Annotated in this window: 47 protein-coding genes, 1 tRNA gene and 1 pseudogene; 19 read left to right on the top strand and 30 right to left on the bottom strand. The window is 70.9% G+C overall.

What is annotated here, in order from left to right; genetic code table 11:
• Nucleotides 1–34 precede the first annotated feature (34 nt).
• A complete protein-coding gene (locus OG897_RS04240; protein ID WP_266652990.1) occupies nt 35–835 on the bottom strand; it encodes an exodeoxyribonuclease III in 801 nt (266 codons plus the stop codon).
• A gap of 61 nt (nt 836–896) precedes the next feature.
• Here OG897_RS04240 and OG897_RS04235 point away from each other — a divergent pair, with 61 nt between their 5' ends.
• The gene (locus OG897_RS04235; RefSeq protein WP_266652989.1) at nt 897–1,382 is read left to right on the top strand and encodes a GNAT family N-acetyltransferase; all 486 of its coding nucleotides are present in this window, start codon (nt 897–899) and stop codon (nt 1,380–1,382) included.
• Between the two features lie 119 nt (nt 1,383–1,501).
• Here the strand turns inward: OG897_RS04235 and OG897_RS04230 are convergent.
• The 7 genes from OG897_RS04230 to galU form a co-directional block, all read right to left on the bottom strand.
• A tRNA-Ala gene (locus OG897_RS04230) sits at nt 1,502–1,575 on the bottom strand.
• Between the two features lie 111 nt (nt 1,576–1,686).
• The gene (locus tag OG897_RS04225) at nt 1,687–2,889 is read right to left on the bottom strand and encodes a hypothetical protein (protein ID WP_266652988.1); all 1,203 of its coding nucleotides are present in this window, start codon (nt 2,887–2,889) and stop codon (nt 1,687–1,689) included.
• Between the two features lie 157 nt (nt 2,890–3,046).
• A complete protein-coding gene (locus OG897_RS04220) occupies nt 3,047–3,646 on the bottom strand; it encodes a GNAT family N-acetyltransferase (RefSeq protein ID WP_266652987.1) in 600 nt (199 codons plus the stop codon).
• Between the two features lie 17 nt (nt 3,647–3,663).
• A complete protein-coding gene (locus OG897_RS04215; RefSeq protein WP_266656562.1) occupies nt 3,664–4,194 on the bottom strand; it encodes a molybdenum cofactor biosynthesis protein B in 531 nt (176 codons plus the stop codon).
• 191 nt (nt 4,195–4,385) lie between these two features.
• On the bottom strand, nt 4,386–4,865 hold the full coding sequence (gene moaC, locus OG897_RS04210) for a cyclic pyranopterin monophosphate synthase MoaC (RefSeq protein WP_266652986.1): 480 nt from the start codon (nt 4,863–4,865) through the stop codon (nt 4,386–4,388).
• Between the two features lie 99 nt (nt 4,866–4,964).
• A complete protein-coding gene (gene glp / locus OG897_RS04205) occupies nt 4,965–6,320 on the bottom strand; it encodes a gephyrin-like molybdotransferase Glp (RefSeq protein WP_266652985.1) in 1,356 nt (451 codons plus the stop codon).
• A 3-nt stretch (nt 6,321–6,323) separates the two neighbouring features.
• Entirely contained in the window at nt 6,324–7,226 is a 903-nt protein-coding gene (gene galU, locus OG897_RS04200) for a UTP--glucose-1-phosphate uridylyltransferase GalU (RefSeq protein WP_266652984.1), read from the bottom strand.
• Nucleotides 7,227–7,329: 103 nt separating this feature from the next.
• Between galU and OG897_RS04195 the strand changes: the two are divergent.
• Nucleotides 7,330–7,926: pseudogene (locus tag OG897_RS04195) on the top strand (5-formyltetrahydrofolate cyclo-ligase); the annotation flags it as partial.
• A gap of 85 nt (nt 7,927–8,011) precedes the next feature.
• On the opposite strand, the gene OG897_RS04190 reads toward OG897_RS04195, so the two are convergent.
• Nucleotides 8,012–10,918: a penicillin acylase family protein gene (locus OG897_RS04190; RefSeq protein ID WP_266652983.1), complete on the bottom strand. Its 2,907-nt coding sequence runs from the start codon at nt 10,916–10,918 to the stop codon at nt 8,012–8,014.
• Nucleotides 10,919–11,195: 277 nt separating this feature from the next.
• On the opposite strand from OG897_RS04190, the gene OG897_RS04185 reads away from it, so the two are divergent.
• The 6 genes from OG897_RS04185 to mscL all read left to right on the top strand — a co-directional run bounded on the left by OG897_RS04185 (nt 11,196) and on the right by mscL (nt 16,925).
• Nucleotides 11,196–12,707, top strand: a complete 1,512-nt coding sequence (locus OG897_RS04185; protein ID WP_266652982.1) for a potassium/proton antiporter — start codon at nt 11,196–11,198, stop codon at nt 12,705–12,707.
• Between the two features lie 208 nt (nt 12,708–12,915).
• On the top strand, nt 12,916–14,208 hold the full coding sequence (locus OG897_RS04180; protein ID WP_266652981.1) for an MFS transporter: 1,293 nt from the start codon (nt 12,916–12,918) through the stop codon (nt 14,206–14,208).
• Between the two features lie 66 nt (nt 14,209–14,274).
• Complete coding sequence (locus OG897_RS04175; protein ID WP_266652980.1) at nt 14,275–14,643, top strand: FmdB family zinc ribbon protein; 369 nt, start codon at nt 14,275–14,277, stop codon at nt 14,641–14,643.
• A 125-nt stretch (nt 14,644–14,768) separates the two neighbouring features.
• Nucleotides 14,769–15,611: an S-methyl-5'-thioadenosine phosphorylase gene (locus OG897_RS04170; RefSeq protein ID WP_266652979.1), complete on the top strand. Its 843-nt coding sequence runs from the start codon at nt 14,769–14,771 to the stop codon at nt 15,609–15,611.
• A 204-nt stretch (nt 15,612–15,815) separates the two neighbouring features.
• Nucleotides 15,816–16,313 (top strand): RcpC/CpaB family pilus assembly protein, encoded by a 498-nt coding sequence (locus OG897_RS04165; RefSeq protein ID WP_323187982.1) that lies wholly within the window; start codon nt 15,816–15,818, stop codon nt 16,311–16,313.
• A 138-nt stretch (nt 16,314–16,451) separates the two neighbouring features.
• Nucleotides 16,452–16,925 carry a large conductance mechanosensitive channel protein MscL gene (gene mscL / locus OG897_RS04160; RefSeq protein WP_266652977.1) on the top strand — a complete coding sequence of 158 codons (474 nt, stop codon included), beginning with the start codon at nt 16,452–16,454 and terminating at the stop codon, nt 16,923–16,925.
• A 43-nt stretch (nt 16,926–16,968) separates the two neighbouring features.
• Here the strand turns inward: mscL and OG897_RS04155 are convergent, their stop codons facing one another.
• The 9 genes from OG897_RS04155 to pflB all read right to left on the bottom strand — a co-directional run bounded on the left by OG897_RS04155 (nt 16,969) and on the right by pflB (nt 27,185).
• A complete protein-coding gene (locus OG897_RS04155; RefSeq protein ID WP_266652976.1) occupies nt 16,969–17,154 on the bottom strand; it encodes a hypothetical protein in 186 nt (61 codons plus the stop codon).
• Between the two features lie 145 nt (nt 17,155–17,299).
• Nucleotides 17,300–18,721 (bottom strand): MFS transporter, encoded by a 1,422-nt coding sequence (locus tag OG897_RS04150; RefSeq protein ID WP_266652975.1) that lies wholly within the window; start codon nt 18,719–18,721, stop codon nt 17,300–17,302.
• Between the two features lie 5 nt (nt 18,722–18,726).
• On the bottom strand, nt 18,727–19,131 hold the full coding sequence (locus tag OG897_RS04145) for a hypothetical protein (RefSeq protein WP_266652974.1): 405 nt from the start codon (nt 19,129–19,131) through the stop codon (nt 18,727–18,729).
• Nucleotides 19,128–19,814 carry a ubiquinol-cytochrome c reductase iron-sulfur subunit gene (locus tag OG897_RS04140; RefSeq protein WP_266652973.1) on the bottom strand — a complete coding sequence of 229 codons (687 nt, stop codon included), beginning with the start codon at nt 19,812–19,814 and terminating at the stop codon, nt 19,128–19,130. Before OG897_RS04140 ends, OG897_RS04145 begins: the two co-directional genes overlap by 4 nt.
• Entirely contained in the window at nt 19,811–20,410 is a 600-nt protein-coding gene (locus tag OG897_RS04135) for a 4Fe-4S dicluster domain-containing protein (RefSeq protein ID WP_266652972.1), read from the bottom strand. The genes OG897_RS04140 and OG897_RS04135 overlap by 4 nt, the downstream gene beginning before the upstream one ends.
• A gap of 6 nt (nt 20,411–20,416) precedes the next feature.
• Nucleotides 20,417–22,705 (bottom strand): molybdopterin oxidoreductase family protein, encoded by a 2,289-nt coding sequence (locus tag OG897_RS04130; RefSeq protein WP_266656560.1) that lies wholly within the window; start codon nt 22,703–22,705, stop codon nt 20,417–20,419.
• A gap of 65 nt (nt 22,706–22,770) precedes the next feature.
• Nucleotides 22,771–23,904: an MFS transporter gene (locus OG897_RS04125; protein WP_266652971.1), complete on the bottom strand. Its 1,134-nt coding sequence runs from the start codon at nt 23,902–23,904 to the stop codon at nt 22,771–22,773.
• A gap of 45 nt (nt 23,905–23,949) precedes the next feature.
• Complete coding sequence (gene pflA / locus OG897_RS04120) at nt 23,950–24,777, bottom strand: pyruvate formate-lyase-activating protein (RefSeq protein ID WP_266652970.1); 828 nt, start codon at nt 24,775–24,777, stop codon at nt 23,950–23,952.
• Between the two features lie 137 nt (nt 24,778–24,914).
• The gene (gene pflB, locus OG897_RS04115; protein WP_266652969.1) at nt 24,915–27,185 is read right to left on the bottom strand and encodes a formate C-acetyltransferase; all 2,271 of its coding nucleotides are present in this window, start codon (nt 27,183–27,185) and stop codon (nt 24,915–24,917) included.
• A gap of 321 nt (nt 27,186–27,506) precedes the next feature.
• On the opposite strand from pflB, the gene OG897_RS04110 reads away from it, so the two are divergent.
• From OG897_RS04110 to OG897_RS04100, 3 genes are all read left to right on the top strand, one after another.
• Complete coding sequence (locus OG897_RS04110) at nt 27,507–28,706, top strand: low temperature requirement protein A (RefSeq protein ID WP_266652968.1); 1,200 nt, start codon at nt 27,507–27,509, stop codon at nt 28,704–28,706.
• 37 nt (nt 28,707–28,743) lie between these two features.
• Nucleotides 28,744–29,859 carry a P1 family peptidase gene (locus OG897_RS04105; protein WP_266652967.1) on the top strand — a complete coding sequence of 372 codons (1,116 nt, stop codon included), beginning with the start codon at nt 28,744–28,746 and terminating at the stop codon, nt 29,857–29,859.
• A gap of 149 nt (nt 29,860–30,008) precedes the next feature.
• Entirely contained in the window at nt 30,009–30,806 is a 798-nt protein-coding gene (locus OG897_RS04100; RefSeq protein ID WP_266652966.1) for a DUF6227 family protein, read from the top strand.
• A 29-nt stretch (nt 30,807–30,835) separates the two neighbouring features.
• Here OG897_RS04100 and OG897_RS04095 read toward each other — a convergent pair whose 3' ends face one another.
• From OG897_RS04095 to OG897_RS04080, 4 genes are all read right to left on the bottom strand, one after another.
• Nucleotides 30,836–32,875 (bottom strand): fructose-specific PTS transporter subunit EIIC, encoded by a 2,040-nt coding sequence (locus OG897_RS04095; protein WP_266652965.1) that lies wholly within the window; start codon nt 32,873–32,875, stop codon nt 30,836–30,838.
• A gap of 85 nt (nt 32,876–32,960) precedes the next feature.
• A complete protein-coding gene (pfkB, locus tag OG897_RS04090) occupies nt 32,961–33,908 on the bottom strand; it encodes a 1-phosphofructokinase (RefSeq protein ID WP_266656558.1) in 948 nt (315 codons plus the stop codon).
• Nucleotides 33,909–33,957: 49 nt separating this feature from the next.
• A complete protein-coding gene (locus OG897_RS04085; protein ID WP_266652964.1) occupies nt 33,958–34,719 on the bottom strand; it encodes a DeoR/GlpR family DNA-binding transcription regulator in 762 nt (253 codons plus the stop codon).
• 212 nt (nt 34,720–34,931) lie between these two features.
• A complete protein-coding gene (locus OG897_RS04080; protein ID WP_266652963.1) occupies nt 34,932–36,545 on the bottom strand; it encodes an MFS transporter in 1,614 nt (537 codons plus the stop codon).
• A 63-nt stretch (nt 36,546–36,608) separates the two neighbouring features.
• On the opposite strand from OG897_RS04080, the gene OG897_RS04075 reads away from it, so the two are divergent.
• Nucleotides 36,609–37,592 (top strand): YafY family protein, encoded by a 984-nt coding sequence (locus tag OG897_RS04075; protein ID WP_266652962.1) that lies wholly within the window; start codon nt 36,609–36,611, stop codon nt 37,590–37,592.
• Between the two features lie 284 nt (nt 37,593–37,876).
• Here OG897_RS04075 and OG897_RS04070 read toward each other — a convergent pair whose 3' ends face one another.
• Nucleotides 37,877–38,875, bottom strand: coding sequence for an RNA polymerase sigma factor RpoD/SigA (locus tag OG897_RS04070; protein ID WP_266652961.1), 999 nt, complete (start codon nt 38,873–38,875; stop codon nt 37,877–37,879).
• Nucleotides 38,876–39,380: 505 nt separating this feature from the next.
• Between OG897_RS04070 and OG897_RS04065 the strand changes: the two genes are divergently transcribed.
• Nucleotides 39,381–40,403, top strand: coding sequence for a questin oxidase family protein (locus tag OG897_RS04065; RefSeq protein WP_266652960.1), 1,023 nt, complete (start codon nt 39,381–39,383; stop codon nt 40,401–40,403).
• A gap of 13 nt (nt 40,404–40,416) precedes the next feature.
• Here the strand turns inward: OG897_RS04065 and OG897_RS04060 are convergent, their stop codons facing one another.
• On the bottom strand, nt 40,417–41,199 hold the full coding sequence (locus OG897_RS04060) for a dioxygenase (protein WP_266652959.1): 783 nt from the start codon (nt 41,197–41,199) through the stop codon (nt 40,417–40,419).
• Nucleotides 41,200–41,350: 151 nt separating this feature from the next.
• Between OG897_RS04060 and OG897_RS04055 the strand changes: the two genes are divergently transcribed.
• On the top strand, nt 41,351–41,881 hold the full coding sequence (locus OG897_RS04055; RefSeq protein WP_266656556.1) for a MarR family winged helix-turn-helix transcriptional regulator: 531 nt from the start codon (nt 41,351–41,353) through the stop codon (nt 41,879–41,881).
• Between the two features lie 105 nt (nt 41,882–41,986).
• Here the strand turns inward: OG897_RS04055 and OG897_RS04050 are convergent, their stop codons facing one another.
• Together OG897_RS04050 and OG897_RS04045 are read right to left on the bottom strand one after the other, a co-directional pair.
• On the bottom strand, nt 41,987–43,522 hold the full coding sequence (locus OG897_RS04050; RefSeq protein ID WP_266652957.1) for an MFS transporter: 1,536 nt from the start codon (nt 43,520–43,522) through the stop codon (nt 41,987–41,989).
• Between the two features lie 90 nt (nt 43,523–43,612).
• Entirely contained in the window at nt 43,613–44,281 is a 669-nt protein-coding gene (locus OG897_RS04045) for a TetR/AcrR family transcriptional regulator (RefSeq protein ID WP_266652955.1), read from the bottom strand.
• A gap of 302 nt (nt 44,282–44,583) precedes the next feature.
• On the opposite strand from OG897_RS04045, the gene OG897_RS04040 reads away from it, so the two are divergent.
• Nucleotides 44,584–45,963: a M6 family metalloprotease domain-containing protein gene (locus OG897_RS04040; protein WP_266656554.1), complete on the top strand. Its 1,380-nt coding sequence runs from the start codon at nt 44,584–44,586 to the stop codon at nt 45,961–45,963.
• A 92-nt stretch (nt 45,964–46,055) separates the two neighbouring features.
• Here the strand turns inward: OG897_RS04040 and OG897_RS04035 are convergent, their stop codons facing one another.
• Entirely contained in the window at nt 46,056–48,128 is a 2,073-nt protein-coding gene (locus OG897_RS04035; RefSeq protein WP_266652953.1) for a PIG-L family deacetylase, read from the bottom strand.
• A gap of 123 nt (nt 48,129–48,251) precedes the next feature.
• Nucleotides 48,252–49,973, bottom strand: coding sequence for a stealth family protein (locus OG897_RS04030; protein WP_266656552.1), 1,722 nt, complete (start codon nt 49,971–49,973; stop codon nt 48,252–48,254).
• Nucleotides 49,974–50,532: 559 nt separating this feature from the next.
• On the opposite strand from OG897_RS04030, the gene OG897_RS04025 reads away from it, so the two are divergent.
• Together OG897_RS04025 and OG897_RS04020 are read left to right on the top strand one after the other, a co-directional pair.
• Nucleotides 50,533–51,618 (top strand): hypothetical protein, encoded by a 1,086-nt coding sequence (locus OG897_RS04025; RefSeq protein WP_266652951.1) that lies wholly within the window; start codon nt 50,533–50,535, stop codon nt 51,616–51,618.
• Nucleotides 51,618–54,527, top strand: coding sequence for a stealth conserved region 3 domain-containing protein (locus OG897_RS04020; RefSeq protein ID WP_266652949.1), 2,910 nt, complete (start codon nt 51,618–51,620; stop codon nt 54,525–54,527). The genes OG897_RS04025 and OG897_RS04020 overlap by 1 nt, the downstream gene beginning before the upstream one ends.
• A gap of 150 nt (nt 54,528–54,677) precedes the next feature.
• On the opposite strand, the gene OG897_RS04015 is transcribed toward OG897_RS04020, so the two are convergent.
• Nucleotides 54,678–55,154 carry a hypothetical protein gene (locus OG897_RS04015; protein ID WP_266652947.1) on the bottom strand — a complete coding sequence of 159 codons (477 nt, stop codon included), beginning with the start codon at nt 55,152–55,154 and terminating at the stop codon, nt 54,678–54,680.
• Nucleotides 55,155–55,231: 77 nt separating this feature from the next.
• Nucleotides 55,232–55,555, bottom strand: a complete 324-nt coding sequence (locus tag OG897_RS04010; protein WP_266652945.1) for a helix-turn-helix domain-containing protein — start codon at nt 55,553–55,555, stop codon at nt 55,232–55,234.
• 407 nt (nt 55,556–55,962) lie between these two features.
• Here OG897_RS04010 and uppS point away from each other — a divergent pair, with 407 nt between their 5' ends.
• Nucleotides 55,963–56,697, top strand: a complete 735-nt coding sequence (gene uppS, locus OG897_RS04005) for a polyprenyl diphosphate synthase (protein ID WP_266652943.1) — start codon at nt 55,963–55,965, stop codon at nt 56,695–56,697.
• Nucleotides 56,698–56,825: 128 nt separating this feature from the next.
• A complete protein-coding gene (locus tag OG897_RS04000) occupies nt 56,826–57,398 on the top strand; it encodes a hypothetical protein (RefSeq protein WP_266656551.1) in 573 nt (190 codons plus the stop codon).
• The last annotated feature ends 273 nt before the right edge of the window (nt 57,399–57,671 follow it).

The following is a 57,671-nucleotide window of genomic DNA, read 5'->3' as shown; positions in this document are numbered from 1 at the left end:
GCGTACGGAACCGACCGGACGCCCCGCGTCACACTCACCAGCCGTTGAAGACCACCGTGACCGGCGCATGGTCCGACCACCGCTCACCGTGGCTCGCGGCTCGCTCCACGAAGCCCTTCACCGCACGCCCCGCAAGCCCCGGCGTCGCGACGGCAAGGTCGATCCTCCACCCTGAATCATTGTCGAAGGCCCGCCCCCGGTACGACCACCACGAGTACGGCCCCTCCACGCCCGGATGCAGCTTCCTGACCACATCGACGTAACCGGCCTCCTCGAAGACCCGCCCGAGCCACTCCCGCTCCTCGGGCAGGAACCCGGACGACTTCCGGTTCGCCCGCCAGTTCTTCAGGTCGGCCTCCTGGTGCGCGATGTTCCAGTCCCCGCACACCACGACCTCACGCCCGTCCGCCGCCGCCCGCTCCTTCAGCGCCACCAGATACAGCAGGAACTCATCCATGAAGCGGTACTTCTCGTCCTGCTTCTCCGTCTCCACCTCTCCCGACGGCAGATACAGACTCGCCACCGTCACCCCCGGCAGATCGATCTCCACATACCGCCCGCTCCCGTCGAACTCCTCGCTCCCGAACCCCACCTGCACCCGCTCCGGCTGCTGCCGCGAGTACACCGCCACCCCGGCCCGCCCCTTCGCCGCCGCGGGCGCGAGCACCACGTGCCACCCCTCCGGCGCCCGTACCTCCTCCGGGAGCTGCTCGGCCTCGGCCCGTACCTCCTGAAGGCACACCACGTCGGCACCGGTCTCCGCCAGCCACGGCACGAAGCCCTTCTTGGCGGCGGCCCGCAGGCCATTCACATTCACGCTGGTCACAGTGAGCATCCAAAAACCCTACCGACCCACCACCCGAAACCCACTCCCACACCCCTCGTACCCTCACCCCATGGAAATCCGCCCCGTCGCCTACGACCACCCCGACGCCGTCAAGCTCAACGCCGATGTCCAGCTCGAATACGCCGAGCGCTACGGCGACGGCGACCTGACCCCCCTCGACCCGGCCATGTTCACCCCGCCCCACGGCCTCTACCTGATCGCGTACGACGCCGAGGGCTTCCCGGTGGCCACCGGCGGCTGGCGCGCCCAGCACGCGAACGACGAGAACTACGCCGACGGCGACGCCGAACTCAAGCGGATGTACGTCATACCGGCCGCCCGCGGCCTCGGTCTCGCCCGCCGCGTCCTGGCCCTCCTGGAGGCCGACGCCCGCGCCGCGGGCCGCACCCGCATGGTCCTGGAGACCGGCACCGAACAGCCCGAGGCTGTCGCCCTCTACCTGTCGACCGGCTACACGGCCGTCCCCCTCGACGCCCGCTTCGGCCTCTACCGCCACACCGACGAGAGCCGCTGCTTCACCAAGCCGCTCGCGTAACCCGTCTCCCACGAGAAAAGGGGCCGGTCCATGGACCGGCCCCAACTGCCCGGGCGCGCCGGGCACATACGAAAGATCCCGCCCGATCTTCCGATCGGGCGGGATCTTTCTTGTTGTTGTGGACCTGTGGGGATTTGAACCCCAGACCCCCTCGATGCGAACGAGGTGCGCTACCAGACTGCGCCACAGGCCCTTGCAACGAGATGAACTCTAGCACCTCTTGCGGGGTGCTCGGAAATCCATTCCTCGCCCCCTCCCGGGCCCCCCACCTGCGGCGGGTCTCCCGGAGTCGGGTCCGGGCGGCTCACTCGTTGGCGGCGCGCGGCCGGTCGTCCTCGTCGTACTGGTCGAAGAGCGGCGTCCGGCCCCGGTCGCGGGAGCGGCGGCCCGTCTGCGGGCGGCGGGCGCCCTGCGCGGGGCGGTCGTCGGCCGAGGCGGCGGGGGTCGACGGGTCGGCGGTGCTGGAGCGGGCGGAGCTCCAGGTGCCCGGAGCGCCGAGGTCCAGTTCGCCGGTGGCGCGCGGTGCGACGGGGGCGGTCACGTACGTGGGGAGCGGGACCGGGACGGGCTCCCAGCTCTCGCCACGGGCCGCGCCGCGCTCGCGCTCGCGCTGCTGGTCGACCCACTCGGCGTGGTCGGTCTGCTCGACGAGGGCGCGGCGGCCCGCCTCCTGGGGGGAGACGGCCGGGGCGGGCTCGGGCTCCGGGCGGTCGTCCGCCTCGGTACGTGCGTGCGGCTGGTGGCCCTGGTGCGCGTGGTGGCGCTGGGGCTGGTCCGAGGACGGCGACGGGACCGGGCGGCGGACGTGCTGGGTGCGCTGCTCGCGGAGGCGCTGCGCGGCGAGTTCGGCCCGTCGGCGGTCCATGGTGAAGGCGAAGCGGCGCTTCTCCTGGCCGCGCAGATGCACGATGTACGTGCTGAGCAGGACCGCCGGGATGCCGGGGGCCCACAGGTGGCGGAGTCCGCCGACGGCGGCGACGATCGCGCCGAGCGTGAAGGCGGCGAAGAGCAGGACGGTGGTGCGGCGGCGACGGGCCAGCACCTTGGAGCGGCGGGCGCGCTCGACGGCGGCCGGGGAGAGCTTCGCGGGGCGCTGGCGTTCCCGTTCGGGCTCCCGCTCCCGCTCGCGCGGGGGCTGCTGGTCGCGGACCGGCTCCTGGGGGGCCGGGGGTTCGACGCGGCGCTCCGCCCTGCGCTCGGACCTGGCCGAGGGCGCGGCGAAGGCGCGGACGTCGACCGAGTCGGTCACCGGGTCCGCGTCTGACGATGCGTCGGGGTCGCTGGGCTCCGTGCCTTCGCTGCCGCCCGCGCCGCCGTCGCGCTGCTGGAGCTCCTTGGCGTACCGGCGCTCCATGGACGCGCGTCCCGACAGCAGCCGGATGGCGGTGCTGAAGCGTTCCGTCGGACGAGCTTCGTTGAGTTCGTCCTGCCTGCGGAGCCACATCGGCACCAAGTAGGCGGCCCAGGCCCCGACGATGACTGCGTAGATCAGGCCGCTGCTGCTCACACCCCACACCGTAGAGGGGCCTGGAGGGGGCATCCGCCAATTGGGCCGGTGTGTCGGGCGTATCTGTCTGATATTCCGAACTTTTTTGACGTCCGGGATTGCACAGGCGATCAAATTCGAGCACTTGTTTGATTTATGGGTGCGCCGGGGCCCGGTGTCACTTCTGCGAGGCGGACCTGCGGCGCCAGCGGCCGAGGACGCCCTCGGGAACCTCTTCCGAGGTCAGGGCGAACACGAGGTGGTCGCGCCAGGCGCCGTCGATGTGCAGATAGCGCGGGCGCAGGCCCTCCTCGCGGAAGCCGAGTTTCTCGACGACGCGGCGGCTGGGGGCGTTCTCCGGGCGAATGCACACCTCTATGCGGTGCAGTCCGACGCTGCGGAAACAGTGGTCCACGGCGAGCGCGACGGCGGTCGGCATGACGCCGCGTCCTGCGACGTCGCGGTCCACCCAGTAGCCGACGTGCCCCGAGCACATCGAGCCCCAGGTGATCCCGGCGACCGTCAACTGGCCGACCAGCTGCCCCTGGTACTCGATGACGAAGGGCAGCATCCGGCCCGCGTTCGCCTCCGCCCGCAGGTGGCGAACCATTTGACGGTACGTCGGGCGGTGCGCGACCGGGCCGGTGGGCGCGGGCGGCGGAATGGTCGCCTCCCAGGGGCGCAGCCAGTCCCGGTTGCGGCGGTTGACCTCGCGCCAGGCCCGCTGGTCGCGCAGTTTTATCGGGCGCAGGACGACGTCCCCGTCCGTCAGTTCCACGGGCCAGGCGACGCTGTTCAGTTGATCCCCCCGGGGGTACCGGTGGGTCCCGGGTGGTCGCCGCCGCGCAGCTGGTCGACGGCGTGCAGCAGGATGCGGTCCAGGACGGCGAGGCCGTCGCGGACGCCTCCGGTGGAGCCCGGCAGGTTGACGATCAGGGTGCTGCCGCCCGCGACCCCGGCGAGGCCCCGGGAGAGGGACGCGGTGGGCACGTGCGGGCGGCCCTCGGCGCGGATCGCCTCGGGGATGCCGGGGATCTCGTAGTCGAGGACGCGGCGGGTGGCGTCGGGGGTGCGGTCGGTGGGCGAGATGCCCGTACCGCCCGTGGTGACGATGACGTCGTACGCGAAGAGCACGCCGTCGCGCAGGGCCGCCTCGACGGGCTCGCCGTCGGGGACCACCTCGGGTCCGGTGACCGTGAATCCCATCCGGGTCAGCCCCGCGGCGACGATCGGGCCGCCCCGGTCGGCGTAGACCCCGGCGGAGGCGCGGTTGGAGGCGGTGATGACGAGCGCGCGGTACGGGTGGACGTCGGGGCCCGCGTGCATGGGCTCGCCCGGGAACCCGGGCTGGTAGCCGGGCTCGGAGACCGGTCCCGGTACGGCGTCCGGGTGGGCGTGCGCCTCGGAGTGGCGGGCGGCCTCGGTGTCGGCGGGGGCGTCGGGCCGCAGGTTGGTGGACGCCTGGAAGGGAGCGGTGTCCGGGGTGTTCGGGTGCGCGTCGGTGGCGGTCCGGGTGCTCATGCGCGCGTCCAGTCGCCGGACTTGCCGCCGGTCTTCTCCTCGACGCGTACGTCCGTGATGACCGCGCCCTTGTCGACGGCCTTCACCATGTCGATCACGGTGAGGGCGGCGACGGTGACGGCCGTGAGGGCCTCCATCTCGACGCCCGTACGGTCCGTGGTCTTTACCGTGGCGAGGATCTCCACGGCGTCGTCGGCGACGGTCAGTTCGACCTTGACGCCGGAGACGGCGAGCGGATGGCAGAGCGGGATCAGGTCCGGGGTGCGCTTCGCGCCCATGATGCCCGCGATGCGGGCGGTGGCGAGGGCGTCGCCCTTGGGGACGCCCTCGCCGCGCAGCAGCTCGATCACCCGGGGCGCGACGAGGACGCGGCCGCTCGCCCTGGCGGTGCGGGCGGTGACGTCCTTCTCGGAGACGTCCACCATCCTGGCCGCGCCGGCCTCGTCGATGTGCGTCAGGCTGCCTTGCGTACTCATTTACCCGCCTTGCGATCAGGCGCCGGTCCGTGGGCCCGGCAGTCGTTGCCTCGGCCGATTCCTCGACGCAGCGGCAGACACCGTACCGCCACAGACCCCTCAGCGCGTGAGCAGGACCACGTCCACCTCGCTTCCGGGGGCCAGGGAGGTGGTGTCCTCGGGGACGACGAGCAGGCAGTCGGCGTGCGCGAGGGCGGCGACCAGGTGGGAGCCCGATCCGCCCACAGGGGTGACCGTGCCGGAGGCTCCGTCGTACACCCCGCGCAGGAACTGGCGCTTCCCGGCGGGGGACGTGAGGGCTTCGTCCGTCGTGAGGGTGGCGCGGGCGGTCGGCCGGTGGACGTCCGGGAGGGCCATCAGGGCGCGGATGGCGGGGCGCACGAACAGCTCGAAGGAGACGTACGAGGAGACCGGGTTGCCGGGGAGGGCCAGCAGCGGGGTGTGGTCGGGACCGATCGAGCCGAAGCCCTGGGGCTTGCCTGGCTGCATGGCGAGCTTGCGGAAGTCGACGCCGCTGCCCGGCTCGTCCTCGTCGGAGACCGAGGACAGGGCCTCCTTGACGACGTCGTACGCACCGACGCTGACGCCTCCGGTGGTGACCAGGAGGTCGGCGCGGACGAGCTGGTCCTCGATGGTGGCGCGGAGTTCGTCGGCGTCGTCGGTGACGGCACCGACCCGGTAGGCGATGGCTCCGGCGTCGCGGGCGGCGGCGGTGAGGGCGAAGCTGTTGGAGTCGTAGATCTGGCCCTCGGCGAGCTCCTCGCCGGGCTGGACCAGCTCGGAGCCGGTGGACATGACGACCACGCGGGGGCGCGGGCGGACCAGGACGGTGGCCCGGCCGATGGCGGCGAGCAGGCCGATCTGGGGCGGGCCGAGCACCGTACCCGCTTCGAGGGCGGTGTCACCGGCCTTGACGTCGCTGCCCGCCGCGCGGACGTGCGCGCGGGCCTTCGCGGGGCGGTGCACGCGGACCTCGCCCGAGGAGTCCTGCGGATGGGCCCCGGCGGACCGGAAGGCGGTGGCGGGGCCGCCGCCGCTGCCGCCGTCGGTCCACTCGACCGGGACGACGGCCTCGGCGCCCGGCGGCAGCGGGGCGCCGGTCATGATGCGGGCGGCCTCGCCGGGCCCGACGTCGAGCTTCTGCGCGCCACCGGAGCCCGCCGCCACGTCGCCGATCACGGTGAGCACGGCGGGGAACTCCGTGCTCGCGCCCGCGACGTCGGCCACCCGGACCGCGTACCCGTCCATCGAGCTGTTGTCGAAGGGCGGCAGCGAGACGCGGACGGTGACGTCCTCGACGAGGACGCAGCCCTGGGCGTCGGGGAGTTGGAGCTCGATGGGCTCCAAAGGGCGAATCGTGCCCAGGACGTCGTCCAGGTGCTCGTCCACCGACCAGACGCGGTCGGGGCCGTCCTCGTCGCCGACGGTGGCGGGCGGTGCTTCGGTGGTGCTCACGTGCTACATCTCCTCGGTGACGTAACGGCGAAGCCAGGTCTGGAAGTCCGGGCCCAGGTCCTCACGTTCGCACGCGAGTCTGACAATCGCCCGAAGATAGTCTCCGCGGTCCCCGGTGTCATAGCGGCGGCCCTTGAAGACCACGCCGTGGACGGGGCCGCCGACCTTCTCGTCGGCGGCGAGCTTCTGGAGGGCGTCGGTGAGCTGGATCTCGCCGCCCCGGCCCGGCTCGGTCTCCCGCAGTATCGCGAAGATCGCCGGGTCCAGGACGTACCGGCCGATGATCGCCAGGTTGCTGGGGGCCTCGGCGGGCTCCGGCTTCTCGACCAGCCCGGTCACCCGTACGACGTCGCCGTCGGCGGTGGGGTCGGCGGCCGCGCAGCCGTAGAGGTGGATCTGCTCGGGGTCGACCTCCATGAGGGCGATGACGCTGCCGCCGTGCCGCTCCTGGATCTCCACCATGCGGGAGAGCAGGGGGTCGCGCGGGTCGATCAGGTCGTCGCCGAGGAGGACCGCGAAGGGCTCCTCGCCGACGTGCGGGGCGGCGCACAGGACGGCGTGCCCGAGGCCCTTGGGGTCACCCTGGCGGACGTAGTGCATGGTCGCGAGGTCGCTGGACTCCTGGACCTTCGCCAGGCGGCCCGCGTCGCCCTTCTTGGTGAGGGCGGACTCCAGCTCGTAGTTGCGGTCGAAGTGGTCCTCAAGAGGGCGCTTGTTGCGGCCGGTGACCATCAGCACGTCGGACAGACCCGCCGCTGCGGCCTCCTCGACCACGTACTGGATGGCGGGCTTGTCGACGACCGGGAGCATCTCCTTGGGCGTCGCCTTGGTGGCGGGCAGGAAGCGGGTGCCGAGACCCGCTGCCGGGATGACAGCCTTACTGATCCTGGGGTGAGCCTGAGTCATGTCGGAACGATATCGGCCGAGGACTCAGGGTAGGTCGGGTTCCGGCCTTTTTGTTACTGTTCGAGCGAATTGTGAAGGTGAAGTGACCGTGAGCGCTGGGGAGATGACCGGCCGGGCCGAGGAGAAGGCGGCGCAGAAGCAGGCGCTGCGGCGTGAACTCCTGGAGCGGCGGAGGCTGTTGTCCCAGGAGGACGCAGCGTGGGCCGCCGCGGTTCTCGCCCGGCGGGCGCTGGAGCTGCCGGAGCTGGCCGGGGCCTCGACGGTGGCCGCGTACGTCTCGATCGGGCGGGAGCCCGGCACACGGGCGCTCCTGGACGCTCTGCACGCCCGTGGGGTGCGCGTGCTGCTGCCCGTACTGCTGGAGGACAACGACCTGGACTGGGCGGCGTACGGGGGCTCTGAGGGGCTCGTACGGGCCGGGCGCGGGCTCCTGGAGCCCGCGGGGCCGAGGCTCGGCACGGACGCCGTGCGGGAGGCGCGGGCGGTGCTGCTGCCGGGGCTCGCGGTGGACGCGCGGGGGATGCGGATGGGGCGCGGCGGGGGGTCGTACGACAGGGTGCTGGCGCGGCTGGAGGGCAGCGGCGCGCACCTGGTGGTGCTGCTGTACGCGAACGAGGTGGTCGCGGAGGTTCCGGTGGAACCCCACGACCACCCCGTTCACGCGGTGGTGACACCCGAGGGCGTCAGGCGCTTCGCGAGCACCGGTGCTGGTGCTGGCGGAGGCACCGGTGCTGGTGACAGCGGTGGCACCTGTGCTGGTGCGGGCGGAAGCACCAGTGCTGGTGCTAGGGAGTCGGCTGCTCCCCCGGAGTGACCTCCGTGCCGGGCTTCAGCACCAGGGTGTCGACGGTGGACTTGTCGACGGCCGCCTTGCTGAAGGACCAGTCGAGCAGTTCGCCCTTGGCCCACTTCTCGGTCTGGTCGCTGTAGTTGGTGTTGTAGGCGTGGCCGGAGGCGCCGGTCAGGTTGATCCAGCGGGACTTGTCGAGGTCGCTGAGGTTCACGACCATCCGCATGGAGGGGACCCAGACAACCTCGTAGCCGCCTGCCGCGTTCCAGCCGGTGGCGTTGACGGCCGCCTCGCCGCCGCCGAGGTTCCAGGGGCCTCGGTTGAGCAGGTGCTGGATGAAGCCGGGGCCCTCGGTGCCGAGGGTCTGGTTCGTCAGCGTGAGCTGGTGCAGGCGGCCCCAGTTCCAGGTCTTGATGTTCTTGCCGAGCTTGGCGGTGAGCTCCCAGCGGGCGTCCTCCATGGCCCGCGCGAACAGCTCGTCGCGGGTCGTGGTGGCCTTGTCGGTGCGGGAGGCGGGCGAGGACCACCAGTCGTTCTTCTCGTCCTTGACGAGGGTGCGCACGACCTCGAACCAGCGGTCGCCGCCGTCGGGCTGCGCGGAGTCCGCGTCGCGCTCGCCGCACTCGCGGGTGGGCTTGGCGAGGTCGTCGACGGGGCCGTCGGCGGAGCGCACGTACAGGCACTGGCCCTTGACCCGCAGTTCCTTCGGCATCTTGTTGCCGAAGGCGAGCTTGAGGACGTTGCGCCAGACGCCGTTGAAGTACGCGGCGGCCGCCGAGTCGGTCTCCTGGGTGTAGTCCCAGCCCTCCAGGAGCTTCTGCGCCTCGCGGACGGCCGGGTCGTCGATGTCGATCTTCAGCAGGTAGGGGGTGAGCAGCTTGGCGATCTCGCTGCTGTTGTCCATCTGCATGGTGCGCATGTCGTCCGAGCTGATCTTGCCGCCGTCCTTGGTCTTGGACTCGATCAGGTCGTTGATGCGCTGCGAACGGGCGCCGTAGCCCCAGTCCTCGGTGAGGAGGTACGGGAACTTCTTGGTGTCGATCACGGCCTGGTTGGCGGTGACGATAAAGCCGCGCTTGGGGTTGTACTCGTACGGCATCTCGGCCTGCGGGATGTAGCCCTGCCAGCCGTTCTTCGACTCCCAGCCCGCGGCGGGGAGGCGGCCGTCGCGGCCGCCCTTGCGGATCGGGATGGTGCCCGGGGCCTGGTAGCCGATGTTGCCCGCGGTGTCGGCGTAGATGAGGTTCTGCGACGGCACCTCGAAGTGCTTCGCGGCGGCCTGGAACTCCTTGAAGTCCTTGGCCTTGTTCATCTCGAAGACGGCGTCCATGGACTTGCCCGGCTCCAGGGCGGTCCACTTCAGGGAGACCGCGTAGCCGTTGCCCCGGTCGGGGGCGGCGTTGGTGACGGGGGCCTTGCGGCCGACCGACTCCATCTCGCCGCTGCGGTCGGAGACCAGGGGGCCGTTGTCGGTGGAGCGGACGGTGATCTTCTTGCTCTCGCCGCCCGCGACCTTGATGGTCTCGACGCGGGTCTTGAAGGGCTTTTCCTTGTTGTCGTACAGGTACGTGTTGTTCGGGCCGACCTTCTCCAGGAACAGGTCGGAGACGTCGGCACCGAGGTTGGTCATGCCCCAGGCGATGTTCTGGTTGTGGCCGATGACCACGCCCGGCATGCCGGAGAAGGTGTAGCCCGCGGTGTCGTACTGGCACTGCGAGGAGGTCTCTCGGCAGTGCAGGCCCATCTGGTACCAGAGGGACGGCATCTGCGGGGCGAGGTGCGGGTCGTTGGCCAGCAGGGGCTTGCCCGTGGTGGTCTTCGACCCGGCGATGACCCAGGAGTTCGAGCCGATGCCGTTGCCGCTCGGGCCGAGCAGGGCCGGGATCCTGTCGAGGTTGTCGGAGATCCGCGAGAGCTGGGCCTGCATGCCCTGGGCGGAGCCGACGGCGGAGTTGCCGCTCGCACCAGTACTGGTGCCGGTTCCGGTGCCCGTACGGGTGCTTGCGTTGCGGCCCGCGCTGCCGCCTGCGCCGGTGCCGGGTGCCGTGCTGCTGCCCGTGCCCGTGCTCGTGCCGTTGCCCGTGCCGTTGGCCGACGCACCCCTCGCACCCGTACCGAGGCCGTTGGCGCTGCCCGAGGAGCCGCCCTTGGCGAGGTTCTCCTCGACGATCGGCCTGTGCCGGTCGAAGGGGTACTTCGGGTACAGCTCGTCGATCTGCTTCTTGTCGAGGCGGCTCGTCATCAGCGAGCGGTCGATCTCGTCCTGCATGTTGCCGCGCAGGTCCCACGCCATCGCCTTGAGCCAGGCCACCGAGTCGACCGGGGTCCACTCCTCGACGGTGTAGTCCGTGGTGAAGCCGAGGGCCGCGTACTCGACGGAGATGTCCTTGCCGGAGCGACCCTTCAGGTACTGGTTGACGCCCGCCGCGTACGCCTGGAGGTGCTTCTTGGTCTCCGGCGACAGCTTGGTGTCGTACTCCTGCTGCGCGACCTGCCGCCACCCGAGGGTGCGCAGGAAGGCGTCCGTCTCGACCTGGCCCGAACCGAACATCTCGGAGAGGCGTCCCGACGTCATGTGACGGCGGACGTCCATCTCCCAGAAGCGGTCCTGTGCCTGGACGTAGCCCTGGGCGCGGAAGAGGTCGGCGTCCGTGGAGGCGTAGATCTGCGGGATGCCGTTGGCGTCGCGCTTGATGTCGACCGGCTGCGAGAGCCCGTCGATCGTCAGCTCGCCGCTGGTCTGCGGGAACGAGGCCCGTACGGTGCTGACGCTCCAGTACGTGCCGTAACCGACGCCCGCGACAATCGCCAGCACCAGCACGATGATGAGCAGGCGGGCGCGCCCCCTCTTCTTTTTCTTGCCTGCGGGAGCAGCGGAAGGGGCGGTGGGGGTGGCGGGCATCGCTGTCCTTAGAGGGGCAGGGTGGTCCTGGAGTGCTGGAGCCACCATAGGCGCAGCCCCGTGCCGCTCCTGACTCGGTCTCCTGAAGCCCTCAGTGAGGCAGTTGGGGAAACGCGTTAAGGAAGCATCAAAGATTAGGTAAGGTAATGAAACTACCTCGCCCGTATGCCCTGCCGCTGGAGGAACGATCCGGCTGGCCCCAGGAAAGGACCGGCCCCTGACTGTCCACCAGCTCAATGAACTCCTGCTCATCTGCGCGGTCGTACTTCTCGTCGCTGTGGCGGCGGTCCGGCTGTCCTCGCGCAGTGGGCTCCCCAGCCTGCTGATCTACCTCGGCATCGGCATCGCGCTGGGCCAGGACGGCATCGGCAACGTCGCGTTCGACAACGCCGAGCTGACCCAGGTGATCGGCTATGCCGCGCTGGTCGTGATCCTGGCCGAGGGCGGCCTGGGCACGAAGTGGAAGGAGGTCAAACCCGCGTTGCCCTCGGCGGTCGTCATGTCGACCCTCGGCGTCGCGGTGAGCGTGGGGATCACGGCGGCAGGTGCGCACTACCTGGTGGGCCTGGACTGGCGGCAGTCGCTGATCATCGGCGCGGTGGTCTCCTCGACGGACGCGGCGGCCGTCTTCTCGGTGCTGCGCAAGGTGCCGCTTCCCGCACGCCTGACGGGCGTCCTGGAGGCCGAGTCCGGCTTCAACGACGCCCCGGTGGTCATCCTGGTCGTCGCGTTCTCCACGGCCGGCCCTGTGGACTCCTGGTACGCCCTGGTGGGCGAGATAGCCCTGGAGCTGGCGATCGGCGCGGCCATCGGGCTCGCGGTCGGCTGGCTCGGCTCCCTGGGCCTGCGCAGCGTGGCGCTGCCCGCCTCCGGCCTGTACCCGATCGCAGTGATGGCCATCGCGGTCACCGCGTACGCCGCGGGCGCCATGGCGCACGGCTCCGGCTTCCTGGCGGTCTACCTGGCCGCGATGATCATGGGTAATTCCAAGCTCCCGCACTGGCCTGCCACCCGAGGCTTCGCCGACGGGCTCGGCTGGATCGCGCAGATCGGCATGTTCGTCCTGCTCGGCCTGCTGGTCACCCCGCACGAACTGCTCGACGACATCTGGCCCGCGATCATCGTCGGCCTGGTCCTGACGATGGTGGCCAGGCCCACGTCCGTACTGATCAGCCTGCTGCCCTTCGGTACGTCCATGCGCGAACAGGTGCTCCTGTCCTGGGCGGGGCTGCGCGGGGCGGTGCCCATCGTGCTGGCCACCATTCCGATGGTGGGCGGCGTCGAGGGCAGCGACCAGATCTTCAACATCGTCTTCGTGCTGGTCGTGGTCTACACGCTGGTGCAAGGACCGACCCTCCCCTGGCTGGCACGGCGGCTGAACCTGGGGGACGGCGGGGAGACCGCCGACCTGGGCATCGAATCCGCCCCCCTGGAGAGGCTGCGCGGGCACCTTCTGTCGGTGGCCATTCCGGAGGAGTCCCGGATGCACGGCGTCGAGGTCGCGGAGCTGCGGCTGCCGCCGGGCGCCGCCGTCACCCTCGTCGTACGGGACGGGACGAGCTTCGTACCGCTGCCGACGACGGTGCTGCGGCGCGGGGACGAGCTCCTGGTGGTGGCAACCGATCCGGTACGGGACGCCGCCGAGCGGCGGCTGCGGGCGGTCGGCCAGGGCGGCAAGCTGGCGGACTGGCTCGGTACGGGCGGGGAGCCGGCACCACGGCCGGTGACGGCGAAGTCACTGAGGCCGGTGACAGCGAAAGCAAGGGCGACCGAGCAAAAGCCCCTGTAGCATGAAGGTGAATTGATCGACCAACTCTGCCTGACGCAGGGCTGGCGCGACCGCACGGCGGCCTGCCCCCACCACGGGGGGCGCCTGGTATCTACCGCCGGTCCTGCGCAAGAGGACAGCTCTCGGCGGCTTCCGCACGCTCCGCGTGCCCGCGTACGACGTACGCGCAAAGGGGAATGCGCTACCAGGCGGCAGAAAGGCAAGGGCCGTGACGAACACGGTCACGACCGACGCCCCGAAGACCGACACGTCCAAGCGCCCCGGGTACGGGCAGCTGCTGCGCACCCCCGGGGTGTGGAGCTATCTGATCCCCGGGTTCCTGGCCCGGCAGCCCTTCGCGATGCTGACCATCGGCATCGTGCTGCTGGTGCAGCACACCACGGGCTCGTACGGCAGCGCGGGCATCGTCGCCGCCGTCACCGGTGTCTCGATGGCACTGTTCGCGCCGCAGAGCGGCAAGCTCGCGGACCGCTTCGGGCAACGCGCGGTGCTCATCCCCGGCGTACTGGTGCACGCGGCGTCCGTGAGCGCCCTGACGGCGCTCGCACTCGCCGACGCGCCCCTGTGGGCGCTGTTCGTCGCCGCCGTCCCCGCCGGTGCCTCGGTGCCCCAGGTGGGGCCCATGGTGCGGGCGCGCTGGGCGGCCAAGCTGGAGGGCTCGCCGCTGATGTCGACGGCCGCCGCCTTCGAGTCGGTCACGGACGAGTTCACGTTCGTGGTCGGCCCGGTGCTGGCGACCGCGCTGTGCACGGGTGTGCACCCCGCTGCGGGCCTGATCGCCGAGGCGACGCTCACCCTGGCCGGTGGCCTGTTCTTCGCGGCCCAGCGCGGCACCCAGCCGGTGCCGAGCCGTCGTGCCGGTGGGGCCAAGGTCAAGCACGTCTCCGCGCTCGCCATTCCCGGCGTACGGGTGCTCGCGGTGGCCTTCCTGGGCATCGGTTCCGTCTTCGGCGGCATGCAGGTCTCGCTCACCGCGTTCGCGCAGGAGGCGGGCAACCCGGGCATCAACGGGCTGCTGTACGGCATCTTCGCGGGCGGCAACATGCTGGCGGGCATCGTCTGCGGCACCATCGCCTGGAAGATCGGGCCGCGCCGCCGTCTGATGGCCGGGTACGTCGGCCTGACGCTGGTCGCCTCCGGGCTGTGGGCGGTGCACTCCGTGCCGCTGCTCGCGGGCCTGGGGCTGCTGGTCGGCCTGTGCATCGCGCCCGCACTGATCACCGGCTACACCATGGTCGAGACGCTGGTGCCCGCCACCGCGCGCACCGAGGCGTTCACCTGGCTGACCGGTGCGGTGGCGTTCGGGCAGGCCATGGCCGTGACGGTGGCCGGACGGCTGACGGACGCGCATGGCTCCAGCGCTGGATTCCTGGTGCCGCTGGGCGGCATGGTGCTCGCCCTGGCGGTGCTCGTGGTGCTGCGCTCGCGCCTGTTGCCGCAGTCGTCGGGACGGGTGGCCGCACGTGGTGTGGGTCACCGCGTACCGGTCACGGTGGACTGATCCAGCGGAATACGTCACTATGGACCGTCGTTAGCACTCAACGAGTGAGAGTGCCAGGAGGAGCAAGTGCCGACCTACCAGTACCAGTGCACCGCATGCGGCGAGGGCCTCGAAGCAGTGCAGAAGTTCACCGATGACGCACTGACCGAGTGCCCGGCCTGCAAGGGACGCCTGAAGAAGGTCTTCTCCGCGGTCGGCATCGTCTTCAAGGGCTCCGGTTTCTACCGGAACGACAGCCGCGGCTCCTCGTCGAGCAGCACGACGGCGTCGTCCTCTGCCTCGAAGACCGCTGCGTCTACGTCGTCCTCGTCGTCGAGCGGTGGCTCGGACGCGAAGCCCGCGGCTTCGTCGTCGGCGTCCTCGTCGTCGGCGGCTTCGTCGTCGTCCTCTTCGAGCTCTTCGAGCTCCTCCTCGGGGTCGTCCTCGGCCGCCTGAGGCACCTGCCTTCACCGCTTTCCCGAAGTCCCCGCCGTCGCTTGCGACAGCGGGGACTTCGGTGTTCCCGGGCCTCGGTGTTCCCGGGCCTCGGTGTTCCCGGGCCGGGAACTAGGCTGGCGGCCATGGTGAACGCAGCGCAGGCAGAGATCGGTGTCATCGGCGGCTCGGGCTTCTACTCCTTCCTGGAGGACGTGACCGAGGTACAGGTGGACACCCCGTACGGCAGCCCCAGCGACTCCCTCTTCCTCGGTGAGATCGCGGGCCGCAGGGTGGCGTTCCTGCCCCGTCACGGGCGCGGTCACCACCTTCCGCCGCACCGCATCAACTACCGGGCCAACCTGTGGGCGCTGCGTTCGGTGGGTGCGCGCCAGGTGCTCGGGCCGTGCGCGGTGGGCGGGCTGCGGGCCGAGTTCGGTCCGGGCACGCTGCTGGTGCCGGACCAGCTGGTGGACCGTACGAAGGCCAGGGCTCAGACGTACTACGACGGCGAGACGCCCGTCGGCGGGACGCTGCCCGAGGTCGTGCACATGTCGTTCGCCGACCCGTACTGCCCGGTGGGCCGCGAAGCCGCGCTCGCGGCGGCGCGCGGGCGGGACTGGGAGCCGGTCGACGGCGGGACGCTGGTGGTGGTCGAGGGCCCGCGCTTCTCGACCCGCGCGGAATCGGTGTGGCACGCGTCGATGGGCTGGTCGGTGGTCGGCATGACCGGGCACCCGGAGGCCGTGCTCGCGCGTGAACTGGGGCTCTGCTACACGTCGATGACGCTGGTCACGGACCTGGACGCGGGTGCGGAGACGGGCGAGGGCGTGAGCCACGAGGAGGTCCTGAAGGTGTTCGGGGCGAACGTGGACCGGCTGCGCGGGGTGCTGTTCGACGCGGTGGCGGGGCTGCCGGAGAACGCGTCGCGCGACTGCCTGTGCGCGCATGCGCTGGACGGGATCGAGACGGGGATCGCACTGCCCTGACCCCGGGCGAACCCGAAGGGGTGAGCGAGTTTTCCACAACGTGAGGGCTGTCCACAGGGCTCAGCGGGATCGGCGCGGAACGTGGATCGTGAGGGGCGTCCAGAGCGCACACTCCTCGTGATCCGGTGGTGATTCTCCGTGTTGTCGCTTGCTTCTCCTCCCCCGCTGCCCCTCCCCGCGCCGTCCGCGCCCGAGCCGTGCGGCGTGCCCGATTTCGCTCCGTTGCGGGTGCGAGGGGGCGGCTGCAGGCACTGGCTGCGGCGGGCGGTGCGGCGCAGGCGACGGGCGGTGGTCGTCGGACTCGCGGTGTCCGCCGCCGCGTTGGCCGTCGCGACGCCGCGCCCCACGGAGCGCGCCGACGCGCACACGGAGGCGGCGCAGGACGCGGGCCCGAAGCACCGGCGGGCGGTCCCGCGCGCGGAGATGGTGTCAGCGCCGGTACGGATCGCGGACGCGGAGACCGTACGGCTGCTGAGGCGCGGGGACCGGGTCGATGTGATCGCCTCCGCCAACTCACCCAGTGGCGGCCGGAGTTCGCGCGCCGAGGTGGTGGCGGCCGGAGTCCGAGTGACTGACGTGCCGAAATCGGGGGAGACTTCGGCGGACGGCGGGGCACTGGTGGTGCTGTCCGTTCCCCGCGCGACCGCCGCGCAGTTGGCGGGCGCGGGAGCGACGTCCCGGCTGGCGGTGACGCTGTGTTGACGGCGAGATCGCCTATTCGCGCTGACGAGCAGTGGGGTCACCGATACGAGTTGCCGGATTGGACAGCGGCGACCGGTGCTGCCGAGAGTTGCGGAGAAGTTTGCACTGCCCCCTGCACATGCGAAAAGAGGCTCCCTGGTGAGCAACGACGAGAAGACCAGCCTGCTGGAAGGCTTCAAAGCCTTCCTGATGCGCGGCAACGTGATCGATCTGGCGGTCGCCGTCGTCATCGGCGCCGCGTTCACCAACATCGTGAACTCGGTCGTGAAGGGCGTGATCAACCCGATCGTCGGCGCCTTCGGCACGAAGGACCTGGAGAGCTACAGCTCCTGCCTGAAGGGGACCTGCGCCAAGCTGGCGGACGGCTCGGTGGACGGCATCCAGATCATGTGGGGCTCGGTGCTCAGCGCGGTTCTGAGCTTCCTGATCACCGCCGCGGTCGTGTACTTCCTGATGGTGCTGCCGATGGCGAAGTACCTCGCCAGGAGGGCGGCCCACGAGAAGGCGAAGGAGGCGACCTCCGAGGTCATGGAGATCACCGAGATCGAGGTCCTCAAGGAGATCCGGGACGCGCTCGTGGCGCAGCGCGGGTCGGGGCACAGCACCCCGTAGCGCGGCGGACCGAGGCCGCCGCGAGGCGGCTGCTGCGGTCGGCTCAGAGGTGGTGGGGCGGCTTCTCGTCCAGGAAGCGGGCGAGGTCCGCCGCGCCACCGCCCCCGGCGGGCCGCTCTCCCCAGCCCCGATCGGTGTCGTCCGAGGACTGCTGGTCCAGCGGGTCGTCGAAGACCAGCTTGGGCCGGGGACGCGGGGCCTGCTCGGGGGCGGGGTCGGAGGTGCTCATTCCTCCAGAGTACGGCGACGGTACGGGGCGGGGGCCCCGGTCGGGTGGAGGCCGGTCAGGTGGCGGCCGGTCAGGTGGTGGCCGGTCAGGTGGTGGCCGGTCAGGTGGTGGCCGGTCGAGTGGAGGCCGGTCAGCTCAAGGCCGGTCAGCTGGGGGCTTCGGCGTTCTTGCGGGCGTAGAACCACCAGCAGACCACCAGGCAGGTCACGTAGAAGCCCACGAAGACCCAGAGCGAGTTCACGACGGGGAAGTTCGCGAACATCGCCGGGATGAAGAAGAAGCCGTAGGCCGCGATGGCCGAGCTGAAGCCGGTGACCGCGCCCGACTCCATCTCCGACTGCTTGAGCGCCTTCGCCTGCGCCGCCTCGCCCTTGCCCGCCACCTCCATCAGGTGCTGGTTGCGGAAGATCACCGGGATCTGCCGGAAGGTCGAGCCGTTGCCCAGGCCACAGAAGAAGAACGCGACGAGGAAGCCCGCGTAGAAGACCCAGAAGTTGCCGTTGTCGCCGCCGCCGGGCAGGGCGTTGATCACGACGATCAGCGCCACGCCCATGCCGACGAACGACAGCATGGTGACGCGGGCACCGCCCATCTTGTCGGAGAGCCAGCCGCCGCCCCAGCGGGCGAGGGCCCCGATGAACGGGCCGATCCAGGCGTACGTGGTCGCCGAGTAGGCCGAGTTGATCGGTGTGAACGTGGTGTTGATCAGGTTCGGCAGGGCGGCGGCGAAGCCGATGAAGGAGCCGAAGGTTCCGACGTACAGCCAGGTCATCAGCCAGTTGTGCTTCCGCTTGAAGATGACCTTCTGCTCGCTGAACGGGGCGGCGGCGACCTTGAGGTCGTTCATCAGGAACCAGGCCAGCAGCGCCATGATCACCAGCAGCGGAACCCAGAGGAACGCGCCGTTCTGGAGCCAGACGTCGTCACCGGTCTTCTTGCTGGTCAGCGCCGCACCGGCCGGGGGGCCCAGGACGGCGGCGGTGACGACGAGCGGGGCGATCAGCTGGACGACGGAGACGCCGAGGTTTCCGAGGCCGCCGTTCATGCCGTTGGCGTTGCCCTTCTCCCGCTTGGGGAAGAAGAAGCCGATGTTCGCCATGGAGGAGGCGAAGTTCGCGCCGCCGAGTCCGCAGACGGCGGCGATCAGGGCCATCTCCCAGTACGGGGTGGAGGTGTCCTGGAGAGCGAAGCCGAGCCAGAGCAGCGGGGCGATCAGGATGATCGTGGAGAACGCGGTGAACTTCCGCTCTCCGAAGATCGGCCCGATGAAGGTGTAGAGGATCCGGAAGGTGCCGCCGGTGATGCCGGGGATGGCGGTCAGCCAGAACAGCTGCGCCTTGGAGAAGCCGAAGCCGACGTCGCCGAGCTTGACGACGGTCACCGACCAGACCTGCCAGACGACGAAGCCCAGCATCAGGGCGGGGACCGAGATCCACAGGTTGCGGTTGGCGACCTTGCGTCCGGTGGACTGCCAGAAGGACGCGTCCTCGGGCCGCCAGTCGGTGATCGTGGTGCCCGGCTTGTAGGTGTCGCCGCCCGGGGCGGGGACGCCGGTGGGTGTGGCCATGGGAGTCACCGGTCCTTGGGGTCGATGAGCCAGAGGAGGAGGACGACCACGAAGGAGAGGCAGAGGAAGCCCGCACCCCACCAGGCGGTGGTGGTGTCGCCCTTCATCCACTCGTTGACGGTGATGAACAGCGCCCAGAGCTGGCCGATGACGACCGTCATGGCGAGCGTGAGGCGGGCGTTGAACGTGGCGGCGCGTTCGGGCTCCTGCTCGGTTCCCGCGCCGGGGCCGGGGCCGGTGTGGCGAATACGGGGGTCGCCGTAACCGCTGGTCGCGCGGATCTGGGGGTAGCGCTCGTGAACCGGGCGGTTCAGCCGGGGGTCGGCGCTGCCGGGGTGGTAGACGGGGCGCGGCGGGACGCCCGGGGCGGGGGCCGCGTTCGGGGGCGGGGTCGGGGTCGGTTCGCTCATGTCTGCCTGCTCGGCTGGCGGGGTTCGGCCTGCGGGTTGCGGCGCGGGGCCGCACCCGGGCAGCCGATCCGGGCCGCGAACTCGGGGCGTTCGTCGATGATCTGGCGGCACAGGCCGTCCTCGACGCTCTCGCCGGAGCGGGTGGTGCCGATCGCCCAGATGCTGCCGTCGACCTCCTCGACGACCACCACCTTGGGCAGGCCGCGGGGCGGCGGCCCTGCGGTGACCTCGCCGGTGCGGGCGTCGAAGACGCCCTCGTGGCAGGGGCAGTACAGCTCGCCCTCGGAGCCGCGTTCCTTGCGCCACAGGACCGCGCAGGCCAGGTGCGTACAGACGGCGGAGTAGCCGACGAGGGAGCCGTCGTCGAGGCGGACGGCGACGGCCCGGTCCTCGTCGCCGGGGTAGCGGAAGGCGATCGACTCGCCGGGCGGCAGGCCCTCGGCGATCCTCTTCGGCTCCGGGGCGCCGTCGCCCTCGGGGTCGCCGTGCCGGTGCAGTACTCCCCCGGCGACCGCCAGGCCGCCGACGGCGAGGCCGCCGGAGACGGTGGCGACGATCCGGAGATAGTCGCGGCGGGAGGTGAGGGAGTCGGCGCTGATCCGGTCGTGGAGTGCGGCCTGTGCGGCGTCGGCGTCCTCGGGGACCCGGGTGTCCCCGGGGGACGGTGGCTGGACTGTGCTCATCGGACGTCGACTCCGTTCACCTCGACGACCGGGAGCCCGCCGGGCACCGGCCACTGGACCTTGTCGGCGGGGACGACCATGGCGACCCCGGTGGAGACCATCACGTCGCCGAACGCGAAGGAGTCGGCGACCTGGACGCCGGGTCGCTCGGCCTGGAGCTCTTCGAGCGTTCCGTAGAAGAGGGCCCCGGTCGGGCAGACCGTGGCGCACATGGGCGCGAGCCCGTAGGCGGTGCGGTCGTAACAGAGGTTGCACTTCATCTGGAGCTTGGCTTCCAGATCGATCTTGGGGACGCCGAAGGGGCAGGCGTTCACGCAGTTCCCGCAGCCGATGCAGCGGGTGGTGTCGGCCTGCTGCACCACCCCGTCGGCGGTGATCAGGATCGCCTCGGCGGGACAGACCTCGGCGCAGGGTGCGACCGGGTCCTCGCAGTGCATGCAGACGGTGGGAAGGGAGGCGACGGATTGACCGGGCTCGGTGTAGTCGAGGTGGATCATCGACTTGCCCCGGTGCGAGTCGCATTCGCGGCAGGCCGAGACACATGCCTGGCAGCCGATGCAGCGACCCGGGTCGATGAAGATCGTTTTACCCATCATGGCTGGTCAGCGCCTCTCTTCTGCGGTCGCCCTGCCCTGTGGGGCGGTGGGCGGCAGGGTGTCGGTGCGGGAGACCTGCGTCTCCGGGTACGCCACGTGGCCGGGGGCGACGGGTGGGGCCGGGACCTCGTCGATCGACTCGGCGCGCTCGATGCGGCAGGCGCAGACCTTGTACTCCGGGATCTTGGAGCGGGGGTCGAGGGCGTCGATGGTGAGGATGTTCGCGGCCGTCGGGGCGGGCCAGTGGTACGGGACGAAGAAGGTGTCGGGGCGGATCGCCTCGGTGACCAGGGCCGGGAAGACGGCACTGCCCCGGCGGGTGACGACCCGTACCGGATCGCCGTTCTGGAAGCCGTGCGAGGGGTGCACCTCCACCCAGGGGCGCGGAGTCTGCTCGACGAGCGCGCCCACGCGGCGGGTCTGGTTGCCGGAGAGGAAGTGCGCGACGGTACGGCCCGTGGTGAGGGACATCGGGAACTCGTCGTCGTACGGGTCCATCGGCTGGTGCCACTCGACGGCCTGGAGGTGGATCTTGCCGTCGGGGTGCCAGGTCCTCCCGTCCTCGAAGAGGCGGGGGGTGCCGGGGTGCTCGGTGTCCGGGCAGGGCCAGGCGATGCCGCCGGTCTCCTCCAGGCGCTCGTAGGTGATGCCGTAGTAGTCGTTGACGGTGCCGGAGGAGGCGACGCGGAGTTCGTCGAAGACCTCGCGGGAGCCGGCGAAGGCGAACTTGTCGCCCACGCCGAGGCGTTGGGCGAGCTGGCACATCACCCAGGTGTCGGTGCGGACGCCCGCCGGGGGTTCCTGGGCCTTGTTGTGCTTGACGACGCGGGCCTCGGCGTTGGCCATCACGCCCTCGTCCTCGGCCCAGGTGGTGACGGGGAAGACGACGTGCGCGTTGGCGGCCGTCTCGGAGAGGAAGAAGTCGAACTGGGCGTGGAACTCCGTCGCGTCGTAACCCTCCTTCGTCACCCGGTAGTTGGGCAGGGAGACGAAGGGGTTGTTGCAGATGCCGATCAGGCCGCGGATCTCGCCGCGCCGCATCTGCCAGACCATCTCCATCATCGAGGTTCCCGCCGCCGGGAGTTCGGACTCCTCGATGCCCCAGATCTCGCAGATCTGGCGGCGGTGCTCGGCGTTCATGATGGAGCGGCCGCCGGGCAGCATGTCGGACTTCTGGCCGTGCTCGCGCCCGCCCTGTCCGTTGCCCTGGCCGGTGATCGTGCCGTAACCGGCCCCTGGCTTGCCGATGTTGCCGGTGGCGACGCAGAGGTTGATGACGGAGAGGCAGTTCTCGACACCCTGCGAGTGGTGCTCGATGCCGCGCGCGTGCCAGGCCATCGCCTTGCCCGCGCCCGCGAAGACCCGGGCGACCTGTTCGATCTGGGCGGCGGGGACCCCGCAGATCCCGGCGGAGCGCTCGGGCGGGTACTCGGCGGCCTTGGCCTTCACCTCGTCCCAGCCGGTGGCGTACGCCGCGAGATACGCCTCGTCGACCAGCTCTTCGCGCACGACGACGTGCAGGACGGCGTTGAAGAACGCGGAGTCAGTGCCGGGTTTGAGGGCGACGTGGATGTCGGCGGTGCGGGCGACGGCCGTCTCGCGCGGGTCGACCACGATCAGCACCGCACCCCGGTCGCGCGCACCCCACAGGTACTGGGTCATCACCGGGAAGCACTCGCCGACGTTGGAGCCCGCGATGAGCAGGCAGTCGGTGAGGAGGATGTCGGAGAAGGGGTTGCCCGCGCGGTCGATGCCGAAGGCGAGCTTGTTGGCCCCGGCGGCGGAGACCATGCACAGGCGGCCGTTGTAGTCGACGTGCTTCGTCCTGAGGGCGACCCGGGCGAACTTGCCGACCAGATACGTCTTCTCGGAGAAGAGGCTCGCGCCGCCGAGCAGGCCGAACGCGTCGTTGCCGTACGCCTGTTGGATGCGCCGGATCTCGGAGACGGTGAAGTCGAGGGCCTCCTCCCAGGAGACCTCCTCGAACTCCTCGTCGCGGGAGCGGCGCATCAGGGGGGCGGTCAGGCGGTCGGGGTGGTTGACCTGCTGGTAGGCGTTGATGCCCTTGGGGCACAGCCGCATCCGGTTGATGTCGTGGTTGCGCGGCTCGACGCCGAAGACCTTGCCGCCCTTGTCGACGCGCAGATACATGCCGCACTGCACGCCGCAGAAGCAGCAGTGGGTGGGGACGAGGGTCTCGCCGTTCTGGTCGGCGTGCCACTGGTCGGCGGGGATGCCGCCCGCGTCGCGGAAGCCCCGGGTGCCGGGCGGGGAGATGGCGGGGTCGAGCGGGATGCGTCCGCCCGGCGGGGCGGGCTTCGCGCTCCGGACGGTCGGCCCCAACGGGACGTCTTGCGCGGTCACTTGAAGCCCTTCTTGACGTGCGAGAGGTAGGCGTTGCCGCGCAGCTCGCGCTTGCAGCGGGGGCAGTACTCGGCCCATTCGGCGAAGTCGAGCTTCAGGTCGCGCATGGTGGCTTCGAGGTTCTCGACGTACGGCGCGGTGTCGATCGGGGTGTCGCAGCGGCGGCAGTGGAAGACCTCGTCCTGCTGCCTCGCCGTGTACTTGAAGAGCTGCATACCGACGGCCGCGGGCCGCTGCACGATGTGGAAGAACTTCCCGAAGGGGACGTAGATGAGGGTGAAGACCACCGAGACCATGTGCAGGAGCGCCAGGAACTCGTAGCCGCCGCCGTGCAGGAAGATCGAGGAGAAGGTCAGGAGCAGGCCGGTGACCGAGATGACGATGAGCGCGATGAGCGGGACCAGGTCGTAGGCGAAGCGCTGTCCTGTCATCGCGCCTCGGTCCTTCATCCGCCGCCACAGGAAGTACGAGGCTCCGGGGATGACCAGTACGGCGGCGACGTCGAGGCCGTGGAACATCAGCCAGCCGATGAGGCTGGCGGAGTCGTAGCCGAGGACCTTGAAGCCCCAGACGCGCATCTCGTAGCCGGGGCCCGAGCCGGTCGAGGACGTGAAGGTGAACCAGCCCCAGGTGAGGGGGAAGGTGATCGCGGCGGCGAGGATGCAGCCCCAGAAGATGAGCTGGTGAGCGGCCCAGCGGGCGTGGCTGCGGGCGCCGAGGAACTTCTGGAAGCCGAGGTAGGTCGCGATCATCCTGGGGAGCGCGGTGGGGGCCTTGCGGAAGTTCTCGGCGGAGAAGAGGCTGCCCCAGCCCTTGGTGAAGAGGCGGCGGGCGCCGGGGGCGGAGACCCAGACGGTGTAGCGGTAGGCGACGCCGAAGGCGAGGAAGATCGTGGCGACGGCGTAGGGGAGGAGGGCGGAGTCGAAGTCCCTCAGCATTCTGCTGCCGAAGTAGATGGCGAGGACGAGGAGCGCTGACACCGCTGTGGCGACGAGGGTGGCGCGTCGGGTCACCGAGAGGGTGGGACGGGGGGAACCGAGCGGTGCGGCTCCGCCGGGGGCCGCAGGGGGGACGCCCCCGGGGCTGGGGGGCGGTGTCGGGTCCGGTGTCAGTGGTGAGGGCTCGGTCACTCCATCAAATTAGGGCGAAAGGGTATTTTTCACCCCTTGGCGCACTCAAACGGCGTACAGGCCGTGCCCCTGGAAGATCTCGCGGGCCGCCGCCACTTCGGCCGGACCGGGGGACGGGGTGTCGTGCAGGGTGAAGGTCTTGCCGAGGGCCTCCCACTTGGCCTCGCCCAGCTTGTGGAAGGGAAGGACGTCGACCCGCGAGACCACGCCCAGGGAGGCGGCGAAGGCGGCGACGCCCTCGACGTTGGCCGGGTCGCCCGTCAGGCCCGGCACGAGGACGAAACGTACGTGCACCTGCTTGTCGAGGGCGGCCAGGCGGCGGGCGAAGTCGAGAGTGGGGGCCAGTTCGCGGCCGGTGACCTTCGTGTACGTGGCCGGGTCCCAGGACTTGATGTCCAGGAGGACGAGATCGACGTCGCGCAGCATCGCGTCGGTGGCGCGCGCGCCCAGGTAGCCGGAGGTGTCCAGGGCGGTGTGCAGGCCGAGTTCGTGCTTGAAGCGGTGGAAGAGCTCGCCCGCGAAGACCGGCTGGAGGAGGGGTTCGCCGCCGCTGATCGTGGCACCGCCGCCGGACGCCCGGATGAACGTCGTGTACTTGGCCGCCTCCGCGACGATGTCGTCCGCCGCGTACCGCTTCCCGTTGCGCATCTTCATGGTGTCGGGGTTGTGGCAGTACAGGCAGGTCAGCGGGCAGCCGGAGAGGAACGTGACGAAGCGGGTGCCGGGGCCGTCGACGCCGGTGGACAGGTCCCAGGAGTGCACCGAGCCGCTGATGGGCCGCTGGGTGGCGGCACCGGCCGGGGTCGCGCCCTCGGGCGCGGCGGGGACGGCGGCCCGTACGGGGATATCCGTTCCGAGCAGTACGGCGGTCATGGCAGGAACCTCCTGGGAGGGGCGGAGAAACGTTTTCGTACGGCGCCGGGACCGGGTGTGGTCAGGGGGATCGGTCCCGGCGCCGTACGGATCCGGGGGCCCGCGAGGATGCGGGCGGGGCGCTGGCGGGCGGGGCCCTAGAGCGAGCCGTGGAAGGTGCGGTTGATGACGTCGAGCTGCTGCTCGCGGGTCAGCCGCACGAAGTTGACCGCGTAGCCGGAGACCCGGATGGTCAGCTGCGGGTAGTTCTCCGGGTGCTCCATGGCGTCTTCGAGCATTGCCTTGTCGAGCACGTTGACGTTCATGTGGAAGCCGTTGCTCGCCATGAAGCCGTCGAGGACGCCCGCCAGGTTCGCCACGCGCTCCTCGGCCGTGCGGCCGAGCGCGTCCGGCGTGATGGTGTTCGTCAGCGAGATGCCGTCCTCGGCGTCGTCGTAGGGCAGCTTCGCGACCGACAGGGCGGAGGCGATGTAGCCGTGCTCGTCGCGTCCGTTCATCGGGTTGGCGCCGGGGGCGAACGGGGTGCCCGCGCGGCGGCCGTCGGGGGTGTTGCCGGTCTTCTTGCCGTAGACCACGTTTGAAGTGATCGTGAGCACAGACTGTGTGTGCAGGGCGTCGCGGTACGTCGGGTGCTTGCGGATCTTCTTCATGAAGTCCTCGACGATGCGCCGGGCGATCTGGTCCGCGCGGTCGTCGTTGTTGCCGTACGCCGGGTAATCGCCCTCGATCTCGTAGTCGACCGCGAGGCCCGTCTCGTCCCGGATCACCTTCACGCGGGCGTGCTTGATGGCGGAGAGGGAGTCGGCGGCGACCGAGAGACCGGCGATGCCGCAGGCCATGGTGCGCAGGATCTCCTGGTCGTGCAGGGCCATCTCGATGCGCTCGTACGCGTACTTGTCGTGCATGTAGTGAATGACGTTGAGCGCGTGGACGTACGTCTTCGCCAGCCAGTCCAGCATCGCGTCGTAGCGCGGGGCGACGTCCTCGTAGTCGAGGTGGTCGCCGGTGACCGGCTCGAAGCCCTTCACCACGGTCTTGCCGGACTTCTCGTCCCGGCCGCCGTTGATGGCGTACAGCAGCGCCTTGGCGACGTTGACGCGGGCGCCGAAGAACTGCATCTGCTTGCCGACGGCCATCGCCGAGACGCAGCACGCGATGGCGGTGTCGTCGCCGTACTTCGGGCGCATCAGCTCGTCGGACTCGAACTGGATCGCCGAGGTGTCGATGGCGACCTGCGAGGCGTACTCCTTGAAGCCCTGGGGAAGCTGCTGCGACCAGAAGACGGTCAGGTTGGGCTCGGGGGCCGGACCCAGGTTGTAGAGCGTCCGGAGGGCGCGGAAGGTGGTGCGGGAGACCAGCGGGCGGCCGTCCTCGCCGATGCCCGCCATCGACCAGGTCACCCAGGTCGGGTCGCCGGAGTAGAGCTCGTTGTACTCCGGGGTGCGCAGGAAGCGGACGATGCGGAGCTTGATGACGAAGTCGTCGATGAACTCCTGGGCCTGCTCCTCGGTGATGAGGCCCTTCTCGATGTCGCGCTGGAGGTAGATGTCGAGGAAGTTGTCGATGCGGCCGATCGACATGGCCGCGCCGTTCTGCTCCTTCACGGCGGCGAGGTACGCGAAGTACAGCCACTGGACGGCCTCGCGGCCGGTGGTCGCCGGGCCGGAGATGTCGTAGCCGTACGAAGCGGCCATCGACGCGAGTTCCTTGAGCGCCTTGATCTGCTCGGAGATCTCCTCGCGGTCGCGGATGACGTGCTCGGTGGCCCACTGCTCGCCCAGGCGCGCCTTGTCGGCCTCCTTCGCCTCGATGAGGCGGTCGACGCCGTACAGGGCGACGCGACGGTAGTCGCCGATGATGCGGCCCCGGCCGTACGCGTCGGGCAGGCCCGTGATGATGCCGGAGGAGCGGCAGGCGCGGATCTCGGGGGTGTAGGCGTCGAAGACGCCCTCGTTGTGGGTCTTGCGCAGGTGCGTGTAGACGTCGCGGACCTGGGGATCGGCCTCGTAGCCGTACGCGTTGAGGGCCGTCTCCACCATGCGCCAGCCGCCGTTGGGCATGATCGCGCGCTTGAGGGCGCCGTCGGTCTGGAGACCGACGATGAGGTCCTTGTCGGCGTCGATGAAGCCGGGGGCGAAGGCGTCGATGCGCGACGGGGTCGACACGTCGACGTCGTAGACGCCCTTCGCGTTCTCCTCGGGGAACATGCCCAGGAGCTTCTGCCACACGGCGGTGGTGCGCTCGGTGGCTCCGGTGAGGAAGGCGGCGTCGCCCTCGTACGGGGTGTAGTTCCGCTGGACGAAGTCGCGGACGTCCACCGCGTCGCGCCACAGTCCGTCCTCGAAACCGTCCCAGGCGTCCTGCGCCTGCGTCTCGGTCGCCGTCGTGTCCACGGGGGCTGTGGTCATCGTCCGCACCTTCCGTTCCTGCTTCGTCGCTGTGCCTCCATTCCACTCCTGTCGGGTGCCTCCCGCGGGAAGCAATGGTCCTCAGTCGAGGACCGAAAGGCCCCTTTTCCATCGCGCGGGCTTCGGTAATGGCCTTCTGACCTGCGGTTTTTGGCGGGACTTACGTCCCAAGTTCGCTTGTGAATACATTCACAAAGAATGTCCGGCGCGTACGGAGCACGTACGCGAGCGACTCCCCCGACCGCCCCAGGCCGCTCCCGCCGCCCCCCGCCGGACCGCTTCCGCGCGCGCACGACGGCCGCCTCTGGTCTCTTGGTACGTATGAGCCATCCGACCGCACCCACCGGCCTGCTGCGCCGGATGACGTCGCGCAGTCCCGAGGAGGGACACCGCGCCGCGACAGCGCTGGAGCTGTTCTTCGACCTGTGTTTCGTGGTCGCCGTCGCCCAGGCCGGTGCGCGCCTGGTGCACGCCGACGCGGAGGCCCATATCGCCTCCGGTGTGCTCGGCTACTTCCTCGTCTTCTTCGCCATCTGGTGGGCGTGGATGAACTTCACCTGGTTCGCCTCGGCCTACGACAACGACGACGTGTTCTACCGGGTCGCCGTACTGGTGCAGATCGCGGGCATCCTGGTGTTCGCCGCCGGGATCCCGCGTGCTTTCGACAACGGCGACTGGACCATCGGCATCATCGGGTACGTCGTGATGCGGCTGGCGATGACCTTCCAGTGGCTGCGGGTCGCCCGGCACAACACCGGTGCCGAACGGTCCATGGCGCTGAAGTACGCGCTCGGTCTCGCGATCTGCCAAGTCGGCTGGGTCGCCGTGATCTTCCTGCCGGACGGGGCCCGTCCGTACCTCTTCGCGGTACTGGTGCTGGCCGAGCTGAGCGTGCCGCCGCTCGCCGAGAAGGGCTTCCGCACCTCCTGGCACCCGCACCACATCGCCGAGCGCTACAGCCTGTTCACCATCATCGTGCTGGGCGAGTCGATCACCGCCGCCACGATCGCCGTGCAGAAGGGCCTGGACGAGCGCGACGAGCTGGGTGAGCTGCTCGCCATCGCCGGTGGCGGCCTGCTCATCGTGTTCGCCGCCTGGTGGATCTACTTCTCCTCACCCGCCCACGAGCGGCTGACCTCCATGAAACGGGCCCTCCAATGGGGTTACGGGCACTTCTTCATCCTCGCCTCGGCGGCGGCGATCGGAGCGGGAATCGAGGTCGCCGTCGAACAGGACACCGGCGAGGCGCACATCTCCTCCGTCACGGCCGCCGCCGCGGTGACGGTGCCCACCGCGCTCTTCCTGTTCACCTGCTGGCTCCTCCAGGCCCGGCACTTCAAGCGGGACGCGGCCGAGAAGGCGCTGATGCCGGTCACGGTCGTGCTGGTGCTCGCCTGCACCTTCCTCGGCATCTGGGGAGTGCTCGCGGCGGGCATCGTCATGGCGGTCGCCGTCACGGTCGGCGTGCTGCTGTCGAACCGGCCGGACAGTGCGAGCCTGCGCACCCCGCAGCTCACCTGACCTCCTCACGCCGCACGTCGCGTGATACGCAGGGTCCATGGGAGACCTCGGCGGAAAGCCCGGAACGAACGACGCTCTGACCGACGTGGCAGGACTGCGGGTCGGCCACGCGCGCGCGAAGGGCGCGCTCGCACTGTCGGGAAGCACGGTCGTGCTCGCCCCGGAGGGCGGTTTCACCGCCGCCGTGGACGTACGGGGCGGAGGTCCCGGCACCCGCGAGACGGACGCCCTGGACCCGCGCAACCTGGTGCAGCGCACCGACGCGATCGTCCTCACGGGCGGCAGCGCGTACGGGCTCGACGCGGCGTCCGGGGTGGTGGCCTGGCTGGAGGAACAGCGGCGCGGCTACCGGATAGGGCTCGACCCCGCGCAGGTGGTGCCGGTGGTCCCCGCCGCCTGCCTCTTCGACCTGGGGCGCGGCGGCGACTGGCGATCCAGGCCGGACGCGGCGACGGGACGCGCCGCCGTGGAGGACGCCGCGAGCACCACGCCTGGTGCCCCGGTCGCACAGGGTGCGGTGGGCGCCGGTACGGGTGCCGTGGCGGGCGGCCTCAAGGGTGGCGTGGGCACCGCGAGCGTACGGCTGGACTCGGGGGTGACGGTGGCGGCTCTGGTGGTGGTGAACGCCGCGGGCTCGCCCGTCGACCCGCTGACGGGCGTGCTGTACGGGGAGTACCTCCAGGGCCCTGTCACGTACCCGCGCGAGGAGGCGCACCGGGAGGCGGTACGTCGCACCCAGGAGGCGCGCGAGGAATCCGCGCGACGGTACGCCGCCTCCGTGCACCCCCCGCTGAACACCACCCTCGCGGTCGTCGCCACCGACGCCACGCTCACCCGCGCGCAGGCGCACAAGCTGGCGGGCACCTCGCACGACGGCTTCGCGCGCGCCCTGCGTCCGGTGCACCAGCTGACGGACGGCGACACCGTCTTCGCCCTGTCCACGGGGGCGTCGCCCCTGCTCACGGGCGAGCACCCCGCGGAATTCGCCGCACAGTTGACGGCCATCGCCCTGAACGAGGTGCTCGCGGCGGGTGCGGACACGGTGACGCGGGCGATCGTGAAGGCGGTGCGGGCGGCGGAGGGCGTCGAAGGGCCCGGCGGGGTGTTCCCCGCATACCAGGATCTCTACCCCGGGGCGGGCCAAGCCGGGTAACTGGGGTATTTCGGGGGCGGTTTGCGGGAACCTCTCGGACATCGCCCTTCGTTCACTGGCAAATAAGTGCCGTTCCAGGGCGCGATGTCAGACCCACCGGCTACGTTGAGTTCCGAGAGCGTTACACGCGGCGACGGCCTGGAGAAGCCTTGAACGATCCGTACGAGCACGAGAGCGACGGCCTCGACGAGCACGATGGCCTCGAAACCACCGAGGAGCACCTCGGCCGGCTCCTGGGCCGTGCCCTGAACTCCTTCGACCTGCCCGACGAGACGGTCGAGCGGCTCCAGTCGACGCTGGCGCACAACTCCTCACTGCGCTCATCCCACCACAGTTCCGGCCTGCGCCGCTCCCTGCACCGGCACACGTTCCTGCTCGCCGACGGGTCGCCGCTCACCCTGTGGGAGCTGGTGCACAACGCGGGGCGCGACCGTCACGTCCAGCACGAGCTGTACACGGACGTCGACGAGGCCAGGCTCGCCGCGAACCGGCTCGCGCAGCGCGGCGGTTCGCACCCCGAGGAGCTGCCGATGTTCCCCGAGTGCCCGGAGTACGCGGAGGAGGAGCCCGACGCCCTCACCACCCTCCTCGCCCGGCCCGGCCCGGAGACCCGGCGCTCCTTCGTGCCCGACGACTCCGCCGACCACGCGCGCCGGGTCCTGCGCCGCGCGGAGAACGCGAACCGTCCGGGCGAGGAGACGGCCAGGCTGCTCATGGACGCCCTGGCGCACGAGATCACGCAGGTGTGCGGGCGGCAGTGCCGCGTCAAGGGAAGGGACGTGGGCTTCACGCTGTACGAGCACGCGTTCCTGCTGATGGACGGCAGCGAGTTCAGCCTCTGGGAGGTCGAGCACACGGCGACCCCGGACGGCCGCCACATGTGCGAGGTGTACGCGGACAAGAACACCGCCCGCGAAGCGATGGGGCTTCGCGGGCGGGTGCGGTGATCGAAGGTCAACTACTGGGCGGTACGGAATCAGGCGGCGACGGGCGCCTTCTCCTCGGTCTTCCGCGCGGGCGCGGCCTCCGGCTGCTTGCGCATCCCCTTGAGGAGGATGACGAGTCCCGTGGTGACGCCCACACCGGCGGCGATGGCCACCAGGTACAGCAGCGGGTTGCCGATCAGCGGCACCACGAACACACCGCCGTGCGGGGCACGCAGGGTGTTCTCGAAGGCCATCGACAGCGCTCCGGTGACCGCGCCGCCCGCCATGGAGGCGGGGATGACGCGCAACGGGTCGGCGGCTGCGAAGGGGATCGCGCCCTCGGTGATGAAGGACGCCCCGAGCACCCAGGCGGCCTTGCCGTTCTCGCGCTCCGTCGTGGTGAAGAGCCTGCCGCGCACCGTGGTGGCGAGCGCCATCGCCAGCGGAGGCACCATGCCCGCGGCCATCACGGCGGCCATGACCTTGAGGCTGCCGTCGTTCGGGTTGGCGAGGCCGCCGACCGCGAAGGCGTACGCGACCTTGTTGAGCGGGCCGCCGAGGTCGAAGCACATCATCAAGCCGAGGATGACGCCCAGGATGATCGCGTTGGTGCCGGAGAGGCTGGAGAGCCAGTCGGTGAGGGCGGTCTGGAGCTTCGCGATCGGCTCGCCGATCACCAGGAACATCAGGAAGCCGACGACGATCGAGGAGATCAACGGGATGACGACCACCGGCATGATCCCGCGCAGGGCCGCCGGGATCCTGACCCGCTGGATCGCCATCACCGTGCCGCCCGCGAGCAGACCGGCGACGAGACCGCCGAGGAAGCCCGCGTTGATGGCCACGGCGATCGAGCCGCCGACGAAGCCGGGCACGAGCCCCGGCCTGTCGGCCATGCCGTACGCGATGTAGCCCGCCAGCACCGGCACCAGGAAGCCGAACGCGAGTCCGCCGATCTGGAACATCAGGGCGGCCCAGCTGGTGTGGTCGGCCCAGGCGAAGTGCTCGATGACGGACGGGGCCTTGTTGATCCCGTACCCGCCTATCGCGAAGCCGAGGGCGATGAGCAGCCCGCCCGCCGCGACGAAGGGCACCATGTAGCTCACGCCGCTCATCAGCCAAGTGCGGAGCTTCGCGCCGTAGCTCTCCTCGGCGTCCCCCGACTCTTCTACAGGGCTCCGCCTGGAAGGTGCTGCGGAGACGTCTCCCCTGGCGGCCTTCTCCCGGGCCTCCGCGATGAGTTCGAGGGGACGGTTGATGCCCGCCTTCACGCCGACGTCGACGGTCGGCTTCCCGGCGAAGCGCTCGCGGTCCCGTACGGGCACGTCGTGGGCGAAGATCACCGCGTCGGCGGCGGCGATGACGGCCGGGTCGAGGCGGGTGAAGCCGGACGAGCCCTGGGGCTCGACGGTGAGCTGCACACCGTCGCCGTTGCCCGCCTGTTCGAGGGCTTCGGCGGCCATGTAGGTGTGCGCGATGCCGGTGGGACAGGAGGTGACGGCGACGATACGGAAGGGGGCCGGGGCCTCCTGTGCCGGTGCTTGCGGAGCCGCCTGCGCGGGCTCCTGTGCTGGTGCCTGTGCCGGTGACTGTGCTGTTGCTTCCGCAGGCTCCTGCGCTGGTGCTCGCGCAGCCTGTGCGGCCGGAGCCTCGTCGCCCCTGATCAGTGCCGCCGCCGACTCCGCGTCACCCACCGCCCGCAGCGCGTCCGTGAACTCGGTGTTCATCAGGTGCCGCGCCAGGCTGGAGAGGATCGTCAGGTGGGCGTCGTCCGCGCCCGCCGGGGCGGCGATCAGGAAGATCAGGTCCGCCGGGCCGTCCGCCGCGCCGAAGTCGATGCCCGACGCGCTGCGCCCGAAGGCGAGCGTCGGCTCGGTGACGTGCGCGCTGCGGCAGTGCGGGATACCGATGCCGCCCTCCAGGCCGGTCGGCATCTGCGCCTCGCGCGCCGCCACGTCGGCGAGGAAACCGTCGAGGTCGGTGACCCTGCCGAGCCCCACCATCCGGGTCGCGAGCGACCGGGTCGCCTCTTGTTTGGTGTCGGCGGCCAGGTCGAGGTCGACCAGGTCCGCGGTGATCATCTGGCTCATCGCGGGCTCCTTTGCACGGATGCGGGAAGGGGGGCGGCAGGCTGCGGGAAGTCGTGGTGGCCGTGGTGGCCGTGGTGCGGGCCGGTCATGTCGTGGGCTCCGTCAGGACGCGGTCCAGCGGGACGTCCGCCGTCACGGTCACCGCAGCCGGGTCCAGGTCCGCCGGGGTCGGCATCACACTGCCCGGCAGCCGTACCGCCGCCGCGCCGTGCGCCACCGCCGAAGCGAGGGCCTCGGGCCCCTCGCCCCCCGCCGTCAGGAACCCGGCGAGCGAGGCGTCCCCCGCCCCGACGTTGCTCCGTACGACATCGACCTTGGCCGAGCCGAACCAGGTGCCGGACTCCGTCACCAGGAGCTGCCCGTCGGCGCCCAGGCTGGCGAGCACCGACCGTGCGCCCAGCGCGCGCAGCGCCTGGGCCGCGTCGACCGCGTCGCCGACCGTCGTGAGCGGTCGCTCGACGGCTTCGGCGAGCTCTTCGGCGTTCGGCTTGACCACGTCCGGCCGCTCGCGCAGTGCGGCGAGCAGCGAAGGCCCTGAGGTGTCGAGCGCGATCCTGGCCCCCGCCTGGTGCGCGCGTGCCACCAGGTCGGCGTACCACTCGGGCGCGAGGCCGCGCGGGAGGCTGCCGCAGCAGGCGATCCAGCCGGCGGCGGCGGAGTGCTCGCGCACCGTGGCGAGCAGCGCCTCGGACTCCGCGGCGGTCAGCTCGGGACCCGCCGCGTTGATCTTGGTGAGGGCGCCGTCGGGCTCGGCGACGGAGATGTTGGAACGGGTCTGTCCCGCCACCGGCACAGGGGCGACCGCGATGCCCTCCGCGCGCAGGAGTTCCGCGACGAGGGCGCCGGGGGCGCCGCCCAGGGGAAGCACGGCGAGGGTGTCGTGTCCGGCGGCGGCGACCGCGCGCGAGACGTTGACGCCCTTGCCGCCGGGGTCCATCCGGTCGGAGGTGGCCCGCAGCACTTCACCCCGCGTCAGGGAGGGGACTTCGTAGGTGCGGTCCAGGCTGGGGTTGGGGGTGACGGTCAGGATCATCGGGCGCGCACTCGTTTCAGACATGGTTCAGACCCGTTTCAGACATGGTTCAGACCCGCTGTACTTCGGTTCCGGCCGCCTCGATGGCGGCTGCGTCCTCGGGGCTGAGCCCGGAGTCGGTGATCAGCAGGTCCACGTCCGCGAGGTCCCCGAACCGCGCGAAGTGCTCCTGCCCGTGCTTGGCGGAGTCGGCGAGCAGCACGACCCGGCGGGCCGCCGCGATCACCGCCCGCTTCACTGCCGCTTCGGCGAGGTCGGGGGTGGTCAGGCCGTGCCGTACGGAGAAGCCGTTGGCCCCGACGAAGACGACGTCGGCGCGGATCTCGCCGTACGCCCGCAGCGCCCAGGCGTCCACGGCGGCGCGCGTACGGTGCCGGACCCGGCCGCCGACCAGGTGGAGGTCTATCCCCGGGTGGTCGGCGAGGCGGGTCGCGACCGGCAGGGAGTGGGTGACGACGGTCAGGTCGCACTCCAGCGGGAAGAGCGCGGCGAGCCGGGCGGCCGTCGTGCCGGCGTCCAGGACGACGCTGCCCTCGGTGGGCAGTTCGGCGGCGGCGGCCCGGGCGATGCGGTCCTTCTCGTCGGCTGCGGTGGCTTCGCGCTCGGCGAGGTCGGGCTCGAAGTCGAGCCGTCCGACGGGGATCGCGCCGCCGTGCACGCGGCGCAGCAGCCCGGCCCGGTCGAGGGCCTTGAGGTCGCGGCGTACGGTCTCGGCGGTGACCTGGAAGGTGTCGGCCAGGGACAGCACGTCGACGCGTCCGCCCTCACGGGCGAGACGGAGGATCTCCTGCTGGCGTTCCGGTGCGTACATAGGGGTTTACGTCCGTTCGATGCCCGAACCTGTGGTTTCCCTGGCAGCGTACGCCCGAACGTCAGGGCAAGTAAACACATCCGGACCCAATCCGGGCATGAACGGACTTTGGTCCCGGTGGAAAGGGTCCGCCGGACACCCCCCGGACACACGAGAAGCCCGCAGGGTCCAAGGACCCTGCGGGCTTCTCGCCGCACTCCCGCCGCAGCCGGTCAGACCGTCAGAGCGGGCTCCTTCCGCATACCGTCCTGCTCACCGGCACCGAGGTCACCGGAGTCCTCCCCCGGGGACGCCTCCGGTGCCTCGTGTCCCGCCGTCTTCTTCGGGAGCGCGAACATCAGCAGGAAGATCACCATCAGTACGCCGACGACCCAGCCCAGCGCGCTCTGGAAGGCGTCCACGTACGCGGGCCCGATCGCGCTCTTCGCGCCCTTCGCCAGTTCCATCTTGGTGTCGATGACCCCGAAGAAGACCACGGACACCAGGCCGATGCCGAACGCGTTGCCGGTCTGGCCGGTCGTGTTGATCAGGCCCGAGGCCGAGCCCGCGTGCTCCTTGGGCACCTCGGACAGCACCGCGTCCGTCAAAGGCGCGACGATCAGTCCCATGCCGAGGCCCATGACGATCAGCGGCAGCGCCATCTGCCAGGAGGAGATCTGCGCACCGAAGTGGTTGGCCTCCCAGATGTAGAGCAGGAGTCCCGTCGCCATGGTCAGCGCGCCCGCCTGGAGCACCTTGCGCCCGAAGCGCGGTACCAGCTTCTGCACGGAGATGCCCGCCGCCACCGAGACGGCGATCGAGAACGGGATGCCGGTGACGCCCGCCCGCAGCGCGCTCCAGCCGAGGCCGATCTGCATGTACAGCGTCCACACCATGAAGAAGATGCCGCTGAAGACACCGAAGGTCAGCTGTACGGCGATGCCCGCCGCGAAGCTCTTCACCTTGAACAGCGACAGCTCCACCAGCGGCGACCCGTCACGGCGGGTCTTCCACCGCTCGTACACCACGAACAGGACCAGGATCACCAGGCTGCCCGCCATCGACAGGTAGCCCCACAGCGGCCAGTCCAGCTCGCGGCCCCGGGTCAGCGGGTAGATCAGCGCGAGCAGACCCAGCACGACCAGGGCGACACCCGGCAGGTCCAGCTTCAGCGCGCGCGGTGCCTTGGACTCCGTGATGAACTTGCTGCCCAGGATCAGACCCGCGATGCCGACGGGCAGGTTGATCAGGAAGATCGGACGCCATTCGAGGCCGAAGAGGTTCCACTCGGTGAGCAGCGCGCCCAGCAGCGGCCCGGTCACCGCGCCGAGGCCGACGATCGCGCCGAACAGTCCGAAGACCTTGCCCCGCTCGTGGGCGGGGAAGGTGGCGTGCACGATCGAGAGGACCTGCGGGACCATCAGCGCCGCCGTCGCGCCCTGGAGGATGCGGGAGGCGACCAGGACGTCCGGGTTCGCGGCGAAGCCGCAGAGCGCGGAGGCGACGGTGAAGCCGCCCATGCCGATGAGGAACAGCCGCTTGCGGCCGTAGATGTCGCCGAGCCTGCCGCCCGTGATGAGCCCCGCCGCGAACGCGAGCGCGTAACCGGCGGTGATCCACTGGATGGCACTGAAGGTCGCACCCAGACTGCCCTGGATGCTGGGGATGGCGATGTTGACGATGGTGACGTCGACCAGGTCCATGAAGGCGGCGGTCATCACGATGGCGAGCGCGAACCAGCGACGGCGGTCCCCGGGGGCGGGCGCTTCGGCGGCAGGTGCTGTCACGGGTGCTGCGGCGGATATCGGAGACGCTGCGGGAGTCCCCGACGGGGGTGCTGATGTCATGTCGAAGACGTTAGTCCCGATGTAGGTCACACTGTGTCCCACATCGCGCGCATCCTTGGTGTTATGACCGACACACCGGCACGGCTGCTGCAATTGCTCTCGCTGCTCCAGACGCCCCGTGAATGGCCGGGCAGCGAACTCGCCGACCGTCTCGACGTCTCCCGCCGGACGGTACGCAGGGACATCGACCGGCTCCGCGACCTGGGGTACCCGGTGCAGGCGACGATGGGCGCGGAGGGCGGGTACCGCCTGGTCGCGGGCAAGGCGATGCCTCCCCTGGTGCTGGACGACGAGGAGGCGGTGGCCATCGCGGTGGGCCTGCGGGCAGGTGCCGGGCACGCCGTCGAGGGCATCGAGGAGGCGTCGGTGCGGGCGCTCGCCAAGCTGGAGCAGGTGCTGCCGTCGAGGCTGCGCCACCAGGTCTCGGTGCTCCAGGCCGCGACGATCCCGCTGACCAGCGGCGACGGGGCGAGCATCGATCCGCAGACGCTGACGGTGATGGCGGGGGCGGCGGCCGGGCAGGAGCGGCTGCGGTTCGCCTACCGATCCGGCGACGGCACCGACTCCAAGCGCCTCGTCGAGCCGCACCGGCTGGTCAGCACGGGACGCCGCTGGTACCTGGTCGCGTACGACATCGACCGCGAGGACTGGCGGACGTTCCGGGTGGACCGGGTGAGCGAGCCGTTCGCGACGGGGGCCCGATTCGTGCCGAGGGGGCTGCCGACGGGGAACGCGGCGGACTTCCTGCGGCAGTCGATGAAAGCACTCGGCGGGATCGGCCGGAACGAGCCGTTCCGGCTGGTGGCCGCCTTCGACGCGCCCGCCGCCTTCGTCGCGGCGAGGCTGCCCGTGTCGATGGGGGTCCCGGTCGCCACGGGCGAGAACACCTGTCGTCTGGAGGCCGAACTGGGCGACTCGCTGGAGTGGGTGGGGGTCCGGCTGGCCATGGTGGACTGCGAGTTCAGGGTCGAGGAGCCGCCCGCCCTGGTGGAGTACCTGGCGTCGCTGGGCGCTCGCATCGCGCGGGCGACCAGCGCCTGCACGTAGCCCTGCTGGCCTGCTTGGACTGCTCGGCCTGCTTGGACTGCTCGGCCTGCTGGCCTGCTTGGTGGGGAGCCCCGGCGCTCGGGGGGAGATGCGCCGGGGCTTCGTCCCGGGAAGGACCCGGCGGCCGGGGTGGGTGGTGGCCGCCGCGTCGTGGTCTGTGCCGTACGGCCGCGAGGCCGTACGGGTGGGGTCGTACGCGTGACGTCCGCCGTACGGGGGGGCGTCGTACGCGTGACGCCGTACGGGGGCGAACGCATGAGGCCGTACGGGGGGGGAGGTCGTACCTACGCCGCCGCGTCGAAGCCCGTGTCGTGGGCCATCTTCTTGAGCTCCAGCAGGGCGTGCTTCTCGATCTGGCGGATGCGCTCGCGGGTCAGCCCGTGTTCCTTGCCGACCTCGGTGAGCGTGCGCTCCCGGCCGTCCTCGATGCCGTACCGCATGCGGATGATCGAGGCCGTGCGCTGGTCGAGCTTGCCTATGAGGTCTTCCAGCTCCTCGCTGCGCAGCATGGAGAGCACCGACTGCTCGGGCGACACCGCCGAGGTGTCCTCCAGCAGGTCGCCGAACTGGGTCTCGCCGCCGTCGTCGACCGGCATGTTCAGCGAGACCGGGTCGCGCGCCCAGTCGAGCACGTCGCTGACGCGCTGCGTCTTGGTGTCGAGCTCCTTGGCGATCTCCTCGTGCTCGGGATCGCGGCCGTTCTCACGGTTGAACTCGCGCTGCACGCGCCGGATGCGGCCCAGCTCCTCCACCAGGTGGACGGGCAGGCGGATGGTGCGGGACTGGTCGGCGATCGAGCGGGTGATGGCCTGCCGGATCCACCATGTCGCGTACGTGGAGAACTTGAAGCCCTTCGCGTAGTCGAACTTCTCGACCGCGCGGACCAGGCCCGCGTTCCCCTCCTGGATGAGGTCGAGCAGCGGCAGACCACTGCGGGGGTACCGGCGGGCGACCGCCACGACCAGACGCAGGTTGGACCGGATGAACAGGTCCTTGGCCCGCTCCCCGGCCTCGTAGAGCGCCTCCAGCTCCTCTCGGGAAGCGGCGTCGGCCCCCTTCGAGTCCTCCACCTCGCCGTCGAGTATCTGGCGTGCGTACACACCGGCCTCGATGGTCTGGGACAGCTCGACCTCCTTGGCGGCGTCGAGCAGGGGCGTCCGTGCTATCTCGTCGAGGTACATGCCGACCAGGTCGCGGTCGGCGATCTCCCCGCCTACGGCGCGAACGCTGCTGGCCCTGGTCGATCCGGTCGAGGACCGACGGGCGACGGCACGGGTTGCCATGCTGGTGCTCCCTTGCGTGTGTAGGTCGCGTGTGGTGTGGCTGTGGCTGCCGGGACTCCTCTCGGGTTCCCTGCTTCCAAAAGAACCAACGGCTGGAATCCGGACAGAATTCCCCTCACCCGCACTCAATTTCGTGATCTTGCAGTACCCTGTCGCCCCGCAGGCGCGGAAACTTGGCCCAAACCACCACAGAAGTGCAGGTCAGAGCGGGTGTGGGAGTCGATTCCGCCGAGCCCACCGACCCTTACGCCCACTTCACCAGTGAGACGTCGATCACCCTGGGTGCCACCCTTTTCACCCCGGGGCGACCGCTCTCCCCTCCCAAGACGTCTCCCACCTGCCGGAGGTTGCTCCCGATGTCCAAAATGCCGGAGTCCCGCCTTCAGGGCTCCACCCCTTCCGGGGCGGGGCCGGGGCCGGGGCCGCAGGCCCAGTGGCCGTCCGCCCCGCGGACTAGGTCCCGCGCCCGTTACGGATCGTGGCGGGCGCACCTACTGTCCGGCGCATGGACACCACCGGGATCTACGACGAAGCCCTGACCCGCCTGCACTCCTTCGGGCCGGAGCGGCTCGGACGGCTCACCAATCACGCGCCGATGGCCGTCGAGGCGCTCGCCGCGCGGGGGCAGGCGGGGGCCGTGCACCGCTGGCTCGATGTGTACCGGGACAAGCTGGAGGACTTCCCCGGTACCCACGCGCGCGTGACGGACGGCGACTGGGCCGAGGCGCTCGGCGATCCGCGCCGGGCGGCCGACTGGATCGCGTACTTCGAACGGCTCCTCGCCGAGCGGCCCTGGCGCGACGTACTCGCCCAGTGGTGGCCCCGGCTGCTGCCGGGCATGTACGGCGGCTCCACCCATCCGGTGATCCGGGTGGGGCACGCGGCGCGCGCCCTGCTGGAGGGCGGCGAGGAGCGCGCGCCCCGGCTGACCGAGCTGGCGCACGGGCTCGGCTACTGGGCCGCCCGCCACCGCGTCGCCCCCGAGGTGGAGCCGGTGCCGGGGGCCGCGAGTGCCGCCGGGGCGCTGGATGCCGTACCGGCCATTGACGTACGGGAGGGGGGCTTTCCGCAGCGGCTGGAGCGGGTGTCCCGGCTGCCGGTGTGGGCGGCGGCTCCCGCGACGCCTCAGGAGGCGCACGCGAAGCTGACCGAGCTGGTGCGGGCAGCCGTGCACCGGTACGCCACGCACGGGCACGGCGAGGAGACCATGCTGGTGCACGCCTCCACCGCCCCGAACGCAGTACTGCGCGTGCTGCCCGCCCTGCCGCAGGCGCTGTGGACGCCCAGCCTGCACGCCGCCTGGACGGCTTCCGCCGCGGTGACAGCGATGTACGCGCCCGACGAGGCGATCGGCTACCAGGACAGGGCGCAGGGGCTGACGCCGGAGGAGGTGTTCGAGCGGGCCGCCGCGCACGGGGACGAGCACGTGGTCAAGTTCGCCGACACCGCACTGGACGTGGGCGACGAGCACGCCCTGTCGTCCGTCCTGTACGCGGTGGAGATCAGTGAGCCGCTGGTCGCCCCGTAGCCCCGCCGAGGGCTCAGCCGAACTGGAGCGAGCGCTTCGCCAGGCCCATCCAGAAGCCGTCGATGACGCTGCGACCGCCACCGAGCTCCCCCTCCGCAGCGCCCAGCGTCACGAACAGTGGCGCGAAGTGCTCCGTACGGGGGTGCGCGAGGCGGCCCGCCGGGGCCTTGTGCTCGAAGTCGAGCAGGGCGTCCACGTCTTGGGCGGCCAGCGCCCGCTGCCCCCAGTCGTCGAACTCGGCCGACCAGTTCGGCACACCAGGGCCGGTGTGCCGCAGTGCCGCCAGGTTGTGGGTGAAGAAGCCGCTGCCGACGATCAGTACGCCTTCGTCCCGCAGGGGTGCCAGCTTGCGCCCGACGTCCATGAGCTTCTGCGGGTCCAGCGTCGGCATCGATACCTGGAGGACGGGGATGTCCGCACCGGGAAACATCTCCACGAGAGGGACGTACGCTCCGTGGTCCAGCCCCCGATCGGGTACGTCCTGAACGGGCGTCCCCGCGCCCCGCAGGAGCTTGCGGACGGAGTCCGCCAGGGCCGGTGCGCCCGGGGCCCCGTAGCGGACCGCGTAGTAGTGCTCGGGGAAGCCCCAGAAGTCGTACACGAGCGGCACCGTCTCGGTGGCCCCGAGCGCCAGCGGCGCCTCCTCCCAGTGGGCGGAGACGACCAGAATGGCGGTGGGCCGGGGCAGCCCGGCCGACCAGGCCGCGAGTTCACCCGGCCAGACCGGGTCATCCGCCAGTGGCGGCGCGCCGTGACTGAGATAGAGGGCGGGCATGCGCTCCGAGGTGGCCACCATGGCGGATCTCCGGTCTGTTGGAACCTGCTTGTTTGAAGTTTCAAGCGATACCGCAAGAGCCTAGCGCGAGCTAGTTTAAGTTTCAATGAGAGGCTTTAGAGTGGAGCGCATGAGCAGCAAGAAGTCCGCGGCCCGCGAAGGGGCACCCGTGATGCCCGCCGTGCCCGCCTCATCCGCCGCACCTGCCGCCCCCACCGCCGAGCCGCGCTGGCTCAGCGACGAGGAACAGCGTGTCTGGCGCGCGTACATCCACGCCACCACACTCCTCGACGACACCCTTGACCGTCAGCTCCAGCGCGACGTGGGCATGCCGCACATGTACTACGGGCTGCTCGTGCAGCTCTCGCAGGCGCCGGGGCGCAAGCTGCGGATGACGGAGCTGGCGAAGCACGCGAAGATCACCCGTTCCCGGCTCTCGCACGCCGTCGCCCGGCTGGAGAAGAACGGCTGGGTGCTCCGCCAGGACTGTCCCTCCGACAGGCGCGGCCAGAACGCCTTCCTCACGGACGAGGGTTTCGAGGTCCTCAAGGAGGCCGCGCCGGGACACGTGTCACTCGTACGAAAAGCCATTTTCGACCGGCTCAGCGAGGAACAGGTGCGTCAGCTCGGCGAGATCATGTGCGTCATCGCCGACGGCCTGGAGCCGACCGGCACGGGCGCGGATCTGCCCTGGCTCCGCTGACCGTCACATCAGCGGAACCAGGGCAGGGTTCACAGGGGGCGCCGAAGGGATGCCCGAGAAGGGCTTCCGTCAGTGCTTCTGTCGGGGCTTCCGTCAGTGCTTCCGTCAGTGCGCGACCACGGGGATGCGCACCTCGTCCTCCGCGCCCTGACCGTCGCCGGAGGACGCCGACGTGGTGTCCGGACGCCCCGTGGTGATCAGGGCGAACGCGATACCGGCGGAGACGACCAGGATGCCGACCGCCCACCAGATGGCGCTGGCGTAGCCGTGCACCATGGCCTGCGCCTGGAGCAGCTGCTCGTTGGTGGCACCGGCCGCGTTCGCCGCGATGTACGCCGTGGTGGCGCTCGCCGCGATGGTGTTCAGCAGGGCGGTGCCGATCGCGCCGCCCACCTGCTGCGAGGTGTTCACCATGGCGGACGCGACACCGGCGTCCCGCGCCTCGACGCCGTGCGTGGCGAGCGACATGGCGGGCATGAACGCCGTACCCATGCCGAGGCCGAGCAGCAGCTGCGCGGGCAGGATCAGACCGGCGTACGAGGAGCCGATCTCCAGCTGGGTCAGGAGCAGCATGCCGAGGGCGGCGACCAGGAAGCCGGGGCCCATCAGCAGGCGCGGCGGCACCCGGGTCATCAGGCGGGCGCCGATCTGGGTGGAGCCCGTGATCATGCCCGCGATCATCGGCAGGAAGGCGAAGCCGGTCATGACGGGCGAGTAGCCCTTCACGATCTGGAGGTAGTACGTGAGGAACAGGAACAGGCCGAACATCGAGATGACGGCGAGGCCCAGCGAGGCGTAGACGCCGCCGCGGTTGCGCTCCAGCAGGACGCGCAGGGGCAGCAGCGGGTGCTTCACCCGTGCCTCGACGGCCACGAAGGCGGCCAGCAGGACGATCGCCGCGACGAACAGGCCCAGGGTCGACCCGGCCAGCCAGCCGTCGCCCTCGGCGCGCGTGAAGCCGTACACCAGGGCCACCAGGCCGAGGGTGGAGAGCACCACGCCGGGGATGTCGAGCGGGGCGCGGTTGCGGCCGCCCGCGGGCTCACGGATGAAGAGGTACGCACCCAGGGCGGCGACCACCGCGAAGGGGATGTTGACGAAGAAGGTCCAGCGCCAGTTCAGGTACTCGGTGAGGAAGCCGCCCAGGATCAGGCCGACCGCACCGCCACCGCCGGCGATCGCGCCGAAGATGCCGAACGCCTTGGCGCGCTCCTTCATGTCGGTGAACGTCACCGCCAGGAGCGAGAGCGCGGCGGGCGCCAGGAGGGCGCCGAAGACGCCCTGGAGGGCGCGCGAGCCGAGCATCATGGCCTCGCTCGTCGCCGCGCCGCCGAGGGCGGAGGCGGCGGCGAAGCCGATCAGGCCGACGAGGAAGGTGCGCTTGCGGCCCCACAGGTCGGCGATGCGTCCGCCGAAGAGCAGCAGACCGCCGAAGGCGAGCGCGTAGGCGGTGATGACCCATTGCCGGTTGGCGTCGGAGATGCCGAGGTCCTGCTGGGCGGACGGCAGCGCGATGTTCACGATCGTCGCGTCCAGGACCACCATCAGCTGGGCGAGCGCGATGAAGACGAGCGCCTTCCAGCGGTTGGGGTCGGGTATGGACTCGGCCGACAGGGAGGGGTTGAGGTCTGTTTTTGGCATGGGAGTAGCCACCTAGGGGTGCGAAAAGGCAGGAAACGGGCGTGAGCCGCGCTGGTGTGTGGAGTTAGCTACGAGGGGCCTGGTGGCCGGTCACTGGGGTCGGCGGAGGTCTTCCAGGGTCGCCGCGCTGCCCGGCAGTTCGGAGCGTGCGGGCGCTTCTAGCCCGTCGAGGAACAGCTGCAGATGACGGTGGACGAACTGGTCGAAGTTCACGCAGGCGCTGCCGGGCAGCGGGCGGGTGAGCTGGGAGAGCGCCACCATGAGGTCTCCGACGGCGACGTCGGCGCGGAGACGACCGGCCTTGCGGGCCCGGCCCATGAGGTCCTCGACCGCCATTTCGAGACGCTCGCTTCCGGCGAGGAGGTCCGCGTGGTTCTTGTCGAAGCCCTCGGACAGCATGGGGCACAGAGCCCCGATCCGCTCGTCGGCGGCCTCGTGCACGAAGCGGCGCAAGGCCCCGAAGGCGTCTCCGCGCTCCTCCGCGACGTCGAGGACGGCTTCCTCGGCGCGCTCGGCGACCCGGGACAGCACGGACAGCACGACGTCGTGGATGAGGTCCTTACGGTCCGGAAAGTGCCGGTAGAGGGTGGCGTTGCCGATCACCGCGCGGCGGGCGATCTCGTCGAGCGGGACGTCAGGACCGTGCTCGACGAACATCTCGCGGGCCGCCGCGACGATCCGCTCCCTGTTGCGCAGGGCGTCCGCGCGCGGACGCGGGACGCGGCTGCGCGCGGCGGGTGCTTCGGTTCCGCTCGACACGGCGGATCTCCTTCTGCTGAGGACTTCTCGCAAAAACGGGGAACGCTTCCCCACTTCCTGCGGACACAGTTCCAAACGGGGAAGCAGTCCCCGGTTATTTCCGCATCGCCATGTGACCTGAGTCACACGTCAACCCACCTTCGGCCCACCCAGCGAGCGCCCCCGCACCCTCCGCCGGAGGGTGGGCAAACAGGAGCAGTCGGGACTGTCCGTGACAGAACGGGCAGGGCTGCATGGAGCGGAAGGCGATTCCCATGCAGCAGCCGCGCCCCCGCCCCGGCATACCCGGCGGCCCCCTCCCCATGGGCGGCAGCTCCACGGGCGGCCGCCACGCCGACGGCCGCCACCCCCGCAGGGCCCCGCGCCGCGCGCTCACCCTCGCCGCCCTGGCGGCCCTCGCCCTCGCCGCCGTGACGTCCGCGAGCACCCCCCTGGCGGACCCCGGCCGGGCCTCCTCGGGACCGGCCGGAAAACTCCGCGCGGGCGAGGCGGGGGCCGTCGTACACACGCGGTCGCAGCCCGAGGGGCCGCCCGGCTCCCCCGAGGCCGCCGAGGCCGCCGCGCAGCCGTGCCGGATCGCGGGCACCCGGGGCGTGCAGATGTCCGAGGGCATGCCCACCCCGTCCGGATACACCCGCTCGACCGGCGAGGTCCGCGCCCTCAACCTGATGATCGACTTCTCGGACGCACCGGGACAGGGACGCGCCCTCGACCGTTTCCAGGAGTTCGCCCCGCAGACCGCCGCCTGGTTCGAGACCAGCAGTTACGGGCGGCTGCGGTACACCCCCCGGGCGCCGATCACCGACTGGCTGCGGATGCCGCTGCCGTTCGCCGGGTACGGGATAGAGCGCGGGGCGCCCTTCGAGCCCGGCTACCAGCAGCTCGTACAGGACATCGTCGCCATGGCGGACCCTCAGGTGGACTTCTCCGCCTACGACTTGGTGAACATCCTGGTCACCCCGAACGCGGGCCCCTCCGCCCTGGAGACCGTCCTGTCGGTGACCTTCTCCGGCAACCACGAGGCCCCCGTCGCGGACGGCGTCCCGCTCGCCAACACCTCGTTCGTCTACAGCCGCCAGGACGACGGCTCCGGTTCGTACGCGGAGACGGGCTTCCGGGTGCTCCCCCACGAGAACGGCCACGTCTTCGGACTGCCCGACCTCTACACCAGCGACGGCGGGGCGTCCGTCGGGCACTGGGACATCATGTCCGAGGACTGGGGGGCCAACAACGACCTCCTGGGCTGGCACAAGTGGAAGCTGGGCTGGCTGGACGCCCGCCAGATCGGGTGCGCCGTCGGCCCCGGGCCCACCGAGCTGACCCTGGCCCCGCTGGCCTCGCCCACCGGCGGCCGCAAGCTCGCGTTCGTGCCGCTCAGCGACACGTCGGGGTACGCGGTCGAGGTGCGCACCCGCGCCGGGAACGACGAGGCGGTCTGCAAGCCGGGGGTGCTGATCTACCGGGTGGACGCCGACGTGGACACCGGCCAGGGTCCCATCACCGTCGCCGACAGCGAACGCGACAGCGGCGGCTGCACCCGCCGCCCCAACGTCCACCTGGAGCTCTCCGACGCCCCCTACGAACCCGGTACGTCCTTCACCGACAGGGAGCGCCGGGTACGCATCGACGTCCTCGACCAGGACGAGTCGGGGAACCACCGGGTGCGCATCACCCGGAAGTGAGCCCCTGTCACCTCAAGGACGGGTCACCTCAAGGACGGGTCACCTCAAGGACGGGTCGCCTCAAAGCCTCAAAGCCTCAAGGACGGTGCGCGTCACGCGGAAGTGAGCCCCGGCACGAACACCGTCTGTAGCGTCGCGTCCGGCGCCACCCTGGCCAGCACCGTGCGCCCCGACGCGTCGGCCGCCAGCGCCGCGGCCCCCACCACCGTGCCGGTCACCGTGGACCAGCGCGGGACGTCGTCCGTGCCCAGGGTCGCCAGGCTGGTGCCACCGGCGTTGTTGCGGGCGGCGAGCAGGACACCGCCGCCCCGTTCGGCGTGCAGCGCGAGCGCCCCGTAGCCGCGGGCCACCAGCCCCGTACGCACCGGCCTCCACGCCCTCGCTCCGGCGGGCAGCCGGTGCGCCAGCGGCTCGGCGGAGCCTGCCGCGCGGTAGGCCAGCAGGAGTGAGCCGTCGGAGCACAGCAGGGCGGTCGGCGGGTCGGCCGGTGCCGGAAGCCCGGTCGCCGCGAACGTCACGGGTCCCTTGGCGTGCTCCTGCCGCCAGTGGTGCACCGTGCCTCGGCCACTGCCGAAGACGTGGACGCGCCCCGCCCCGTCGGTGACGGCGCACAGCCCCTCCTGGACCTCCGCGCCGCCCAGGTCCTGCCAGGCGCTCCAGCGCCCGTCGGTGCCGCGTCGGCGGCAGGAGACGCCCTTGGCCCAGTTCCGTACGAACAGCCAGGTCGTGCCGTCTCCTGCGGTCGCCACCACGGGCGTGCCCACGCGGCGGCCGTGCTCGGGGTCGTGCTCGGGGTTGCCGAGCGACACCCAGGCGCCGAACGGGCCGCCCGCGCGCTGCTGGGTGGTGGTGACGATCTCCCGGCGGTTGTGCCGGGCCTTCGCGCCCAGCTCCGCGATGCGCTCCGCGTACAGCTGCCAGCGCCCGTCCTTGCCGAGGGACGCCGTCAGCCCCGGCAGCAGGCCGTCGCCGCCCAGGAGCCGCGCCCTGGACCAGGTGCCGCCGTCGCGCCCCTCCTCCTGCCACATGGCGGCCTGTCCGGAGAGCACCGCGAAGGCGGTCAGCCGCCCGTCGGCGTCCAGGCGCACGCGCGGGGCCGCGGTGGGGTGCCGGTGCGAGGTGCGCTGCACCCAGCCGGTGCTCCGGGAGCGGTTGCGGCCGACGTCGTAGTCGCCGCACCCGGCGACGAAGTCGCAGCCCTCCGGGGTGCCTCCGTAGGTGTTCAGGACGGTGACCTTGCCGCTGACGGTGCGCCTCGGCAGGTTGTGCGGCCAGCGCTCGTTGAAGTAGCCGCGGTAGGAGACGACCGCACAGGGGGCTCCCTTGCGCCTCTTGAGGTGCTCGGCGAGAGCCGCCTGCGTGAACAGTGCGGTGGCGGTGTGGTCCGGGTGGTCCGAGTAACCGGGCTGGTCGTGGTGGACCCGGTGGTGGGCGTCGTGCACCTGCCGGTCCGGGTCGGTGTCCATCATCCGTACGAGCGTGGGCTCGTGGAGGTCCAGGAGGTGCACCAGCGCGTCGATCAGCGAGCGGCGCGTGACGGGGTGCGGGGCGGTCACGGGCGATCCCGTGCTCACCAGGGTGGCGGTGACGGCGTCCGGGTCCGCCCACAGGTGCGGCAGGCCCTGGCGGCGGGCCCGCCCGCCGGGGCCGCGCTGACGCACCCCCAGGAAGACGAGCTGGACGCCCTCGTGGCCGTCGAGGATGCTCGTCTCCACGGGCAGACCGCCGGGCAGCACAGTGGCCATGGACGTCCACGGGGCCCTCGCGTCGCCGGTCGCCATGAGCGCGTACGCCTGGCGCAGCCCCTGGCGGCGGGCGCCCGCGTAGGCGGCCACGTCGGGGCGCGGCGGGGGGCCGCCGGGGACCTTGTTCCGGCCGCCGCTCTCACCGCAGTTGACGTAGACGCTGACGACGGCGTCGTTGTCGTCCAGGGACTGCTGGACCTCGGGGTTCATGAAGTACAGGTCGTCGTCCGGGTGGGCGAGGACCTGGAGCACCCTGGTGCCGCTCCTGCCGTCGTCGTCGGGGTGCACGGCGGCGCGCGGCGCGGGCAGCTTCTCGTCGAGGGGGGACGGCGGTGCGCCGGTCTGCCGGGAGGTGCAGCCGACGGCGGTGGCGGCGACGAGACCGGCGACGACGGCACGACGGGAGGGCAGGGGGCGCACGGTGACTCTCTCGCGAAGGGGCCGGACCGGCCGAAGGGATGATTCAGATCGGCCCGGCCGAAGGCAACGGCTCAGCCGGACCGGCCGGAGGGACGATTCAGCCGGACCGGCTGAAGAAACGATTCAGCTCGACGGCAGCTCGTACCGGCCCGGCACTGGGAAGTAGCTCTCCAGGAACGGCCGCAGCAGGGCGTTGCTGCGCGCCAGGTCCGCCTCCGTGGACAGCGTGTCGTTGAGGCAGAACGCGCTCTTGTCGCGGTCCAGGAGCAGCCGGTCCAGGCGGTTGGCCGCGTTCGGCTTGGACACGTCGATGTACACGTACTCGATCTCGCTGGGCAGCGCGCGCCGGGTGTGGAACGCGTAGTAGTGGTACAGCGACGACGGGATGGCGATGTCGCTGCTGCTGCGGAAGCGCTGTGCGGCGGTCTCCCGGTGCTGTACGGCGAACTCCGTCTCGATCTCCGCGAGGACGCTGCGCGACAGTGCGTGCGGGACGTGCCGCATCTTGCCGACCGGGGTGGTGCCGAAGCGCTCCTCTATGAGGGCGCGGTTGTTCTTGCCCGCGATGGAGACGGGGACGTCGTCCGGACAGGGCGGCCCGAGGGGCACCAGCGCAGGCGACGGGAAGAACTTGGTGAGCCCGTTGGAGAGGAAGAAGTCCTTGGGAGTCGCCTCGTTGCCCAGAAAGACGTCGTCGTTGAAGTAGAGGAAGTGCTCGGCGAGCCCCTCGATGTGGTGCAACTGGCTCTCGATGGCGTGCGAGTTGAACGTCGGGAGCGCGGAGGGGTCGGCGAAGATCTCGCGGTGGCTGACGACGTTGAGGCCCGGCTGCGAGGTGTCCAGCCAGTCCGGCGTCTGGTCGTCGGTGACCAGGTGGATGGTGCGCACCCAGGGGGCGTACATCTCCAGCGAGCGCAGGGAGTAGCGCAGTTCCTCGTGGTCGGCGTACCGGGCGGCGTTGGCGGCCTCCTCGTGGTACGAGCTGCCGGAGACCGAGGCCCGGCGTTCCAGCCAGGCCGGGTCGGAGCCGTCCACCCAGGTGTAGACGACGTCGACGGGGAAGGTGACGTCGTCGGGGAGGACGGTGACGAACTCCTCACGGGTGCGCACCCTCACGGGCGACGCGTCGCGCGTCCCGTGGGGTGCGGTGAAGGTCGCGACGGGCACCTGGACCGCTTCGGCCACGACGGGCACCGACTCGGTGACGGCGTTGCGCCGGGGGGCGGTCAGCCGGTCGTCCGTCTCGCGCGTCCAGAACTCGATCTCGCATCCGCTCTCAGGACCGAGCACGAGGCGGCGGGTGGCGTCGGTGCGGTACCAGAACAGGTGCACGGAGGCGGCCTGCTCGTAGCGCCGCCAGCCCGCGCCCCGGTAGGCGGGGGCGACGCGCGGACTGTCCTCTCCGCCGTGCGCCCCGAAGTAGCCGGGGAGGTTGCGGCACAGCTCCTGGAGGGCTTCCAGGGCGCGGCCCCGGTCGACCGCGGAGACGGCGACCGTGGTGGTGCCGCCCTGACCGCCCTGGCCGCCCTGACTGCCCGTCGCGCAGCCCCGTACGCAGAAGTAGTCGATGTCCGCGCCCTCCAGGGCGGCCGTGACCGCCGCGAGGTTGGCTCTGCGGGCCGCCTGCGGGGAGAGCCGCTCCTCGGTGAAGGCGATGCGCGGGCGCCCCTCCACGGCGACGACGGAGCCGCCGGAGGAGGCGATCACGGGACGGTACTGGGCACCGAGGCGGGCGTTGCGGGCCTGCCGGACGCTCTGCACGACGGTGGCCGCGCTGACGGCCTTCTTGATGCCGCGGCGCATCTCGGGCGAGTACCGCCCTGCTATCGCCCTGCGCAGCCGCATGGGGGCCACCTTGCGGTACGCGGCGACCAGCGGGGATGCCTCGGTGTTGACGGCTCCGGCCGCACGCACCGCCACCGGAGTGTCAGGGGCAGCGGCGCGAGCACCGGGAACGACGGCACGTACGCCGGAGACCTCGGCCTGCTGCCCTGTCGCCTTCGCGTCCTCGATCTGCTTCATTACCCCTCGCCCACAACGGATGATCCAGGACCGGTTCGCCGACCCCTTCACCTAAACTTTACAAACGGAACAATCACGCCACTTACGTCGAGCTTCTGTCATCACTGAGGACAGAGGGAGTTCAAGGTGCGTTCGCTCCCCCGTCACGAAGTGGCGTTGATCACACCCCCGCCTTCCGGGAGTCGGCCGCACCCTGGGATTTGCCGCAGCACGCGAGCCCTTGGCACCATGCCGGGACCCGGACCGGCCAGCGGCCGAACAGAGAGATGGACATCACCGTGAGTGACGATTTCGCGAGTACGGCCCCCACCGGTGCCGCTCGTCGCCCGAGCACCCGCGCCGCCCTCCCGGACACCCGCGCGGCCCGTCGCCCGAGCTGCTCATGAACGACGCCCTGCTCTCCCAGGCGGTCAAGGCCGTCCACCGCGCCCGCCGCACCGCAGGCCGCGTCCGCCGCCGCGTAGAGCGGATCAACACCGTTCCCGCGCTGGGCGCCCGGGTCGGCTCCCGCCCCACGCTCGCCGCCGTACACCTCTCCCTGGTCTCCGGCCGCACCCTGAATCTGGCCGTCCGCTGCCCCGACCCGGGCACCCCTCTCGAGCACACCCGGCTCGTACTGGAGCACCGGGGACGGCGACAGAGCGTGACACTGGCACAGGAGTCGCACCCCGAGGGCCTGCTCCTCACCGCCACCGTCCCGCTGCGCCACGCGGAACACGACGCACCCGACCTGTCCGGCCCCCGCCTCTGTGACGGCGTGTGGAGGCTCACGGTCGTCACCACGGACCGCACCGGCCACGAGATGCGCTACGGCATCGCCGACCCCACCGGCGCGGCGCCCGAAGGCCCCACGCTGCCGCACTCCCCGAGCACCACCAGTGGTGCCCTGTTCCGCCCGGTCCGCTCGGTCGACGGGCACGCCATGATCAAGGTGTCCGGGCCCCGCGAACAGGCGGAACTGCTCGGCTTCGACCTGTACTGGGACCGGGTCACCGTGCAAGGACGCCTGCTGACGACCGCCACCCCGCACCACGCCTGGACGCTCGAAGCGGTACGCCGTGGAAGCTCGTCCGCGACCGTGCGCGTGACGCCCGACTGGGACGGCGACCGCTTCACCTTCGACGTACCCCTGGATGCCATGGCGCGCGGCGCGAAGTCGGCGCGCATGTGGGACTTCCAGCTCCAGCGGGGCCGCAGCCGGGCGAAGATCGGCCGCAGGCTCACCGACGTACGCAACCCCAAGAAGGTGCTCCGTACGCCCTTCCGCACCATCGCCACCCCGGCAGGCGCCCTGCTGCGCGTCCACGCGCACCTCTCCGCCGCAGGCACCTTCGCGGTGAACTGCGCCCCCCTGCCGAACCCGGCGCGCCCCGCAGACGCACACGCCGCCGCACATCCCGCCACCACCCGGCCCACCGACGCCGTACCGGCGCCGACGACCGCCCCCACGCCCGAGGAAACCGCCTGATGAAGATCACGTTCCTGCTCACCTGGGGCGACGAGATGGGCGGCACCGAGCTGGCCGTCTACACCCAGGCCGCCCACCTCGCACCCCGCCACGAGGTCGAGGTCCTCAGCGTCGTCAAAACCCGGGAGGAACCTTTCTTCCCCGCCGGCCGGGACGTCCCCCGCCGCTATCTCGTCGACCGCACGGGCCCGTACGCCCGCCCGGTCCGCGACCACGACCTCGACGAGAAGACCTGCCGCACCCTGGCCTCCCTCCCCAGCGAGCTGATCAAGCCCTCCTGGGAGCCCACCTTCGACCGGCTCACCGACATCGAGCTGACCCGTGCGCTCGGCTCCCTCGACAGCGACGTCGTCATCAGCACCTCCCCCGCCCTGATGGCGGCGGTCGCCGAGCTGGTGCCCTCCCGGGTCATCACGGTCAACCAGGAGCACCGCGCCTCCCAGCAGCGCGGCGCCGACGTCGAACCGCTCCTCGCGCTGGCCTGCCGCATCGACGCCCTGGTCGCGCTGACCGACCGTACGAAGGACTGGTTCGCCGACTCCCTCGGCCGCTCCGCCCCCGAACTGCACGCCATCCCCAACGCCGTGCCGGACGGCTTCCGCCCCCGTTCCGACCTCGGTAACAAGACCATCGTCATGGCGGCACGCCTGATGGCGGGCAAGCAGGTCGACCACGCCATCGAGGCGTTCGCCCAGATCGCCGACGAGCACCCCGGCTGGAAGCTGCGCATCCTGGGCGACGGCCCGCACGAGGTGCGGCTGCGCCGCCTCATCGAGGGCCTCGCCCTGCACGACCGGGTCGAACTCCTGGGCCGCAGCGCCAACATGGAGCAGGAGTGGGCCGCCGCCGGCCTCGCCGTCCAGTCCTCCCGCAGCGAGGCGTTCCCGCTGGTCCTCCTCGAAATGTTCGCCGCGGGCGTCCCCGTCGTCTCGTACGACGTCGTGACGGGACCCGCCGAGATCATCCGCCACGGCGTGGACGGCCTGCTCGTCCCCTCCGGCGACAAGGACGCCCTCGCCGTCGCGATGTCGAAGCTGATGGCCGACGACGAGATGCGCCGCGCGTACGGCCAGGCAGCCCGCGAGGGCGTCTACGAACGCTTCAGCTCCCACCGCGTCACGGCTCTCTGGGAAGACCTCTTCAGCCGCCTCGTGGCCCGCCGCGACGACCCCCGCCGCCTCGCCGAACGCGCCGACCGCACCGCGCACCGCATCGCCGCGGGCGGCAGCCGCAGCTTCACCCCGGCCGCCCCCGTCTCGATGCTCGCGGGCTCCGCCGACGAACAGAAGGCCCGCGAGGTACTCCTCCAGGCCCAGGACCGCACGGGCAAGCTCGTCCGCTCGGCGGGCCGCCTCGCCGAGGTCCGCGACGACGTCCTGGCCCCCCGGATGGCCGCCTGGAACCTCGAACTCGCCGCCGACGCCCTCACCGCCCACCAGGTGCCGTACGTCCTCCTGCGCGACGACTCCAGCTCCCACCGCATCGCCGTCGAGCTGGAACGCCGTACGGACGCCCTGGACGCCCTCGCCACCGCCCTGCACGGCAAGCCGGTCTACGCCGAACTGGTCGGCCCCAGCGGCACGGCCCCCGGCGCGGTGCTCGCGGAGCGCCTGCGCGAGGTCGGCGAGCCCGCGGGCGTACGGATCTTCAAGCCGGTCGCCAGCGAAAGCCGCTCGCTCCGCTACGGTCCCGCCTTCGGCTGCACCGTCGAGTTCTGGTCCCTCACCGACGAGGACGACGAACTCCCCGGCTGGCGCACGGCCCCCCGGGGCACCACCCTGCTGGGCCCCCGCCTCCCCCACCTCACCCCGGACGCGACCCTGCGCGTCGCCGACCGCGACCACCCCACCCTCGCGGCCTTCACCGAAAAACTCATGTGGGAAGTCGACTTCCCCATCGACGTCGTCTACACCTGGGTCGACGACTCCGACGAAGCCTGGCGCGCCCGCCGCGACTCCGCCAAACGCGCCGCGGGCCTCCTCCCGGACGAAACCGGGAACGCCTCTGACTCCCCCGAAGCCGACGCCGACGCGGGCGCGGGTGCCAACGCCGACGCTGACGCGGGTGACGTCCGCTTCCGCAACCGCGACGAACTCCGCTACTCCCTGCGCTCCCTCGCGATGTACGCCCCCTGGGTACGCACGATCTACCTGGTCACCGACGACCAGACCCCGGCCTGGCTGAACACCGAGCACCCGGGCGTCAAGGTCGTCCCCCACCGCGAGATCTTCGCCGACCCCACGGCCCTCCCCACCTTCAACTCCCATGCCATCGAGAGCCAGCTCCACCGCATCGAGGGCCTCTCCGAACACTTCCTCTACTTCAACGACGACGTCTTCCTGGGCCGCCCGGTCACCCCCCGCGACTTCTTCGCCAGCAACGGCCAGGCCCTCTTCTTCCGCTCCCCCACCGCCATCCCGCCCACCCCCTCCTCCCCCACCGACGAGGGCTACTTCGGCGCGGCGAAGAACAACCGCAACCTCCTCCACAGCGCCTTCGGCCGCACCGCCACCCACGGCTTCCTGCACACCCCGCACCCCCTGCGCCGCAGCGTCCTGGCGGAACTCACCGACCGCTTCCCCGCCGAAACCGCCGCCACCGCCCGCAGCCGCTTCCGCGCCCCCACGGACCTCTCCGTCGCGGCCTCCCTGCACCACCACTACGGCTACCTCACGGGCACCTCCGCCCCCGCCACGATCTCCTGCACCATGGTCAACGCGGGCTCCTACGATCACCACACCCGCCTCAGCCGCCTTCTCTCCGCCCGCAGCCACACCATCTTCTGCATCGGCGAATCCCCGACGGCCGAGGTCCCGCCCGAAGAACAGGACCGCGTGGTCCGCGCCTTCCTCGGCGCCTACTTCCCCGTCCCCTCCCCCTTCGAGCGAGCCCCCTCCTCCATCCGCTAACCTGTCCAGAGCCGCCCTCGGGGGCGGTGTCGCCTCCGTGGGCCTTGCGTAGAACTGAGTTTCCGCAGGTCAGCTCATGTGCAATATGGACGCCCTGGAACGCCCTCCGCCCCTTTCGGGAACGCGGGGGGCGTTTGTGCAGGTCACCGGCTACGGGCCGAGGGTGATCCAGCCGTCGGGGATCCAGCCGTCGATGTAGCCCTCGATGAAGGGTCCGAGTTCGGGGATGTCCTGTGCGGTGACGGCCTCGGCGACTGAGGTATGGGGCACCCATCTGATGCTGTGGTCCGTCACGCTGGGGCTGCCCTTGGGGAAGTGCGCGAAGAAGATGCGGGCTTCTCTGCGGGCGGCCGGTGCCGACCATGCGTGCGGCACCGGCGGTGGTGGTTCTACCCGGCCGATGACCTCGCCGAGCCGCAGGGTGCTGGCATGGAAGGTGCCCACGGTGATGCGCCGGACGGCTGCATCATAGGTTTCGCGCTCGCGCCGGCGAATGGACGGGAGCGCCAGCCGCCCGTCGGGTCCGGTGGGCAGCAGGGCGACATGATGGCGGGCGTCGAGGAGGATCAGGAGCGCTTCACGCCGCAACAGTGGTGCATACATGCTCATCGTGAAACTGTCGTCCACGATCCGGGGATGCACCCGGCAGGCGCGTCGCCCGGGTGAGAATCCGTCAGCAAGCACGAAGGGGACGCCCTTGGGGGTTACGCAGCGGGGGGTTTGACGGGCATGACGTCGGGGCCGGGCCAGAGCGGGAAGCCGAGGGCGACTTCGAGGCGGGCCAGCGTGCCGATGTCGGGCATGACCTTGCCGCTGCGGACCCGGCTGATGGTGGAGTGGGTAATGCCGGTGACTTCGGCGAGGGAGCGCAGGCTCTGGCCGGTGGCAGTCAGAGCGCGTTCGAGGTTGCGGGCGATGGCCTGTCCGTAGTGGGCGCCCGCAGGGGCGTCTTCCGTGAGGACGGCATACGGCCAGGCGCCTTCTGCGACGTATTCACACGGCACGCCGTCGTTACTGCTCCGGGGCATGCCGCGATCATCCCACGCACCCATGGGTCCACCTTGTCCGTCTCCGCGGGCCGAACCGCACCACCACACGCCTTTGGTGCAAGTATGGAACGTCGGTACGTCATCTCCGCAATGGCGCGCGGCCGTTCACCCGAAGGAAGCGCTGCCGGGCCGGGCGCTCCTTCCGGCCCCGATGGACGCTGCGGCGAAAGATGCAGGCAGCAGCCCCGCCAGGGCGCGACTTCGCCCTGCGCTGGCACCCTTCGTTGGGCCGAATGGGTGATGTGGGCCTTGAGGTGACGCCGGGGAGGAGTAGCCCCGGGTCCCGGGAGCCAGGCTTTCCGTGGTCGCACACAGGGCCGTGCCTTTCCTGTTCGTATCCTCGTTCCGTTTTCCGTCTTCTCCATCGCCTCTGGCCGGGAGCCGCCATGACCGAACCGTCCGTACTCGCCGCTTCTGCGCGCCCGGGAGTGCCCGCGCATGTCGCGCTCGTTCTCGACGGCAACCGGCGCTGGGCCGCCCAGCACGGTCTCAGCGTGAACGAGGGGCACCGCACCGGCATCGACAAGATCCCTGATGTCCTGCAGTGGTGCGAGGAAGAAGGGGTCCTCATGGTGACGCAGTGGATCCTGTCCGTCAGGAACCTGCAGCGCAGCCCCGAGGAACTCGCCGGTCTCTACCAAACTTTCACCAGCCTGTGCACGCGTCTGGCCGAGGCGCAGCGATGGCGGGTCCGGGTGATCGGGGCCCTGGAGCTGCTGCCCGCCCCTGTCGCGGAGGCGTTCGAGGACGTACAGCGGCGCACCGAGCAGGTACAGGGGGTGGAGGCCACCCTCGCTGTCGCCTACGACGGCCGGCGGGAGATCGTCAGCGCGGCCCGGTCGCTGGCAAGGAAGTACCGCGACCGGTGGCCGCAGGAGCCGGCCGGGGATCTGTCCTGGTGGGAGGGGGAGTTCGCGTCCCATCTGGGCACGGCGGGGCTGGCGGACCCGGACCTGGTGATCCACACCTCGGGCGAGCAGCGCCTGTCGGGGTATCTGACCTGGCAGACCACGCAGTCGGAGCTGTACTTCTGCGAGCGGCTGTGGCCCGACTTCACCCGGGAAGACCTGCGTGAGGCGCTGGACAGTTACGCCTCGCGGCACCGGCGGCTGGGACTGTAGACCCGACGATGCCACAGAGGAAGAAGTACATGACCGCCACACCGTCCGACGACCCCGTACTTCCGGGCCCGCACGACCACACGCACCGGCCGGGCGGGCAGCCCGGCCGCCTTGACGAGAACGAGCGCGTGGACCGCACGACGGCGGCCCGGACCGTCACCGACGTACTCCAGCCGCGCAACGTCCTGCTCGCCGGCATGCCGGGCATCGGGCTCGCCGCCGCCGGCAACTGGAGCGGCATCCCCTGGGGACTGCTCGGCGCCCTGTGCGCGGGGATCATTCCCGCGGCCTACATCGAGTGGGAACGCAAACGCGGCACCTGGGGAGACCGCAACATCGTCGACCGCACCAAACGGCCCCCGATCTTCCTTGTCATCCTGGCCTCCATCGGGATCGGGTCGATCGTCATGATCCTCGGCCACGCCCCCGCCGGCATCCTCCTCGCGATGCTCGCCCTGTGGGCGATGACCGTCGTCCTGCTGGCCGTGAACCACGTCTGGAAGATCAGCGTCGACAGCGCGGTCGCCTCCGCGATCCCCGCGATGCTCTCGGTGGTCCACTCGCCCTGGTGGCTCCTGGCCTACGTCCTGACCCTGGCCGTGTGCTGGTCCCGCGTCGCACTCACCTACCACACCGTCGCCCAGACCGTGGCCGGCGCCTGCGTCGGCGCCACCACCGCAGCCGCCTTCCTCCTCACCTGAGCGGAGCTGGTGGAGTTGCTCTTGGCCTCGGCGGCCCGCAGTCCATCGCTCGCCCTCGGTCACGATGCACAAGTCCTTCTGGGCCTGGTACTGGATGCTCAAGCCCCAGCACTTGATCCTCTCGGGGCTGTCCGCGCGCACCTGGGACTCCAGATAGGCGAGGTTTCCCACGCTGGTGATGACATCGACGGAGCCGCTGACGCTGTGGGTGATGGTCACCGGTGTTCCCCTTCACCTTCAGGCTGCCCTGGGTGACGGCGAATCCGAGCAGAT

Source organism: Streptomyces sp. NBC_00237 (assembly GCF_026342435.1).
Lineage (GTDB): Bacteria > Actinomycetota > Actinomycetes > Streptomycetales > Streptomycetaceae > Streptomyces.
The sequence above is the reverse complement of the archived record's forward strand: the minus strand, read 5'-3'. Positions and strand labels throughout refer to the sequence as shown.

Coding starts and splice junctions, on each gene's coding strand:
- OG897_RS04240 (WP_266652990.1), bottom strand. CDS start 835: ATGCTCACTGTGACCAGCGTGAATGTGAATGGCCTGCGGGCCGCCGCC.
- OG897_RS04235 (WP_266652989.1), top strand. CDS start 897: ATGGAAATCCGCCCCGTCGCCTACGACCACCCCGACGCCGTCAAGCTC.
- OG897_RS04215 (WP_266656562.1), bottom strand. CDS start 4,194: ATGCACGCGGGCCCCGACGTCCACCCGTACCGCGCGCTCGTCATCACC.
- moaC (WP_266652986.1), bottom strand. CDS start 4,865: ATGAGTACGCAAGGCAGCCTGACGCACATCGACGAGGCCGGCGCGGCC.
- galU (WP_266652984.1), bottom strand. CDS start 7,226: ATGACTCAGGCTCACCCCAGGATCAGTAAGGCTGTCATCCCGGCAGCG.
- OG897_RS04190 (WP_266652983.1), bottom strand. CDS start 10,918: ATGCCCGCCACCCCCACCGCCCCTTCCGCTGCTCCCGCAGGCAAGAAA.
- OG897_RS04170 (WP_266652979.1), top strand. CDS start 14,769: ATGGTGAACGCAGCGCAGGCAGAGATCGGTGTCATCGGCGGCTCGGGC.
- OG897_RS04155 (WP_266652976.1), bottom strand. CDS start 17,154: ATGAGCACCTCCGACCCCGCCCCCGAGCAGGCCCCGCGTCCCCGGCCC.
- OG897_RS04150 (WP_266652975.1), bottom strand. CDS start 18,721: ATGGCCACACCCACCGGCGTCCCCGCCCCGGGCGGCGACACCTACAAG.
- OG897_RS04145 (WP_266652974.1), bottom strand. CDS start 19,131: ATGAGCGAACCGACCCCGACCCCGCCCCCGAACGCGGCCCCCGCCCCG.
- OG897_RS04140 (WP_266652973.1), bottom strand. CDS start 19,814: ATGAGCACAGTCCAGCCACCGTCCCCCGGGGACACCCGGGTCCCCGAG.
- OG897_RS04135 (WP_266652972.1), bottom strand. CDS start 20,410: ATGATGGGTAAAACGATCTTCATCGACCCGGGTCGCTGCATCGGCTGC.
- pflA (WP_266652970.1), bottom strand. CDS start 24,777: ATGACCGCCGTACTGCTCGGAACGGATATCCCCGTACGGGCCGCCGTC.
- pflB (WP_266652969.1), bottom strand. CDS start 27,185: ATGACCACAGCCCCCGTGGACACGACGGCGACCGAGACGCAGGCGCAG.
- OG897_RS04110 (WP_266652968.1), top strand. CDS start 27,507: ATGAGCCATCCGACCGCACCCACCGGCCTGCTGCGCCGGATGACGTCG.
- OG897_RS04105 (WP_266652967.1), top strand. CDS start 28,744: ATGGGAGACCTCGGCGGAAAGCCCGGAACGAACGACGCTCTGACCGAC.
- OG897_RS04095 (WP_266652965.1), bottom strand. CDS start 32,875: ATGAGCCAGATGATCACCGCGGACCTGGTCGACCTCGACCTGGCCGCC.
- pfkB (WP_266656558.1), bottom strand. CDS start 33,908: ATGATCCTGACCGTCACCCCCAACCCCAGCCTGGACCGCACCTACGAA.
- OG897_RS04085 (WP_266652964.1), bottom strand. CDS start 34,719: ATGTACGCACCGGAACGCCAGCAGGAGATCCTCCGTCTCGCCCGTGAG.
- OG897_RS04080 (WP_266652963.1), bottom strand. CDS start 36,545: ATGACATCAGCACCCCCGTCGGGGACTCCCGCAGCGTCTCCGATATCC.
- OG897_RS04075 (WP_266652962.1), top strand. CDS start 36,609: ATGACCGACACACCGGCACGGCTGCTGCAATTGCTCTCGCTGCTCCAG.
- OG897_RS04070 (WP_266652961.1), bottom strand. CDS start 38,875: ATGGCAACCCGTGCCGTCGCCCGTCGGTCCTCGACCGGATCGACCAGG.
- OG897_RS04065 (WP_266652960.1), top strand. CDS start 39,381: ATGGACACCACCGGGATCTACGACGAAGCCCTGACCCGCCTGCACTCC.
- OG897_RS04060 (WP_266652959.1), bottom strand. CDS start 41,199: ATGGTGGCCACCTCGGAGCGCATGCCCGCCCTCTATCTCAGTCACGGC.
- OG897_RS04055 (WP_266656556.1), top strand. CDS start 41,351: ATGCCCGCCGTGCCCGCCTCATCCGCCGCACCTGCCGCCCCCACCGCC.
- OG897_RS04050 (WP_266652957.1), bottom strand. CDS start 43,522: ATGCCAAAAACAGACCTCAACCCCTCCCTGTCGGCCGAGTCCATACCC.
- OG897_RS04040 (WP_266656554.1), top strand. CDS start 44,584: ATGGGCGGCAGCTCCACGGGCGGCCGCCACGCCGACGGCCGCCACCCC.
- OG897_RS04030 (WP_266656552.1), bottom strand. CDS start 49,973: ATGCGGCTGCGCAGGGCGATAGCAGGGCGGTACTCGCCCGAGATGCGC.
- OG897_RS04025 (WP_266652951.1), top strand. CDS start 50,533: ATGAACGACGCCCTGCTCTCCCAGGCGGTCAAGGCCGTCCACCGCGCC.
- OG897_RS04020 (WP_266652949.1), top strand. CDS start 51,618: ATGAAGATCACGTTCCTGCTCACCTGGGGCGACGAGATGGGCGGCACC.
- OG897_RS04010 (WP_266652945.1), bottom strand. CDS start 55,555: ATGCCCCGGAGCAGTAACGACGGCGTGCCGTGTGAATACGTCGCAGAA.
- uppS (WP_266652943.1), top strand. CDS start 55,963: ATGACCGAACCGTCCGTACTCGCCGCTTCTGCGCGCCCGGGAGTGCCC.